The following is a 55719-nucleotide window of genomic DNA, read 5'->3' as shown; positions in this document are numbered from 1 at the left end:
GCGGTGTTGATGATCGAGCCCCTCCCCTGCTCGCGCATGTACGGGATGGCGTGCTTGCAGCAGTGGAAGACGCTGGTGAGGTTGACCTCCTGCACCCTGCGCCACGCGTCGATCCCGGTGTCCAGGATGGAGCCGTCGTCGGTCGGGTTGATCCCGGCGTTGTTGAAGGCGACGTCCACCGACCCGTAGGCCTCGTAGGTCGCCGCGTAGAGCGCGATCACGTCGGCCTCGTCCGCCACGTCGGTGCGCACGAACAGCCCCCCGACCTCCTCGGCGGCCGCCTCCCCGGCCGCGGGGTTCAGGTCCGCGACGACGACGTGCGCGCCCTCGGCGGCGAGGCGGCGGGCCGCGGCGAGACCGATGCCGCTGGCCCCTCCCGTGATGACGGCGCTGCGGCCGACCAGACGGCGGGCGTTGACCTCCATGGGTCCTCCTTCGGTGGTGGGGGTTCGGTGGTAGGGGTTCGGTGGTGGGGGTTCCCCCGGGACGGGTGGTGGAACGGCGGCGTCAGTCGGTGGCCAGGAACACGTTCTTGGTCTCGGTGAACGCCTGCGGGGCGTCCGGGCCGAGCTCCCGGCCGAAGCCGGACTGCTTGAAGCCGCCGAAGGGCGTCCAGTAGCGCACCGAGGCGTGCGAGTTGACGGAGAGGTTCCCGGCCTCGACGGCGCGGGACACCCGCAGCGCGCGGCCGACGTCCCGGGTCCAGATCGACCCGGAGAGCCCGTACTCGGTGTCGTTGGCGATCCGGACGGCGTCCGCCTCGTCCTCGAACGGCACCACGGCGAGCACGGGGCCGAAGATCTCCTCCCGGAACACCCGGGAGTCCGGGGACGGGGTGAGCACGGTCGGCGGGAACCACCAGCCGGGGCCCTCGGGGGCGGTCCCGCGGAAGGCGACCCGGGCGTCGTCGTCGTCGGCGAGGAAGCCGGCCACGGAGTCACGGTGCGCGGCGGAGACCAGCGGGCCCATCCGCGTGCCCTCGTCCCACGGGTCCCCGCAGGCGAAGTCCCGCACGGCTGGCTCCAGCAGCTCCAGGAACCTCTCCAGCACGGAACGCTGGACCAGCACGCGGGAGCGGGCGCAGCAGTCCTGGCCCGCGTTGTCGAGGGCGCCGGCGGGGGCGGACGCGGCGGCCTGCTCCAGGTCGGCGTCCGCGAAGACGATGTTGGAGTTCTTCCCGCCCAGCTCGAGGGTCAGGCGCTTGACCTGCTCCGCGCAGCCGGCCATGATCCGCCGACCCACCTCGGTGGAGCCGGTGAACACGACCTTGCGGACGGCGGGGTGGGTCACGAAGCGCTCCCCCACCACCGAGCCCCTGCCCGGCAGTACGGTGAGCACGCCCTCGGGCAGACCCGCCTCCAGCGCCAGCTCCCCGAGCCGGATCGCGGTCAGCGGGGTGAGCTCGGCCGGCTTGAGCACCACCGTGTTGCCGGCGGCGAGCGCCGGGGCGAAGCCCCACGCGGCGATCGGCATGGGGAAGTTCCAGGGCACGATCACGCCCACCACGCCCAGGGGCTCGTGGAAGGTGAGGTTGACCCCGCCCTGGACGGGGATCTGCCGCCCCGAGAGCCGCTCGGGCGCCCCGGAGTAGTAGGTCAGCACGTCCCGGACGTTGCCCGCCTCCCAGCGGGCGTTGCCGATGGTGTGCCCCGCGTTGCGGACCTCCAGGGCCGCGAGGTGCTCGAGGTCGGCGTCCACCGCGTCGGCGAAGCGGCGCAGCAGCCGGGCGCGGTCGGCGGGGGCGACGGTCCGCCAGGTCTCGAAGGCCCGCCGGGCCCGTTCGATCGCCGCGTCCGTCTGCTCCAGGGAGGTCAGCTCGACGGTGCCGACGACCTCCTCCGTGGCGGGGTCGATGATCTGCGTGGTGGTCATGGGATGCGGGTGTCCTCTCGCTGTGGAGCGTGCTCTGCCCGGCCGGTCCCCCCGGGGCTGTCGTGCCGGGCGCTGTACTGCCGGGCGCGGTCCTGCGCGTAGCCGTGGGCCACGCGGACGAACCCCTCGAAGAGCCGGGAGTCCTTCCGGTTCTCCTCGGGGTGGAACTGGACGCCGAGCGTCCAGCCGCCCTCGGTGGTCTCCACGGCCTCGACCGTCCCGTCCTCGGCGCGGGCGGTCACCACCAGGCCCTCGGCCACCGTCTCCAGGGCCTGGTGGTGGTAGCACGGGGACCACGCCGTCTCGCCCAGCAGCTCGCGGCAGCGGCTGCCCGGCTCGGTGGCGAACTCGACCTCGCCGTACCGGCCCGGTCCGGGCTGGTAGCGCGCGGCGTTCGCGTTGACGTCCGGCAGGTGCTGGATCAGCGTGCCGCCGAGCGCCACGTTGAGGATCTGGGCGCCGCGGCAGATCGCGAACAGGGGCACCCCGCGCTCCAGGGCCGCCCGGGTCAGGGCGAGGTCGTGCTCGTCGCGGGAGGGCTGGGACGAGGTCAGCTCGTGCCGGTCGGCGCCGTAGAACCGCGGGTCCACGTCCACGCCGCCGATGACGACCAGCCCGTCCACGAGCTCGAGCACCCCCGGGTCCGTGCCCACCGGGGGCAGCAGCAGGGGCGTGCCCCCGGCCGCCGCGACGGCCTCCACGTAGGCGCCCGGGACGATCGCCGCCACGGAGCTCCAGACCCCCCAGGAGCCCTCCTGGTAGTAGGTGGTCAGCCCGATCCGCGGCCGGTACCCGGGCCTGCCCGGCTCAGAGGCGCTCGAAGCCACGGCGCAGCTCCCAGTCGGTGACGGCGGCCTCGAAGGCCGCCAGCTCCACGTCGGCGTAGTGCACGTAGTGCTCGACGACGTCCTCGCCGAACAGCTCCCGCGCGAGCTCCGAGCCGGCCAGCAGGTCCCTGGCCTCGCGCATGGTCGAGGGCACCACGGGGGCGTCGGACTCGTAGGCGTTGCCCTCGGTCATCGGCTCCAGCTCGAGCTCCTGCTCCACGCCGTGCAGCCCGGAGGCGAGCATCGCGGCCAGCGCCAGGTACGGGTTCACGTCCCCGCCGGGGAGGCGGTTCTCCATCCGGGCGGACTGCCCGCTGCCCACGAGGCGCACGGCGCAGGACCGGTTGTCCACGCCCCAGGCCACCGAGGTGGGGGCGAAGCTGCCCTCGACGAAGCGCTTGTACGAGTTGATGGTGGGGGCGTAGAACAGCGTGAACTCGCGCATGGTCCGCAGCACCCCGGCGATGAAGTGCTCGTAGGTGCGGGACCGGGCGTTCCGCTCGCGGTCCCAGAAGACCAGTTCGCCGTCCGGTCCGCGCAGGGACATGTGGATGTGGCAGGAGCTGCCCTCGCGCTCGTTGGGCTTGGCCATGAAGGTGATGGACTTCCCCTGCTGGTGGGCGATCTGCTTCGAGGCCAGCTTGTAGACCACGTGGTTGTCCGCGGTGACCATGCCCTCGTCGTAGCGGAACGCGATCTCGTGCTGGCCCAGGTTGCACTCGCCCTTCGCGGACTCCACGGTCAGCCCGGCCGCGTACATGGCGTTGCGGATCTCCCGCAGCAGCGGCTCGACCCGCTGGGAGCCCAGCACGGAGTAGTCCACGTTGTACTGGTTGGCCGGGACCAGGTTCCGGTAGCCGGCGTCCCAGGCGTCCTCGTAGCTCGTGTTGTAGACGCAGAACTCCAGCTCGGTGCCGGTGACCATGGTGAAGCCCATGTCCCGGGCGCGGTCGAGCTGGCGGCGGAGCATGGACCGCGGGGACATCGGGATGGGCTGCCCGCCGTGGCCGGTGAGGTCGCACTGGATGAGGACCTGGCCGGGGTTGTGCGGCATCAGCCGGATCGTGTCGAGGTCCATGGCGAACTCCATGTCCCCGTACCCGGAGGACCAGCTGCTGATCGAGTACCCGCCCACGGTGTTCATCTCCGTGTCCACGGCCAGGAGGTAGTTGCAGCCCTCGGCGCCCTCGTCGAGCACCGAGTCGAGGAAGAACTGCGCGTGGTTGAGCTTGCCCTGGAGCCGGCCCTGCATGTCGGTGAAGGCCAGGACCACGGTGTCCACGAGCCCGTCGGCCACGTGCTGCCGCAGCTGCTCGACGGTGAGCATCCGGTCGTTGCGCGGGTGCTGAGGAGTCTGGGTCATGAGTCCGGTCCTTCGTCGCTGGAATCGCTGGGATCGCTGGGGTGCTGGGGTCGCTGGGCGGGGAGTCGGGCGGGACGGGGTCAGTGCAGGTCCGCCTCGGCGGTGCGGATCTGCGCGAACTCCTCCTCGGGGGCGTGGCCCACGAGGCGGTGGCGGCTGTAGAACCAGTAGTAGGCGAGGAAGACGATGAACACGAGCGCGGTGATGGACGCGGCGAGCACGTCGACCAGGAACGTGGCGACCACGGCCACGAGCGCCAGCACCAGGGCGATGCCGGTGGTGACCACGCCGCCCGGGGTGCGGTAGCCGCGCGGGAGGTCCGGCTCGCGCAGCCGCAGCACGATGTGGGAGAGGTTCAGCAGCACGTAGGAGACGGTGGCGCCGAAGACCGCGATGTTGATGAGCAGTCCGCCGTCGCCCGTCACGGCCGCGAGCACGAAGCCCACGGTGCCGGGCACGATGAGGGCGACCCACGGGGTCCGGCGCTTGCCGGTCAGCGAGAGGAACCGGGGCAGGTACCCCGCCCGGGAGAGCGCGAACAGCTGCCGGGAGTAGGCGAACATGATGGAGAAGAAGCTCGCGACCAGCCCGGCCAGGCCCGCGTAGTTGACGATGTTCGCCATCGCGCTGTCCGCCCCGGCGACCGTGCGGATGGCCTCCGGCAGCGGGTTGTCCGAGGTGCTCATCGCCTCCGACCCGGCCGCGCCGGGCACCAGGACCAGCATGAGCGCACCCGAGACCAGCAGGAAGGCCATGGCCACGATGATCCCGCGCGGCATGTCCCGGCGGGGGTCGGCGGTCTCCTCGGCGGCCAGCGGCACGCCCTCGATCGCCAGGAAGAACCAGATCCCGTAGACCAGGGCGGCCATCGCCCCCGCGTAGCCCATGGGCAGGAACGCGCTCGCCCCCGCGGCGTCGTTCGGGACGATGTCGAAGAGGTTGGCGGCGTCGAAGTGCGGCACGAGCGCGACGACGGTCACCCCCAGCGCGAGGACCGCGACCACGGTGATCCCGAACATCAGCTTGAGCGCCTCGCCCACTCCGTACATGTGGATGCCCATGAACACCAGGTAGGTCACGAGGTACACGGGCCAGGAGTTGGTGATCCCGAGCAGGCCCAGCGCCTCGATGTAGCCGCCGATGAACGTGGCGATCGCCGCCGGGGCCACGGCGTACTCGATGAGCACGGCCATCCCGGTGGCGAAGCCGCCGAGGGGGCCGAGCGCCCGGCGGGCGAAGCCGTACCCGGCGCCCGCCGTGGGGAGGGTGGAGGAGAGCTCGGCGAGGCCGAAGACCATGCAGGTGTACATGAGGCCCATGAGCACGAAGGCGATGAGCAGCCCGCCCCACCCGCCCTCGGAGAGCCCGATGTTCCAGCCGGAGAAGTCCCCGGAGATGACGTAGGCGATGCCCAGGCCCGCGAGCAGGACCCACCCGGCGGCCCCGGAGCGGAGCTGGCGGTGCTGGAAGTACTCGTCGGTGCGGGTGGGCTGTGCTGGGGATTCGGGCATGGGACGATCCCTCCGGGATTCCACAAAGGTCTGAAAACAGACGTTTGGCGCGAGTGGTCACAGTCTGTGGGCTGCCCCGTGCCCCGTCAAGACCCCGCGGCGCACGGCCGGGCGGCCGCCGGGCCGGGCACGGGACCGCGTCTCGGTGGAGCCGGCCTCCCGGATGCCGCAGAATGGTGGGCATGAACCAGACCACGTCCTCAGCCACTGACCGCCCCGGCCGCGCCCGCTCCTGGGCCCTCATCGCCATCACGGCGGGCTTCCTCGTCTCCGCCGCCCTGATCATCGCGGTGGGCGTGGTCGCCATCGACCTCACCCACTAGGACCTCGGCCGGCCGTCCCGGCCGGAGGCAGCGGCGCGCCGTCCGGACCGGGCGGCGCGCCGCTGCTGCCCGTGGCCCCGGCCGGCGCGGTGGGCGGGGTCCCGCCGGAGGCGGTCCCCGGGGACCGTGACACCATGGGCGCACGTCGCACCGCAGGGAGGAGCGCCACCGTGAGCGATCCCGTCCAGCACCCCCGCATCCGGCCCGTGCGCCAGGGCAACGCCTTCGAGGAGGCCGTGGAGCGGATCCTCGACTCGATCCGGCTCGGCCTGTTCCGCCGGGGCGAGCGGCTCCCGCCCGAGCGGGAGACCGCGGCGATGCTCGGAATCTCGCGCGCCACGCTCCGGGAGGCCCTGCACGAGCTCCAGGTCGCCGGGGTCCTGGAGGTGGTCCGGGGCCGGTACGGCGGGACCTTCGTGACCGGTCGCACCGCCCTGCCGGACGAGGCCCTCCCCCCGGTGGACCCCGCGGACGTCGAGGACGTGCTCGTGTTCCGCGCCGTGGTCGAGCCCGCCGCGGCGGAGCTGGCCGCGGCGGCGTCCCTCAGTGCGGCCGCCCGGGAGCACCTGCTCGCGTGCCTGCGGCAGGTCGAGGAGAGCGCCCCGGAGGACTACCGCCCCGCCGACGCACGCTTCCACATCGCGGTGGCCGAGCTGGGCGGCTGTCCCAGCCTGGTCCGCGCCGTCGCGGAGGTGCGCTCGCGGGCCAGCGACCTGCTGGACCGGATCCCCGTCCTGCCGGTCAACCTCGAGCACTCCGACCGCCAGCACCGCGAGCTCACCGACGCCGTCCTGGCCGGCGACGCCCCCGCCGCCCGGGCCGCCTCCCTCGCCCATCTGGAGGGCACGGCCGCGCTGCTGCGCGGTTTCCTCGGCCACGCCGGGCAGTCCGACGACGACGCCCCCGGGGACGACCGCGGCCCGGTGTGACCCGCCGCCCGAGCAGCGGCCCGGTCAGGACGCGCCCGGCCAGTCAGCCGGTCGTTCAGCCGGTCAGACGAACAGCGCGGTCACCCGCGTGAGGGTCATCGTCACTCCGTAGGCGAGCGGGACCCCGACGAGGACCCAGCCCAGTGCCAGTCGTGCACGGCTCATGTCATGCCTCCTTCGGGGAGAGCTCGGTGTCGGACGTGCGCGGGGACTCGGTGCCGGCCTTCCCGGAGGACTCGGCGCCGGACGCCGCGGTCCGACGCTCGGGCTCGTGGTACTTGGCGTCCACGGGCTTGACCAGGAGGTTGGCGACGAAGCCGACGACCAGCAGGCCGACCATGGTCAGCAGCGCCGGCTGGTACGCCTGCGCCGTGAGCTCCCCGGGGGTGCCCTGGGCGTCGAGGAACGCGTTGACGATGAGGGGTCCAGCGATGCCCGCGGCGGCCCACGCCGTGAGCAGGCGGCCGTGGATGGCCCCCACCTGGAAGGTCCCGAAGAGGTCCCGCAGATAGGCCGGCACCGTGGCGAAGCCGCCGCCGTAGAACGAGATGATGACGAAGGCCAGCAGCACGAACAGCAGCGTGGAGGTCGAGCCGAACAGCGCCAGCACGGTGTAGAGGACCGCCCCGACACCGAGGTAGACCATGTAGATGCGCTTGCGGCCCAGCACGTCCGAGGTGGTGGACCACACGAAGCGCCCGCCCATGTTGCCGATGGACAGCAGGCCCACGAAACCGCCGGCCACGGCGGCCGTCACGAGGGAGGCGCCGTCCGCCTGGCGGAAGAAGTCCTGGATCATGGGGGCTGCCTGCTCGAGGATGCCGATGCCGGCCGTCACGTTGCAGAACAGCACGATCCACACCAGCCAGAACTGCCGGGTGCGGATGGCGTTGCGGGCCGAGACGTGGTTCTTGGTGACGAGGGCCTTCGACTCGACCTTCGAGGACTCGAACCCCTCGGGCTTCCAGTCCTCCGCCGGAACCTTGATCGTGAACGCGCCGAAGAGCATGTAGGCGAGATAGACGACCGCGAGGGTCAGGAACAGCTTGCCGACGGCGTTCCCGCTCGCCACCCAGCCCTCGGTGCCGGAGTTCGGGTCGTAGAAGTTGAGCAGGGCCGCGGAGAGGGGGCTGGCGATCAGCGCGCCGCCGCCGAAGCCCATGATCGCCATGCCCGTGGCGAGCCCGGGGCGGTCGGGGAACCACTTGATCAGCGTGGAGACGGGCGAGATGTAGCCGATGCCCAGGCCGATGCCGCCGATGACCCCGTAGCCCAGGTAGACGAGCCAGAGCTGCTCGGTGAAGATGCCGAGCGCGCCGACCAGGAACCCGCCGGACCACAGCAGCGCCGCAGTGAACATGGCCCTGCGCGGCCCGCCGGTGTCCACCCACGTCCCGAAGACGGCGGCGGACAGGCCCAGCATGACGATGGCGATGGAGAAGATGATGCCGATCTGGGTCAGGCTCGCGTCGAAGTGCGCCACCAGCGCGTTCTTGTACACGCTGGTGGCGTAGGCCTGACCGATGCACAGGTGCACCGCGAGGGCGGCCGGCGGTATGAGCCAGCGGTTGAATCCCGGTGGTGCCACCGAGTGCTGCCGATCAAGCCATCCCATGCCCCGACTCCTCATCTGGTGCGGACACTGCGCGAAGGGCGCGTCCGGGACGGAATTCGCACGTCCCGGACGCGCCCAAGGGTGAAGCATGTCACACGGACGGGAGAACTGGAAAGCAACCTGCCGACCGGCCGCGCCGGAGCGGGCCGGAGCGGGCCGGAGCGGGCCGGAGCGGGCCGCTCATCCTCCGCGCAGGGCCCGCCACGCACGCCGCCAGAAGGCAAGGAAGCCCTTCTCCGCCACGACCTGCTTGAGCCGTTCGATCTGCCGGGTCTGGGCGCGGACCACTTCCAGGAGCTCGTGCGCGAGCTCCTCGGCGGCGTCCAGCCTCCGGTGCAGGGCGCCGGCCTCCTCCGCCGCGGCCCGCCGCAGGTAGAGCGGCAGGCCGATCCCGTGCTCCGCGCTCCACTGCCTGAGATGGCGCTCGCGCACCGCCGCCTCGCCCCGCGCCAAGGCGCGCCCGTCGGTCCGGTCCCGCCGGGCGGTCGGGCGCGCGGGGAGCAGGCCCACGGTGAACGTCTCCAGGAAGCGGAGCACGAACTCCCAGCGCTCCGCGGCGCCGATGGTCTCGTCGTAGTCGCCCAGCACCCCGTGCACCGCGCGCCGGTACAGGAACGGCGCGTCGACCGCGGTGCGGTCGCCGTCCAGCACGTCGGTGAGGGTGAGGGCCTCCCGGTCCGTCGGCACGAGATTCCGTCCCGGCCGACCGGCCGGTACGTCTCGGCCGGTCCCGGGCGGATTCTCGGTCGGCACCATGACCCCGTCGTCGGTCACGAGGGGATCCTCGAGGTGCGCCACGGCGCGCTGCAGGAGCTCGGGCGGCCAGGGCTCCGAGCCGTCGTGCAGGACGACGAGTTCAGACTCCCCTGCCCGCAGCCCACGGTTGGCGGCCGCCGCGGCACCGAGGGCCCTGCGGTGGTGGAGGACCGTCGCGCGCCCCGCGAGCTCGTCCCGGCGCGGCGCCAGGACCGCGTCCACCTCGGCGGGGTTCCCGCCGTCGTCCACGAGGACCAGTCGCCAGTCGGTGAACGTCTGCGCCAGGAGGTCGTCGACGGCCCGGCCCAGGCGCGCCGGGGCGCCGTGGTGCCGCAGCAGGACCGCGACGGTGGGCCGTTCGGGCGGCACCGTGGGAACGGTGTACCGGCGGCGGAGGGCACGCACCACCGGGGCACCGACCCCGCGCGGCGCCGCCACCGTTCCTACCGCGGGCCGGGGCTCCTGACCGCGGAGCGCCCCGGCCACGTCGTCCCACCACCGGGCCGCCGCTTCCCGGACCGCCGGCTCGGCGTCCGCCAGCGCGGCGCGCACCGCCCCCCGGTGCTCCACGGCCTCCGCCGCCCACTGCTGGAGGGCCGCACGGGTGTCCCACGCCACGTCGCCGGGGGTGAGCAGCGCCGCCAGGGGAACGACGGCACCTTCCAGCCCCCAGCGGCTCAGCACGCCGTTCATGTCGTCCATGGAATATTTGTCCGGACCCACCGGGAGGACGACGGCCCGTGCCGCGAGGCCGAGGGCCGCACCGCGGGAGCAGGTGGTCAGGACCCAGTCCGCCCGGAGCGCCTCCGTGCCGGCCTCTCCCGGAGCCGCGCGCACCCGGTGGACGTCGCCCGGAAGCAGCGCGGCCACGTCCGCCGCGAACTCCTCGTCGGCCGGGGCGCCGCCGCATGCCAGGAGCGTGACCGCTGCGCCCGTCCGGTGCACCAGCGCGTCCAGCAGGGCGGCGAGCACGGGGGCGAGCCGCTCCGGCGGGAAGGGACCGGCCGGCCGCCGCACTGCGGCGAGGATCCGCGGCGGCCCCGCCGGCGCCCCCGGCTCCTCCGCCGACCCGCCCAGCTCGTCCTGCCGCTCGGCCCGTCCGTCCGGATCCGCCGACTCCGCGGCCGGCCCCTCCCACTCCTCCTGCGCCCGCCCGGCCGGGGAGCTCCACTCTCCTGGGCGACGTGTCGGCCCGTCCTGCTCGAGCGGCCGGGCCGGGGCGGCGGGACGCGGGAGGAGGAGCGCGTCCTCCCAGCCGACGCGCAGGCCGGGGTGCTCGGGGCACAGCCGGCGGGCCACCGCCAGGGACGTCTCGTCCCGCAGCCCCACGAGGGAGGCGACCGGGAGGAGCCGGCGCACGATCTCTTCCGGGACGGCATCGGGGTCGAGGGCCAGGCCGGTGACGACGACCGGCCGGCCCGCCGCCGCAGCGGCTCTCGCCCGGTCGAGCCAGAGGAGCAGCCCGGTGTCGCCCACGGGAGCATCCGCCCCGGGACCGGCCAGCAGGAGCGCCTCCGCCTCGGACCGCGGTGCGGGATCGCCGCCTGCGGGCCCGTGCTCCCGGAGGCCCTCCTCCCCTGCGGTCGTGTGCACCGGGTCCGCCCCCGGATCGAGGAGCCGGGGGGCGAGGCCGCGCAGGGAGAGCTCCTCGAGGATTCCGCGGAGCTCGCGAGCCGCTCCCGGCCGGAGTCCCTGCCCGCCCGATCCCGGGAGAACGTCGGTGTGCATGACGGTACGGACCTTTCCTCGACCGGTGCGGGCTCCCCCATTCTTCCAGCCGCACCGCTTCCGCCGGCCCCGGCCCCGGCACGGCCCGTCGGGCGGCGTGCGGTGTGCGAAGTTGCAGGTCCGCACGGAATCGCCTTGCCCGCGCGCGGGCGGGTCCGCCACTGTGGAGGAACACACTGCACCATCTCCGCCGGCGGCGACCGCACGGAGGACCCCCTGCCCCGATGGCCCCCGCCACACCGCCCTGTATTCCACAAAGGACATATGGGCGTTCGGCGCCGGTCCCGCCGCAGGACACGGCCCTCCCGCTGCCGGAGCGGACCGGCGATCCCCGGCCGCGGAGATCCCGCCCACCTCACAGCGGGAGACGTCGAGGAGCCCCACCATGTTGAACGCCGCCGTGATCAGCCCCCAGCCCATGACGCGCATCGCGATGCAGCGCGAGGCCCTCGAGCACCCCGAGCACGGCGTGCGCGTGAGCGCGGTGGCGGGCAGCGTCCCGGAGTTCCTGGCCGAGAACCCGGCCGAGGAGATGGTGGTCCTGCTGAGCCTGAACACCCTGGACGGCCGCAACCTCGTGCAGAACGTCACGGACCTCACCGCGCAGGAGCACACCGTGGTGGTGCTGGTGCCCCCGGACGACCTCGCCCGGGTCCGTTCCGCCTTCACGTGCGGGGCGGCCGGTGCCGTGGGCAAGTGGGAGCCCATCCGGACCGTCTTCCGCACCATGCGGCTCTCCCGGCAGCTGGGCCACTTCGTGAGCGACGTGCTCCAGTCGGCTCTGGCCGAACTGCCCAGCAGAGCTCCCGCGAAGCTCTCCGCCCGGGAGCGCCAGGTGCTCGCGCTCTACGTGGACGGACTCCAGGAGCAGGAGGTGGCCGCGCTGCTGGAGATCGCCGAGTCCACGGTGGAGGAGCACCTCAAGCGGATCCGCCGCAAGTACGCCGCGGTGGAGCGGCCGGCCCGCACCAAGCTCGAGCTCTACAAGCGGGCCATCGAGGACGGGATCATTCCCCCGGTGCTGCCGCTCGCCTGAGCACCGGATCGGACGTTCCCCGCGTCCACGGGCCGTCCCGTCCGGCCCACGCCCGTCCGGCCCACGCCCGTCCGGCCCACGCCCGTCCGGCCCACGCCCGGCCAGGTGCGCCCGGACCGTCGTGCCCGGACCGTTGTGCGCGGACCGTTGTGCGCGGACCGTTGTGCCGGGCCGGGGACGCTCCTACCCTGGAGACAGCACCACTGTGCGCCGTTCCGCATCCCCCCGCACCGGAACTCCAGCCCCGGCGGGGTCGAGCGCCCGGACCGCTCCGAGTCCGCCCGTGACCCTTCCGGCATCGCCGACGACGGTCCGCGCACCGCCGTCGAGCACGAGCACCAGCCCGGGGGCGCGCGCCCCCGCCCACAGGAAGCCAGCCCCATGAATGCCGTGGACCGCGGGGAGCACGACCAGGAGATCGCCCGAGAGCTCGCGAGGCTGCGCACCCATCTCACCGGGACGCTGGTCGAGCCCGACGACCCGCTCTACGACGAGGCGAGACGGGTCTGGAACGGCATGGTCGACGTGCGGCCCCGCGCTGTCGTGCAGGCCGGCGCGGTGTCCGACATCGACCCGGTGCTGGCCGCCGCGCAGCACACGGACCTGCCGCTGGCGGTCCGCGGCGGCGGGCACAACGTGGCCGGCCACGGCACCGTGGAGGGCGGGCTCGTCCTGGACCTCGGCGCGCTGCGGCGGGTCGAGGTGGACCCGGGGACCCGGCGCGTGACCGTGGAGCCGGGCGCCACCCTGGCCGACGTCGACCGCGCGACCGTCCCGCACGGTCTCGCAGTGCCCCTCGGCGTGGTGAGCGCCACCGGGGTCGCGGGCCTGACCGTGGGCGGGGGCATCGGCTGGCTGACGCGCAGCAACGGCCTGAGCCTCGACAACCTCGTGGACGCCGAGGTGATCACCGGGACCCGGGAGCACCTGCACGCCAACGCGGAGCACAACCCGGACCTGTTCTGGGGGATCCGCGGCGGCGGGGGGAACTTCGGCGTCGTGACCTCCTTCACGTTCCAGGCCAGGGAGCTGCCCGCCTCCGTGCTGGGCGGGAACCTGTTCTACCGGCGCGAGCACTGGCGCGCGGCCCTGCAGGCCTTCGCCCGCTGGACCGACGACCTGCCGGACGAGATGAACGGCATCGTCTCGATCCTCCGGCTGCCGCCCAGCTTCGGGATGGGCGACGAGCCCTGGCTGATCATCGCCTTCGCCTGGATGTCGCCCGACCACGCCGAGGGCCTGCGCCTGGTCGACCGGCTGCGGGCCGACGCCCCGCCGGACGAGGAGGAGGTCGGCCCGGTGCAGTGGACCGAGTGGCAGTCGGCCATGGACGTGCTCTTCCCGAAGGGGGCCCGCGGCTACTGGAAGAACGCCTCGTTCTCCCGTCTGGACGACGAGGTGGTCGACGCCCTGCTCGGCGCCGCCTCGGAGATCACCTGGTTCGGCACGGGCATCGACATCCACCACATGGAGGGGTTCTTCGGGCGGGTGCCCGCCGGCGCCACCGCCTTCCCCAACCGGTCCGCGCGGTACTGGCTCAACGTCTACGGCTACTGGCCGGACGCCGCCGACGACGCCCGCCTCACCGCGTTCGCCCGGAAGGCCCACGCCGCCGTGGAACCGTTCGCCGACGCGGGCCTCTACGTGAACTTCCTCGGTGCCGAGCACGGCCCCGTCACGCCCGAGACCGCGCGGCAGGCCTACGGGGAGCGGACGCACCGGCGTCTCGTCGAGCTGAAGAACCGCTACGACCCGGGCAACCTGTTCCGGCTCAACCACAACATCCTGCCGAACGTCGCCTGACGCGAGGCGTCAGGGCGCGCCGAGCAGCCGGAGCACGGCCGCCGCGACCGCCCCCAGCACCACCACCAGCAGGAACGGGGCCCGCAGCATCAGGGCCGTCCCCGCCACGAGCAGCGCGCCCAGCCGGGCGTCCAGCACCAGCTCCCGGCCGGAGCCGAACGCGTTCATGACCACGAGCGCGGCGAGCAGGCCCACGGTGACGGTGCCGGCCATGCGCCCGACGCGCGGGTCGTCCAGCACCCGGTCCGGCACGAGGTAGCCGATGAGCTTCAGGGCGTAGGCGAGCGCGCACGCCCCGAGCACCCAGAACCACATGCTCACGCCTCCGTCCCCTCGGCGCCGGGGCCGGACGCCGCGCCGGACGGGGCCGGCCCGGGCCCGCGGGAGCGGCCCAGGAACGCCGCGACCACGGCGGCCACGAGGATCGGCAGGCCCGCCGGCAGCACCGGGATCGTCAGGGCCGTGACGAGGCCGCAGACCACCGCGACCGCCACGGGCTCCCGGGCGCTCAGCCGCGGCCACAGCAGGCCCAGGAACGCGGCCACCGCGGCGCCGTCCAGGCCCCACCGCGCGGGATCGCCGAGGGCGTTGCCCAGCAGGGCGCCCAGCACGGTGAACAGGTTCCAGAGCGCGAACACGCCCAGGCCCGCGGTCCAGAAGCCCCGACGCTCCTCGACGGGGTGGACCTGGGAGGACGCGGCCGCGTTGGACTCGTCGATGGTCACGTGCGCGGCGAGGAGCCGGCGCCAGCCCCGCGGGCGGACGAGGGCGTTCATGCTCATCCCGTAGACGGCGTTGCGGATCCCGAGCAGCGTGGCGGCGCCCAGCGCCGAGGCCCCGGCCCCTCCGCCCGAGACCACGCCGATGAAGGCGAACTGGGAGCCGCCCGTGAACATGAGCGCGGACAGGGCGACGGTCTGCCAGAAGGTCAGTCCCGCCGCCACGGACAGGGCGCCGAAGGAGATGCCGTACAGCCCGGTGGCCACGGACACGGACAGCCCGATCCGGACCGCCGGCGAGGACCGCCAGTCGACCGGAGCCGCGTGGCTCACGAGGCGCCTCCGGCGACGGCGGACGACCCGCCCGTGCCGGCCCCGGCCGCAGCCGGGGTCTCGGCCGGGCTCTCGTGCGGCGCCGCCGGGGCGCGGCGCCCCTGGGCGGCGTCGAGGGCGTCCAGGGCCTGGACGAGGGCGAGGTGGGTGAAGGTCTGCGGGAAGTTGCCGGTCATCCGCCGCTGCTCGGGCGACCACTCGGTGGAGAGCAGCCCGAGGTCGTTGGCGCGGGACAGCACGGAGTCCACGAGCTTCCGGGCGCTGTCCGTGCGGCCCGAGCGCGCGTACTGGGCGGCGAGCCACAGGGACGCGCCGAGGTGCGGGTTGTCCTGGCCCGGAAAGCCGTCCACCCCGATGACCCCGGCGTACGCGTCGGGGTCATCGGGGTCCACCGGGCCCAGGACGTTGCGGTAGCGGTGGATGAGCCCGCTGGGGTGCCGCAGCTCCTCCTCGATCCGCCGCACGGTGCCGAGCATCCGCTCGTCGTCGTAGGCCACGAACCCCACCTGCGGCAGCTGGAGCAGGGAGGCGTCCACGGTCTTCGCCCCGTAGTACTGCACGAAGGAGCCGACCTCGGGGTCGTAGCCGCTGGTCCAGATCTCCTCCGCGAGGGCGTCCCGCAGCTGCTCCCACAGCTGCGCGTCGCCGGGCAGGCCGTGCACGCGCACGGCGTCCACGCCGCACTGGAGCGCCGCCCACATCAGCACGCGGGAGTGCGTGTAGTACTGCCGTTCGCCGCGCATCTCCCAGAGGCCCTGGTCCGTGACCTCGTAGTTCTCCACGACCGAGCGCAGCATCGCCTGCTGCAGGGGCCAGGAGAGGTGGTCCTCCACGGCGCCGCGCCGGCGGAGCTTCTCGAACACCACCATGACGTGCCCCACGGCGTCCGACTGGTGCTGGCCCGCGGCGCCGTTGCCCTCGCGGACCGGCCGGGAGCGCTCGTAGCCGGGCAGGTCGAGCTGGTGCTCGCGCCCGCGGCGCTCCCCCGCGACCCCGTAGATGTTCTGCAGGTCGTGCGGGTCGCCCGCCACGGCGCGCAGGAGCCAGTTGCGCAGCTGGGCGGCCTCGCGGTCGTGGTCGTGGTCGAGCATGACCTCGAGGGCCATCGCGGCGTCCCGCAGCCAGGCGAAGCGGTGGTCCCAGTTGCGCTCCCCGCCCACCACGTCCGGCAGGGACGTGGTGGGGGCGGCCACGAGCCCGCCCGTCTCCTGGTGCATCAGCGCCCGCACCACGAGCAGCGAGCGCCGGACCACGTCCGAGCGCCGGGCCACGGCGTGGCCGCGGACCGGGACGATGTGCACCGGCTCGTCCTCCCCGACGGCCGGCGGGGAGTACAGCCCGGACCAGTCCTGCCACAGCTCCACGGTCCGGGTGAGCTGCTCGTTGACGTCGACCGGCGCCGGGGGCGTGCGGTGGGACGGGAAGTGCGTGAGGACGAAGTCCCGTGCCTGGCCGGCGGAGACGGTGAAGGTCCCGCGGTGGCGGCGCTCGTCGTCGTCGTCCGTGGACTCGGGGAGGGGCTCACCGCGCAGGACGAGGGCGTCCGGGCCGGCCATGGCCACGAGCATGGGGGGCGCGGGGTCGCCGCCGCCGGGGTCCTCCTCCCCCTCGAAGCGGCTGACCCAGGGGACCACGGCGCCGTAGCCGAAGCGCACCCGCAGCTCGTGGTACATCTCGACCTCGCCGGTGAGGCCCTCGACGCGGCGGACCACGTCCGTGCGGGAGGTCAGCGGGAGGAAGTCGGTCACGCGCACGGACCCCGAGTCGGTGACCCACACGGTCTGCAGCACGAACGTGTTCTCCACGTAGAACCGCTCGGCGACCTGGGCGCCGCTGTCCTCCTCGTCGAGGACCTCGCCGTCGGCCCCCTCCGCGACCGTGCACGCGGGGGCGAGCAGCCACCGCCCGTGGTCGGGCTCCCCCAGCAGGGCGCCGAAGACCGAGGGGGAGTCGAACCGGGGCGCACACAGCCAGTCGATGGACCCGGTGCGGGAGACGAGCGGACCCGTGCGCATGTTCGAGAGCAGGGCGTAGTCCTCGATCAGTGAAGCCATGCCTCAAGATTGGCACATCGCCGGGCCGCGGCGGACCGGCCGCTTGAGCTATACCCCCAAGGGGTATACAGTGGCTGCAGGACGACCGAGGAGGACCCATGACCCAGACCCCGCCGCACGGGTACACCCAGGACAAGGACGCGTACCTCAAGCGCCTGCGGCGCATCGAGGGCCAGGTCCGGGGCATCCACCGGATGGTCGAGGAGGACAAGTACTGCATCGACGTCCTCACCCAGATCTCCGCGATCCAGTCGGCCCTCAAGGCCGTGAGCCTGGGCCTGCTGGACGAGCACCTGAGCCACTGCGTCGTGGGCGCCGTCGAGGCCGCCCAGGAGTCCGGGGACGTCACGAGTGTCGACGACAAGCTCCAGGAGGCGTCCGCGGCCATCGCGCGCCTGCTCAAGAGCTGACCCACCCCGCTGAACCACCCCACCGAAACCCCGAGGAGCCCATCGTGCAGACCACCGTCAACGTTTCCGGAATGACCTGCGGCCACTGCGTCAGGTCCGTCACCGAGGAGCTCACCGAGCTGGAGGGCGTCGAGTCCGTCGACGTCGACCTCGTGGCCGGCGGGGTCTCCCCCGTGGTCGTGACGTCCACCCGCGAGCTGTCGGCGGCCGAGATCGAGGAGGCCGTCGAGGAAGCGGGGTACACCGTTGCCTGAGACCCGCACGCCCGTCCCCACCGAGGTCGCCGGGCCCCTGCGCACCCTCGAGCTCGAGATCACGGGCATGACGTGCTCCTCGTGCGTCAGCCGGGTCGAGAAGAAGCTGGGCAGGCTCGACGGCGTCGACGCCTCCGTCAACCTCGCCCTCGAGACCGCCACCGTCCACGTCCCCGCGGGCGTGAGCGACCAGCAGGTCGTCGAGACGGTCGAGAAGGCCGGGTACGGGGCCGTCCTCAAGAACGCGCCCGGGGGCGACGACGCAGGCGGCCCGGACGGCTCCGACGCCATGGCCCGGGTCGCCGGGCGCGAGGCGTCCTCGCTGCGCTCGCCCGAGTCCCTGCGCCGGCGCCTCCTCGTGGCGGCCGCGCTCTCCCTCCCGGTGTTCGTGATCTCGATGCTGCCCGGCTTCCAGTTCCCGCACTGGGGCTGGGTGGTCGCGGCCCTGAGCCTGCCGGTCGTGACGTGGGCGGCGTGGCCGTTCCACCGCTCGGCGGCGGTCAACGCCCGGCACCTGACCTCCACCATGGACACCCTCGTGTCCCTGGGCGTGTCCGCCGCGTACCTGTTCTCGCTGTGGAACCTGCTGCGCGAGCCCGGCATGACGGCCGGCGCGATGCTCGGCCACGCGATGGACATGAGCGGGCACCAGCTCTACTTCGAGACCGGCGCCCTGGTCACCGCGTTCCTGCTGCTGGGCCGCTACCTGGAGGCCCGGGCGAAGGCCCGCTCCGGCGAGGCGCTGCGCGCGCTGCTGGAGCTCGGCGCGAAGGACGCGGTGGTCCTGCGGGACGGCTTGGAGACGAGCGTGCCCGCGGAGCAGCTGCGCCCGGGGGACCTGGTCGTCGTGCGCCCCGGCGAGAAGATCGCCGCCGACGGCGTGGTCGTGGACGGCCGCTCGGCCGTGGACACGTCCCTGCTCACCGGCGAGTCCCTCCCGGTGGAGGTGGAGGTCGGCGACACCGTCACCGGCGCCACGATCAACACCAACGGCCGGCTGCTGGTCGAGGCGACCCGCGTGGGCGCCGACACCACCCTGGCCCAGATGGGCCGGATGGTGTCCCGGGCGCAGGCGAGCAAGGCCCCCGTGGCACGGCTGGCCGACCGGATCTCCGGGGTCTTCGTCCCGGTCGTCCTGGTGATCGCCCTCGCCACGCTGGCCGGCTGGCTCCTGCTGACCGGGGACGTGAACGCGTCCTTCGTGGCCGCGGTCTCCGTGCTCGTGATCGCCTGCCCCTGCGCCCTCGGCCTGGCCACCCCCACGGCCCTGCTCACGGGCACGGGGCGCGGCGCGCAGCTGGGCATCCTGATCAAGGGCGCCGAGGTGCTCGAGGACACCCGCACCGTGGACACCGTGGTGCTGGACAAGACGGGCACCGTCACGAGCGGGCAGCTCTCCGTGGCGGCCGTGACGCCCGTGTCCGGGTACTCCCGGGACCAGGTGCTGGACCTCGCGGCCACCGTGGAGCAGCACTCCGAGCACCCCATCGCGCGGGCGGTCGCCGCGGCCACCCCGCACCGGTTCCCGGTCTCCGGGTTCGTCTCGGCCCCCGGCGGCGGCGTTCGCGCGCACGTGGCGGACGGGATGCACTCCCGCTCGGTGGTGGTCGGGCGCACCACGTGGCTGTCCGAGAACGGCGTGCGCCTGGACGGCGCCCAGCTCGACGCGCTGCGCCGCGCCCAGGAGGGCGGGTTCACCACGATCCTCGTGGCCGTCGACGGGGCCCTCGTCGGCTTCGTCGACCTGCGCGACACCGTCAAGGACGACGCCCGCGAGGCGGTCGCCCGGCTCAAGGAGCTGGGCCTGCGGCCCATGCTGCTGACCGGCGACAACGAGCCCGTGGCCCGGGCCGTCGCCGCGGAGGCGGGCATCGCCGCCGAGGACGTCGTGGCCGACGTCAGCCCGGAGGGCAAGGTCGCGGTGGTCCGCGATCTCCAGGACGACGGCCGCGTGGTCGCCATGGTGGGCGACGGGGTCAACGACGCCGCGGCCCTGGCGCAGGCCGACCTCGGGATCGCGATGGGCGCCGGCACGGACGCGGCGATCGAGGCCGCGGACATCACGGTGGTGCGCAGCGACGTCGGGTCGGTGCCCACGGCCATCGCCCTGTCCCGCCGGACCCTGTCGATCATCAAGTCGAACCTGTTCTGGGCCTTCGCCTACAACACGGTGGCCATCCCCGTGGCCGCCGCGGGGCTGCTCAACCCCGTGATCGCGGGTGCCGCCATGGCCTTCAGCTCCGTGTTCGTGGTGCTGAACTCGCTGCGGCTGCGGAGCTTCGGCCGCTGAGCCCGCCGGACGCGACGACGCCCCGGGAAGGACCATCGGCCCTTCCCGGGGCGTCGTGCGTTGTGTCAGGCGCTGGTCCGGGGTCAGACGGAGCCCGGGTCGACCGGGCTCTCCTCGTTCTCCTCGAGCTCGGGCACCTCGGACTTGTGGTCCTCCTGGGCCACGTCCGTGGGGTCCTCGTCGGCGCCGTCCTCCTGCTGGTCGGCCATCCGCTGCTGGACCTTGCGCTCGAACTCCTCGTCGCCCTCGGTGGGCGGTTCCGGCTGCTGGCTCATGCTGGTTCCCGTCGTCCGGTCTCGAGCAGGGCGCGGGTTCGGGCCCTGCTGCTCAGGTGCCGTCCCAATCTACCCAGCGCCCGGCCGGACGCGACAGGGCTGTCCACCGGAGCGGGTCCCTCCCGGGAGCGGGCGCGGAGCGCGCAGGGCCCCGGAACGAGCGGGACCCCCGGGCGCGCGGGGTCCGGCTCGTTCGGGGGCCTCAGGCAGGCGGGATGCTCAGGCGCGCGGGGCGGGGCCGTCGTCGTCCGGGCCGTCCGCCGGGGCGGAGCCGTCGGCGGGGCGGCGGCCGAGGAGGTCCTCGCCCTCGGTGTCGGGCCGGACGCGCTGGCCGAACTCGGCCTCGCCGGGGGGCCGCGCGGCGGCCTGCCGCCGGGCCCGGGCCTCGGCGTAGAGCTTGGCCGAGGAGCGGTTGACGCCCGTGCCCGCGCCGAGGTGGGGGTCGTTGGGCTTCTCGACGATCATCAGCGTGGCGCTGATCACGAGCGTCACGATGAACGCGATGCCGGCGGCGATGAAGGCGAGGTCCAGGCGCAGGGCGTTGTCCGTGCCGCCGCTGGCGAAGATGCCCACGGCGACGAACGCGATCGCCGCGAGCACGGCGGACAGGATCAGGGGGCCCTTGACGTCGGCCCGGAAGCCGCCTCTCGAGCCCTTGCGCTGTGCCACTGGTCCTCCTCGTGAGCTGATGTCCCCGGCGGGCCGGGGCCTGCCGTGCGGTAGCCCAGTCTACGCGGTCCCGGCGGGGGCCCGTCCCCGGCGGTCCTCGTGCCGGAGCGTGAGGGCGGCCAGCAGGTGGGTGACGCCGATGACCACCGCGGCGGCCCCCACCACCCCGAAGAGCGCCTTGGGGCCGAGGTCCACCACCAGGACGAGACCGGTGGCGGCGAGGACCGTGACCAGCCCGGCGATGGTCCAGTCGCGGCCCAGCGGGAAGGTCGTTCGGAACTTCAGCCCGAGCGCCAGCTCCGTGAGCCCGGCCAGGCCCATGATGGACGCCGCGTAGACCACGAGCCACGCGGGGGTGTCGGCGCCCAGGATCGTGAAGACCCCGCCCAGGAGGTACAGCACGCCGTAGGACTGCGGGATCTGCCGGGTGGGGCCCATGTCCACGTGGTCGTTGCCGTTGAGGCGCAGCTGCAGGAGCACGCTCGCCGTGCCCGTGAGCACGAGGTACAGCCCCACGCCCCAGGCCACCACGGGCAGCGTCGGCTCCTGCCAGAACACTGTCACGGCGCCGAACACCAGCGCCACGAGCGCGCGCAGCAGCGTGGGCGCGAACAGGTCGCGGTGGATGCCGGTGCTCGGGTCGGGGTTCACGGTGCGCCTTTCGGGAACGTGCTCGCGGGAGGGCCCCGGCGGGGAGGCCCGCGGGGCACCGGCCAGTCTAGCGACCGCGTGCGGGGCCGGGCGCCGAGAGCACCCGGGCCAGGACCGCGAGGGCGTCCGGCAGGGCGTCCCCCTCCGGGGCGGCACCGGTGGCGCCGAAGCCGACGACGACACCGTGGCGGCCGCCCCCCGCGCCGTGCGCCCAGTACGACCCCAGCGCCGCCACCCGCACACCCGCGGCCGCGGCCCGGTCCACGACGTCCTGCTCCGCCAGCGGCACCTCCCCGGTGAACTCGAGGACGGCGTGCAGCCCCCCGTCCATGGGCACGGCCCGCACCCCGTGGACCCCGGCGAGGGCAGCGGTGAGCAGGTCCCGCCGGCGCCGGTACTCCCGCCGCATCCGGGCGGTGTGCCGGCGCAGGCCGCCGTCGGCCAGGAAGCGGGCCATGGCGTCCTGGGCGACCGCGGAGGCCGGGTTGCCGAGGTCCGTGCGCAGCCGCAGCAGGTCCTCCCGGAGGGCGGGCGGGGCCAGCAGGTAGCCGACCCCCAGCCCGGGCGCGAGGACCTTGGTGAACGAGCCCAGCGTGGCCACGTGGCCGCCGGCGCCGAGCAGCCGGCCGGGGGCGGGGGGCTCCGGGACGGCGCCCGGGGCGTGGTCGAGGGAGGACAGCGCGGGCAGCGGCTCGCCCACGTAGCGCAGCTCGGAGTCGTAGTCGTCCTCCACGATCAGCGCGTCGTGGGCGCGCGCCCAGCCGAGCAGCTCGAGCCGGCGGGCGGCGGGCATCGACGCCCCGAGGGGGTACTGGTGGCTGGGGGTGACGATCACGGCGTCCGGGGGCCGCTCGATCTCCCACTCCCCCGGGCCGGCCCACGCCCCGGACGGCAGCCGGGCGGGGTCGAGGCCCTGGTCGTCGATCGGCACCGGCAGCACCTCGTGGCCGAGCCGCTCCGGCACCCGGCGCAGCGAGGGGTAGCCGGGGTCCTCGACGGCGACGCGCAGCCCGCGGCCCGCGTGGCCGCCGAGCACCGCGAGCAGCAGCTGGAGCCCGTCCCGCGCGCCCGCCGTGACGAAGAGGTCCTCGGGGTCCCGGACCACGCCGCGCATCAGCCGCAGGTGCTCGGCGATCTGCTCGCGCAGCGGCTCCGAGCCCTGGGGCGGGGGCGCCCCCGTGCCGGCGGCGGCCGCGGCGTCCCGCCACGCGGCGCGCCACTGCGGGGTGGCCAGCCGTCCGGTGTCGGGCCGGCCGGGCGTGAGGTCGATCATGGGCCGCTCCCGGGTCCGGCGCCGCGGCGCCGCGGCCGGGCGGGGGCCGGGCCGGGCCGCCGGGGGCTCCGTGCGGGAGCGGGCCAGGTCGGGGTGGACCACGGTGGCGCCGTTGGTCGCGTGCAGATAGCCCTCGCCGTGGAGCTGGTCGTAGGCGGTGACCACGGAGCCGCGCGAGATCCCCAGCCGGGCGGCGAGCCCGCGGGTGGAGGGCAGCGCGTCCCCCGGGCGCAGGGTCCCGGAGACCACCAGCTCCCGCAGCTGCTGGACGAGCTGGGCGGGCAGCGGCGCGGGATCGGCCCGGTCCACGCGCACGGGCAGCTCGACGTCGTGGGGGTGCCGCACGGTCCGCTCCTCTCCCTCGGAACTCCTGTGGTCCAACAGATTCTATCGATGGTGGACCTGTCGGTGGACCACTTCCGGCCGCAGGATGGACTCCATGACCGATCTGCAGACTGCCCATGCCCAGAACCCTGCCGGCGGCACCACCCGCCCCACCGCCTCGGACGCGACCCCGCTGACCGGCTCCCCGCTCGTCAAGCGCGGCCTCGCCGACATGCTCAAGGGCGGCGTCATCATGGACGTCGTCACCGCCGAGCAGGCCCGCATCGCCGAGGACGCCGGCGCCGTGGCCGTGATGGCCCTCGAGCGCGTGCCTGCCGACATCCGCGCCCAGGGCGGCGTGGCCCGCATGTCCGACCCCGACCTGATCGAGGGCATCCAGGCCGCCGTCTCCATCCCCGTCATGGCGAAGGTGCGCATCGGCCACTTCGTGGAGGCGCAGGTGCTCGAGCACCTGAAGGTCGACTACATCGACGAGTCCGAGGTCCTCTCCCCCGCCGACTACGTCAACCACATCGACAAGCAGCGCTTCACCGTCCCGTTCGTGTGCGGGGCCACCAACCTGGGCGAGGCCCTGCGCCGGCTCGCCGAGGGCGCCGCGATGATCCGCTCCAAGGGCGAGGCCGGCACCGGCGACGTCTCCGAGGCCACCAAGCACATCCGCACCATCCGCGGGCAGATCGCCGAGCTGCAGGCCCTCTACCGGATCTCCCCCGACGCCCTCTACGTGAAGGCGAAGGAGCTCGCGGCCTCCTACGACATCGTCCTCGAGGTCGCCCGCACCGGGAAGCTGCCGGTCGTGCTGTTCACCGCCGGCGGCGTGGCCACCCCCGCAGACGCCGCCATGATGATGCAGCTCGGTGCCGACGGCGTGTTCGTGGGCTCCGGGATCTTCAAGTCCGGCAACCCCGCGGCCCGGGCGCAGGCCATCGTGAAGGCCACCGCCTACTTCGACGACCCCGAGAAGATCGCCGAGGCCTCCCGCGGGCTCGGCGAGGCGATGGTCGGCATCAACGTGGGCGACCTCCCCGCCCCGCACCGGCTCGCGGAGCGCGGCTGGTGAGTTCCGCGCCCCGCGTGGGCGTCCTCGCCCTCCAGGGCGGGGTCGCCGAGCACGCCGCGATGCTGCGGGAGCTGGGCGCCGAGCCCGTGCTCGTGAAGACGGCCGAGCAGCTCGCCGGGCTGGACGCGATCGTCCTGCCCGGCGGGGAGTCCTCCACCGTGGACCGGCTGCTGCGCCTGTTCGGGCTGCGGGAGCCGCTGCGGGACGCCGTGCTCGGCGGCCTGCCCACGCTGGGCACGTGCGCCGGCCTCATCCTGCTCGCGTCCGGCATCGAGGACCCAGCCCCCGGCCAGCAGACCCTCGAGGTCCTGGACGTCACCGTGGCCCGCAACGCGTTCGGACCCCAGACGGCCTCCGAGGAGGTCGTGCTCGCGTGGGGCCGCGGCGGGGACGTGGTGCGCGCGGCCTTCATCCGCGCCCCCGCGGTGACCCGCGTCGGCGAGGGCGTCGAGGTCCTCGCCCGGCACCGGGGCGAGGTGGTCGCGGTGGCGAGCGGCGCCGTCGTCGGCATCTCGTTCCACCCCGAGCTGACCGGGGAGACCACGGTGCACCGGCACCTGCTCTCCCTTGTGGCCGCCCGGCGCGGACTCCCCGCCTGAGCCGCCCCGCCCCGTGCGGGGCGGCTCAGTAGCTGCCGGACGCCCCGCCGCCGGTGAATCCGCCGCCCCCGCCGAACGAGGAGCCGCCCTGCCCGTCCCCGCTCGTGCCTCCGCCCGAGCCGCCGGAGTACAGCCCCGGGTTGGCCAGGTAGAGCGGGAGCCACACGGCCGGGTTCGTGACGGCGTCCGGCTTGCGGTGGTGGTAGCGGTACGTCCGGTACGCCGCGTGCTGCTCCTCGGTGAGCCGCAGCTCCGGGTCGCGCTGCCGGGCCGCCCGCAGCTCCTCGTCGGCGATCCGGCGCCGGCGGCGGAGGTCCGCGGCGATCCACCACGCCACCAGCACGCCGACCAGGCCGAAGCCGCCCGCGACCCAGCCGAGCAGGGCCCAGTCGAAGGGCTCCCGCGGCGGCTCCCCGCCCTGCGCGTAGACGTGGATCTGCTCGACGGCCTCGCCGAGGCCCTGCGCGTAGCGCTCGTCCGCGAAGGCCGGCGCCAGCACGTCCTCCACCACGCGTTCCGCCTCGTCGTCCGAGAACCGCTCGCGCACCCCGTCCGCGGTCTCGATCCGCAGCTCCCGGTCCCCGGTGGCGGCGACCACGAGCACGCCGTTGTCCGCCCCGGCGTCGCCCACCTCCCAGGCGGTGGCGACCTCGCGGGAGTAGTCCTCGATCGACCCGGTCGCCTCCTCCACCGTGAGCACGGCGACGCGTGCGGCGTCCGTGCCGGCGCCGCGGTCCTCGATCAGGGCGTCGAGCTCCTGCTCCTGCGCGTCCGTCAGGACGCCGGCGGAGTCCAGGACGTTGGACCCGGCCGGCCGGGCGGGGACCTCCACCGGGTCCGCCGTCCCGCCCGCGCACCCGGTGAGCGCGGCGAGGGCCAGGGCGGTCGCGGCGAGTGCTCTGCGGTCCACGGTGTGCTCCCGTCCGTCCGCGGGCGCTCCGCGGGCTCGTCCCCAGGATGGCCCGCCGGCACCGCTCGGCGGATCCGCCCGCAGGAGGAGCCCCCGGTCCTGGACGGGCGGGGGCTCCTCCTGCGGGCGGACGGTTCAGCTCTTCCGGCGGTTCGGGACCACCATCACGGGGCCCTCGCCCTCCTGCAGCACGGCCTGGGAGACGGAGCCCATGAGCAGCCCGCGGAACCCGCCGTAGCCGCGGCTGCCGACCACCACGAGCTCCGCCGACCGCCCGGCCTCCACGAGCTGGTCCGCCGGCTGGCCGGAGAAGACGAACGTCTCGACGTCCAGCTCCGGGTGGTCCTCCCGGACCGACTCCGCCACCTGGTCCACGAGGGACTGTGCGGGCTCGGTGAGCTGCTCGCGCACGGCCCGGTCCAGGTCCGCGGAGCCCGTCGGCATGCTCAGCGCCTCCGGCACCACGGTGACCAGCGCCAGGCCCGCGCCGTGCCGTGCGGCGTACCGCCCGGCCGCCAGGACGGCCGGGTTGTCCCGGCCGAGCCGGTCCACGCCGACCACCACGCGGCCCGCGAAGGGGCCGGTCGCCCCGCGGGCGTCCCGTGCCCGCGGGTCCCAGCGGTCCGGGAGGACGATCACGGGGCACTTCGCGTGCGCCGCCGCCGCGGCCGTGACCGATCCGAGGCGGCCGCGCACCCCGCGCCGGCCCCGGCGGCCGAGCACCAGGGACGCGGCGTCCTCCGACTCGTGCACCAGCACCCCGGCCGCGTCACCGCGCTCGACGACCGCGACCGCGGGGACGCCGGCGTCCCGGGCCCGGGTGACGGCGGCGGCGGCGACCTTGTCCGCCTCCTCCTCGATCGCCTCCAGGAACGGCCCGTAGAGACTGGGGTCCACGGCGACGGGCCGGCCCATGGAGACCACCACCCTGAGCTCGCCGGCGAGGGTGCCGGCCTCCTGGATCGCCCAGTCCAGGGCCCGTTCGCTGTTCTCGGAGCCGTCGTAGCCGACGACGATCTGTTCCGGCATGGGGTGCCGCCTCCTGGTCTCGCCGTGGGGGTGGGGTGCTCAGGGGCGGTGCGCGGGCACCACCATGACCGGGCCGGTGGCGTTCTCCAGCACCGCCTGGGAGACCGAGCCGAGCAGCAGCCCCCGGAAGCCGCCGATGCCGCGGGAGCCCACCACGACCATGTCCGCGGAGTGCGTGGCGTTCATCAGGATGCGGGCGGGTCGGCCCACGAAGATGTGGTGCTCGACCGTCAGCTCGGGGTGCTGCGCGGCGATCTCGTCGGAGATCTGGGTGAGCTTCTGGTCCGCCTCGTGGAAGTACCGGGCCTGGTTGAACTCGTCCTGGAACCAGGAGGGCGTGCCGGACAGGGCCCCGTTCACGGAGACCAGCGCGAGGGCCTTGCCGTGCTCCTGGGCGTAGGCCACGGCCTTGCCCAGCGCCGGGCTGCGGGAGCCGAGGGCGTCCAGGCCCACCACCACCCGGCCGGTGAAGTCGATCTGGTCGGCCTTGACCGGCCCGTCGGCCTCGAGCGCGAAGTCGCCCGCGCTGCCGCCGCGCCGCTCGGGGTGCCGTTCGGGGCTCCGGGTCTCGGCGGCCTCGGGAACGATGATCACCGGGCACTTCGCGTGCGCGGCGACCGCCGCGGACACCGAGCCCAGCCGGCCGCGCAGGGCGCCGCCGCGGCCGCGCTTGCCCATGACCACGAGCGCGGCCTCGCCCGACTGCTCCACGACGGCCTTGGCGGCGTCCCCGCCCGCCTCCACGACCTCGACGGGCAGCCCCGCCTGCTCCACGGTCTGCCGGGCCTCGGCCAGGTGGCCGGCGTTCTCCTTCATCACGGCCTCGGTGAAGCGCATCTCGAGGCCGGGGTCCCCGACCCCGATGACCGGATAGGCGCCGAGCAGGCGCACGGTCAGGTCCTGGGCGCGGGCCTCCTCGAGGGCGCGCTCGAGCGCGTGGCGGGCCTGGTCGGATCCGTCGATGCCGACGAGCACGACGTTGTGCCCGGAGTCGGCGGTGGGCTGGTTCTCTGCGCGAGGATCACTGTTCATGTCTGCATCGTAGGTGATCCACCCCACAACACCGGGTGCGCTCCGGGTTGTTACCGTGCGTTCCGGAGCAGCCAGGAGTCGCCGCGGGCCCGCAGCCCCAGGGTCAGGGCCCGGGCCCCCAGGTAGCCGCCGGCGTAGGCGGTCCACAGCCACACGAACCCTCCGGTCCCCGTCCCGGCGGAGTGCGCCACGAGCAGCAGCAGCGGGGCGTAGACCGCCAGGTTGAGCACCCCGGCCACCGCCAGGTAGCGGGCGTCCCCGGCCCCGATGAGCACCCCGTCCAGGACGAAGACGTAGGCGGCCAGCGGCTGGCCGACCGCCACCACCAGCAGGGCCGCGGCGAACAGGGCCTGCACCGCGGGATCGGGGCTGAGCAGGAACCCCAGCCGGGTGCCGACCAGGGCCACCAGGAGGCCCGTGACCACGCCGAAGCCGAGCCCCCACAGGACCAGCCGGTTCATGAGGGCCCGGACCGCCCGCCGCTGCACGGGATCGGTCACGTCCCGCGCCCCCATGTCCCGGCCCAGCAGCGCCTGCGCCGCGATGGCGAGGGCGTCGAGGGCGTAGGCCAGGAAGTTGAAGAACGTCATCACGAGCTGGTGCGCGGCGAGGTTCTGGGCGCCCTGTCCCGTGACCACCAGGACGGTCGCGAGGATCGCGACCCGCAGGGAGACGGTGCGCAGCATGAGCCAGGAGCCCACCGTGAGGTGCGAGCGCAGCCGGGGCCACGTGGTCGCGGGCCCCACGCCGTGCTCGCGGGCGAGCCGGCGGAGGATCCGCAGGTACGCCAGTGCCATGGCCCACTGCACGGCGCTCGTGCCGATCGCCGCGCCGGCCACCCCCAGGCCCGCCCCGTGCACGAGCAGGAGGTTGAGCCCCGCGTTGGCCGCGGCCCCGACCCCGGCGATGAGCAGCGGGGTCCTGGTGTCCTGGAGGCCGCGGAGCACACCGGTGGCCGCGAGCACCAGGAGCATGGCGGTCAGTCCGGGCAGGGACCAGTGCAGGTAGACGACGGCGTGCTCCAGGACCTCGCCGCGCGCGCCCATCAGCGCCAGCAGCGGCCGGCCCAGCGCCCAGCCCGCCGCGGACAGGAGCAGGCCGAACCCCGCGGCCACCCACAGCCCGTCCCGGCCCACCGCCACGGCCTCCTGGAGCCGGCCCGCCCCGAGGTGCCGGGCCACCGCAGGGGTGGTGCTGTAGGCGAGGAAGACCATGAGCCCCACGACCGTCTGCAGGACGGCCGCGGCCACGCCCACGCCGGCGAGCTGGGGGGTGCCGAGGTGGCCGACGATCGCGGAGTCCGCCAGCAGGAACAGCGGCTCGGCCACGAGCGCCCCGAAGGCGGGGACGGCCAGGGCCAGGATCTGCCGGTTGAGGCCGCGGGGGCGGGAGGTCGTCGTCACCGGTCCAGGCTACCGACGACCTCCCGCCCCCGCGGCGCACCCCCGGACGGGACGCGGCCCGGGAGCGGCGGCGCTCAGAAGGGGTAGTGCGGGACGTCCGGGCTGATCGTGATCCACTGCGTCTCGGTGAACGCGTCGATGTTGGCGGTCGGGCCGCCGAACCGGGAGCCGGTGCCGGAGGCGCCCATGCCGCCGAAGGGGGCGTTGGCCTCGTCGGCGACCGTCATCTCGTTGATGTGGATCTTGCCGGAGCGGATCCTGTCGGCGATCTTCATGGCCTCGCCGACGTCCCCGACGATGGACACCGAGAGCCCGTACTCGGAGGCGTTGGCGAACTCCACCGCCTCCTCCGCGCTGGACACCTTCATCACGGGCGCCACCGGCCCGAAGATCTCGTCCTTCCAGGCCGTCATCTCGTGGGTCAGCTCGGAGAGCACCGTGGGCCGGTAGAACAGGCCCTCGTGGGACCCCCCGGCCACCACCCGGGCGCCGGCGATGGCGGTCTCCTGCACGATCGCGTCGATGGCCTTGAGCTGGCGCTCGTCGATGATCGGACCGAGGTGCACGGGCCCGCCGGAGGGGTCCCCGACCACCAGAGCCTCCGCCTTCGCCGCGAGCTTGTCCACGTACTCGTCGTGCAGGTCCTCGTGCACCAGGTGGCGCCCGGTGGTCATGCAGATCTGTCCCTGGTGGAAGAAGGAGCCCATCGCCCCGACCCCCGCGGCCAGGTCCACGTCCGCGCCGGGCAGGACGATGACCACGTTGTTGCCGCCCAGCTCGAGGTGGGCGCGCTTGAGGTGCTGCGCCGCCGCGGCGCCCACGTGCCGGCCGGCGGCCGTGGACCCGGTGAAGGACACGACGTTCACGTGCGGGGCCTCGACCGTGGCGGCCCCGACGTCACCGCCGCCGGGCAGCAGCTGCAGGACGCCGGGCGGCAGCCCGGCCTCCTCGAAGACGCGCATGATGAGCGCGCCGCCGGTGACCGAGGTGCGGGGGTCCGGCTTGAGCAGCACCGCGTTGCCCAGGGCCAGGGCGGGGGCCACGGAGCGGATCGAGAGGATCAGCGGGAAGTTGAACGGCGAGATCACCGAGACCACCCCGACCGGCACCCGGCGGGACAGCGACCAGTGCGGGGCGTCGGAGGGCAGGTACTCCCCGTGCGGGTGGCTCGGCAGCGCCGAGGACTCGTAGCACTCCGCGGCCGCAACCGAGGCCTCCAGCCCGGCCTTGGGCTGGATCGCCCCGGTCTCCCGGACCACCCAGTCCATGACCTCCTCGGCGTGCTCCTCGAACAGCAGGCCGGCGCGACGCAGCACCGCGGCGCGCTCGGAGGGCTTCAGCGCCGCCCACTCCTTCTGGGCCGCCGCGGCCTTCTCGGCCGCCTCGTACACGTCCTCGGGGGAGGCGAAGCCGATCTGCCCCAGCGTCTCGTCCGTCGACGGGTTCGTGACGTCCTCGGTGCCGCCGCGGCCGTCGCGCCATCCGTTGACGTAGATCTTTCCGGTCCACACCGATGTGTCCAGCAGTGCCATGGGTCGAACTCCTCGGGTTCCGGCCGCGGGTCGGACCGCCGGACGGCGGGGTGACCCACGGCACACGTGCAGTGCGGATTATTCTGCGCCTTCCTGGGAGCGCGCACGGAACGCCGCGCGGGCGCCGTCACAGCCCCCGGAGGCGGTCCATCTCCCGGCGATCCTTCTTGGTGGGCCGCCCGGTGCCCCGGTCACGCCGCGGGACCGCGGCGTGCAGCGCCGGGGGCGGGGGCGGGCTGTGGTCGACGTAGGCCTTCGCCGCGACCGGCGCCCCGACGCGCTTGGTCAGCAGCTGCACCACCTCCAGGACCTGTTCGTGACCGGGGCGGCGCACGGCCACCCGCTGGCCGGGCCGCACCGGCTGGGCGGCCTTGACCGAGGTGCCGTCGATCTTCACGTGGCCGGCACGGCACGCGGCCGTGGCGGCGGAGCGGGTCTTGAACACGCGCACCGCCCACAGCCACACGTCCACGCGCACGCTCGCGGGGGCCTGCGGCGCGGTCATCGCGCGCCCCGGTCGCTGCGGCGCTGGTCCTCGGTGCGGGTCATGGGGCCATTGTGCCGAATCCGCCGAGCACGGCCGACGCCGGACGGCTCCGCCGCGGCCGCCCGGGCGCGCCGCCCCGGAGGTGTCGCCCGGAGTGGGGACAATGAATTGACTACCGACCAGTGGTGTGCAACATCCCGGCAACGCGCGAACACCTACACTGAGGCACATTCACCGGCGGGCCGCGCACGGGGCACGACGCCGTGCAGCCGGCGGCGGCCCGCCACCTCCCGAGGGAAGGACAGATCCATGAAGAGCAGGTTCCACGGGGCAGCGACCCTGTCCGTGCTGGCCGTCTCCGCGCTGGCCCTGAGCGCGTGCACGAGCACCGGAGGGGGCGAGGAGGCCGCCGGCGAGGGCGAGCTGAGCCTGATCAGCTCCGGCACCCTCACGGTCTGCTCGGACATCCCCTACGCCCCGTTCGAGTACGTCGAGAACGGCGAGACCGTGGGCTTCGACATCGACCTGGTCGACCGGATCGCACAGGACCTCGGCGTGGAGTCGAACGTCATCACCACGCCCTTCGAGGCCATCGAGACGGGCTCCGCGCTGGACACCGACCAGTGCGACCTCGCCGCGTCCGGCATGACGATCACCGAGGAGCGCGAGTCGGTGATGGACTTCTCCGAGCCGTACCTCGACGACAACCTCGCCCTCCTGGTCGCGCCCGGCTCGGACATCCGCTCCGTGGCGGACATCGCGGGCAAGCGCATCGGCGTGCAGCAGGCCACCACCGGGGAGGCCTACGCCCAGGACAACGGGGCGGACGTGGTCCAGTACGAGACCTCCTCGCTGATGATCCAGGGGCTCAACACCGACGACGTCGAGGCCGCGCTCGGCAACATCTCCGTGACCGGCCCCGCGATCGAGGACAACCCCGAGCTGCAGCTGGTCGAGGAGATCGAGACCGGGGAGCAGCTGGGCCTGGCCGTCAAGACCGGCAACACGGCCCTGCTGGAGCGGGTCAACGAGACGCTGGCGGCCATGCAGGAGGACGGCTCCCTCGAGGAGCTCGAGGGCAAGTGGCTGGGCACCGGCGAGGCGGCAGGGTCCGCGAGCCCGGAGCCGGCCGCGAGCTGACCCGTCGTCGCCCCCGGTCCACGGGGGTGACGAGCAGCACGGCCGCCGTGGCCCGCGCGAAGCGGGCCGCGGCGCCGTCGTCCGCAGGCTGGAGCCGGGCGGACGCCCCCGCGCCCTCCGCCCCGCCACGACGACAGGGGAAGCTCCCGTGACCACCGACTCCGGCCTCGAGCTGCAGCACGCCCATCCCGGCGTCCGACCGCAGGACGACCTGTACCGCCACGTCAACGGCGGCTGGATCGAGGCGCACGAGCTGCCGGACGACCGTGCGTTCGACGGCGCCTCCGCGATCCTCACCGACCGGAACACGCAGCGGGTGCACGAGATCGTGCAGGAGGCGCCCGCCGGGTCGCGGATGGGGGCGCTGTACCGGTCCTTCCTCGACGAGGCGCAGATCGAGCGCCGCGGCCTGGCCGCCCTGGACCCGGACCTCGCGGTGCTCGACGCCGCCCGGGGCCGGGAGGGGCTCGCCCGCGCCTCGGCCGCCCTGCACCGCACCGGCGTGGACGGGCCGCTGTCCTTCTTCGTGGAGAACGACTCCCGGGACTCCTCCCGCTACTCCTTCTTCCTGCGCCAGGACGGGCTGTCCCTGCCCACGGACAGCTACTACACGGACCCGCAGCACGAGCGGCTGCGCACGGCGTTCACCGCCCACGTCGCGGCGATGCTCGAGCTCGCGGGCCTGCCGGCCCGCTGGGGCGTGCCCGCCCGGGACGCCGCGGCGACCGTGCTCGCCATGGAGACGCAGCTCGCCGCCGCCCACTGGGACACCGTCTCCGCACGGGACGTCGAGGAGATGTACAACCCCGTGGACGTGGCCGGCCTGGAGGCCATGGCGCCCGGCTTCCCGTGGACGGCGTGGCTCGAGGGCACCGCCCCGGAGCGCGGCGCGGGGATCTTCGACCGGGTCATCGTGCGCCAGCCCTCCTTCGTGGCGCAGCTGGGCGGGCTGTGGCAGGAGTGGTCCGAGGAGCAGATCCGGATCTGGCAGTCGTGGCGGATCGTGTCCAAGCGCGCCCCGTTCCTGCCCCGGCCGTTCGTCGAGGAGAACTTCCGCTTCTACAGCACCGCCCTGTCCGGGATCACCCGCCCCCGCGAGCGCTGGAAGCGGGCCGAGTTCCTGGTCACCCGGATCCTCGGCGACGACGTGGCGCGCGAGTACGTGGCCCGCTGGTTCCCGCCGGCGCACAAGGCCCGGGTGGAGCAGCTCGTGGCGCACCTGCTGGCCGCGTACCGGGAGCGGATCTCGCGGCTCGAGTGGATGTCGGAGGCCACCCGGGCCCGCGCCCTGGAGAAGCTGTCCACGTTCACGGTCAAGGTCGGCTACCCGGAGACCTGGCGGGACTACTCCTCCCTGGAGCCGGACCCCGAGGACCTGCTCGGCAACGTCCGGGCGGGGCTGGCGCTGGAGCACGACCGCACCGTCGGGAAGATGGGCACCCCCGTGGACCGCGGCGAGTGGTTCCTCTACCCCCACTGGGTCAACGCCTACTTCCACCCCGTGCTCAACGAGGTGGTCTTCCCCGCCGGGATCCTGCAGCCGCCGTTCTTCGACATCGAGGCCGACGACGCCGTGTGCTACGGCGCGATCGGCTCCGTGATCGGCCACGAGATCGGCCACGGCTTCGACGACCAGGGCGCCAAGTACGACGCCCGGGGCCACCTGGAGAACTGGTGGACGGACGAGGACCGGGCGGAGTTCGCCCGGCGCACCGCCGCGCTCGTCGCCCAGTACGACGGCTGCACGCCGCGCGGGCTGGACCCGGCCCGGCACCGCGTCAGCGGGGCCTTCACTGTGGGCGAGAACATCGGGGACCTGGGCGGGCTGGAGATCGCCCTGGTGGCCTACCGGATGTCCCTGGCCGAGCGGGGCCTGGACCAGGACAGCGCGCCGGTGCTCGACGGCCTGACCGGCGCGGAGCGCTTCTTCTACGCCTACGCGGCGCTGTGGCGCTCGACCGCCCGGGAGCAGGAGCTGGTCAACCGGCTGGCCACCGACCCGCACGCCCCGGACGAGTTCCGCTGCAACCGGGTGGTGCAGAACATGTTCGCGTTCCACGACACCTTCGGCACCCACCCCGGCGACGGCCTGTGGCTGCCCCCGGAGGAGCGCGTCAACATCTGGTGAGTCGGTACGGCTAGTCCAGGACCGGCAGCTCGGTGGTCTCGAAGCGCTCCCGGAAGAAGGCCGGGTTGCGCCGGTACTGGACGAGCATCATCGCGACGCCTAGCAGCAGGATGCCCACCCCCAGGAGGAACACGAGGCCCACGCCGCCGATCTGCGACCCGGAGCCGTAGTCCGGGTCCATCGAGTCGTAGGCCGTCTGCCCGAAGAACACGAGCAGCAGGATCCCCCCGAGCAGCGGTGCGAGGAACTTGGTGAACGCGTTCTTCGGCCCCCGGAACGCCTCGCGGCGGAAGTACCAGACGCAGGCCAGGGCGGTGACCCCGTAGTAGAAGCAGACCATCATGCCGAGGGTGGTGATGGTGTCCCAGAGGACGTTCTCGGAGACCACGCGCATCACGGCGTAGAAGCCCGCGGAGATCACGGCCGCCGCGACCGTCGCGTAGCCCGGGGTCTGGAACCGCGGGGTGACCCGGGCGAACTTCCCCGGCAGCGCGCCGTAGTAGCCCATGGCCAGCATCGTGCGGGCCGGGGAGACGAACGTGGACTGCAGGGAGGCCGCCGAGGAGGACAGCACCGCGAGGGACATCAGGATCGCGAAGGGGCCCATCACGGGCCCCGCAAGGGCCGCGAAGATGTTCTCCTGGATCTCCTCGTTGCCCATGCCCAGCCCCTGGTCGGAGACCCCGGAGAACGTGAGCACCGCGAGGGCGATGGTCATGTAGAGGGCCACGATCACGAAGATGGTGGTCAGGGCGGCCCTGCCCGGGGTGGTCGCCGAGCCCTTGGTCTCCTCGTTGATGGTGAGCACCACGTCCCAGCCCCAGTAGATGAACACGGACAGGGACACGCCCGCCGCGAACGCGGAGAAGGACTCGACGCCGAACGGGTTGAACCACTCGGCGCGCACGGTGAGCCCCTCGTAGGCGGTGCCGGCGGCCACGTGGCCGAAGGCCGCGATCGAGAACCACAGGAGCACGACCGCCTGGAACGCCACGAGCACGTACTGGAACGCCTTGGTGGTCTCCATCCCGCGGTACGAGATCCAGGCGGCCAGGGCCACGAACACGAGGCACGTGGCCACGTTGACGGGCACGTTGCGCGTGAGCTCGGCGATGGCGTCGTTGCCGGTGATCTGGGCGAGGGCGAGGTAGAGGAAGTCCACGGCCACGCCGGCGAGGTTGGAGAGCACCAGGATGGTGGCGGCCAGCAGCCCCCAGCCGCCCATCCAGCCCAGCCACGGCCCGAAGGCCTTGGAGCCCCAGGTGAAGGTGGTGCCCGAGTCCGGCATGGCCCGGTTGAGCTGCTGGTAGCCGAAGGCCACGAGCAGCATGGGGATGAAGCCCACCAGGAAGATCGCCGGCAGGGAGGTGCCGACCTCCGCGGCGGTGGGGCCCAGGGCGGCGGAGAGGGTGTAGGCCGGGGCGATGCAGGAGACGCCGATGACCACGGAGCCGAGCAGCCCCACGGCGCCCTTGCTCAGGCCCTTGTCGGTGCCGGAGCGTGCCGGCGCCTCGATGTCGGAAGCGCTCATGATCAGTTCTCCTCCGTGCGGGCCGGTCGTGGGACCACGACCATCGGGACCGGGACGTGCTTGAGCAGCCGTGCTGCGGTGGTGCCCAGGAAGGTCTGCCGCCCCTGGGCGAGGCGGGACGAGCCGATGAGCAGGAGGCCGCCGGGAGCCCAGTCGACGTCCTGCGCGGCCTTCTTGAGGGTCCGCCCGGAGGCGACCCGCACGGTCACGGGCCCGGTCCGGCGGGCCTCGGCCGCTGCGGCCTCCAGGTGCTCCTCGACGCGCCGGCGGGCCTGCTCGGTGGCGCCCGGGTCCGCGGCCTCGCCCTCGAGGAACGAGAGGAGCTCCAGCTCCAGGCCGGAGCGCTCGACCGCCTCGGCGGCCTCCCGGATGACCTGGTGCGCCCCGGGGCGGGTGCCCACGGCGGCGTAGACCCGGGTCAGCGGCTCGTCCCCGGGATACCGGCGCGGGGCGAGCGCCACGGGGACCGGCGAGCTGTGCAGCAGCGCGTTCACCACCGAGCCCAGGGTGAAGCGGCCGCCGCCCGTCCCGGCGCCGACCACGATCATCGCGGCCCCCAGCTCGGTGGCGGCCTCGACCAGGCCGGTGGGCACGGACCGCGCCTCCCGCACGTGGGTGCGGGCCGTGATCCCCTCGGGCACCAGGGCGGCGGCCTCGCGCAGCCACTGGTGGGCCTGCCGGCGGAGCACGGGCGAGATGTCCCCCACCGGCGGGTAGACCTGCTGGTACGGGTCGTCCGCGCGCAGCACGAGGACGATCTCGAGCTCGGCGCCCACGTCGCGCGCGAGCGCGACGCCCAGCCGCACGGCGTCCCGGCTGCGCCGGTCGCCGCTGTAGCCGACCACGTAGCGCGGCACCCCGGCGGTGGTCATCGCTCCGCGCCCGTCAGCGAGCCGGCGCCGAGGACCTCGGCCGCGGCGAGCCGGCCCTGCCGCAGGGCGCCGTCGACGTGCTGGTAGCCCTCGGCCGCGAGGTCGGAGCAGGCCCAGCGGATCGGGCCCACCGGGGTGCGCTGGTGGGCGCCGTAGCGGTGCAGGCCGCCGAGGTCGTAGCTGGCGGCGTAGGCGCCGCGGGTCCACTCCTCGGAGCCGAAGTCGGACTCGTAGTAGACCACCGGGTGCAGGGCCTCCTCCCCCAGGTAGTGGGAGAGGGACTCGAGGATCAGCCGGCGGCGCTCCTCGGCGGGCAGGCCGAAGAGCTCGTCGGCCCGCTCGTCCGAGACGAAGCCGACCAGGGTGCCGCGCGGGTCCCCGTGGTTGGTGTTGTCGTAGACCTCCTGGGAGAGCTCGTGGGCGCCGAAGCCGGTGCCGGAGAGGCCCTTGTCCCGCCAGAAGGGCGTCTCGTAGACGGCGTGCACCTTGATCACGAGGCCCAGCGACTGGTGCTGGTGCATCTGGTGCTGCAGCCGCGGCAGGGGCGGCTCGAAGGAGATCCGGGAGTAGAGGTTGGGCGGGACGGCCACGACCACGTCCTTCGCCCGCACTGTGAGCCGGTCGGACCACACGGTCACCGGGGTGCCCGGGACGTGCTCGGCGTAGGTCCCGTCCGCGCCGGCCCAGCGGATCGTGCGCACCGGGGTGTCCAGGAAGACGACGTCCTCGCCCAGCTCTGCCGCCATGGTCTCCGAGACGGACTGCATGCCGCCGACCACGCGCCGGTCGAGGATGAAGTCCTCGTCCACGAGGTTCGAGAAGGACCCGGCGGAGGCGGCCATGAGCACGGCCTGCAGCACGGAGAACGCGTGCGCGGGCTTGGTGAGCATCCCGCCGGCCACGAAGATCCCGATGTTGCTGCAGGCGGCCTCGTCGTCGGAGTGCTGCCGCAGCCAGTGGTGGAAGGAGATGGTGTCCAGCTCCCGGGCCGCCGGGTGCGCCCACGGCTCGGTGGCGCCGATCTCGGCCACGAGCCCGTCCAGGAGCGCGATGAGCTTCTCCATCTCGGCGATCGTGGACTCCCCCGCCGGGAACATCGAGCCGGTGTAGGTGTGGCGGGTCCCGTCCGGCGCCAGGTAGACGGACTCGCCCTCGCGGTAGCGCTGGTAGGTCTCCAGGCCGAGCTCGTCGACCAGCGCCAGCAGCTCGGTCTGGTCGGGGGAGATCCACTGCCCGCCGATCTCCAGGAACGCGCCGTCCACGGTCTTCGACCAGGTGCGCCCACCCACGCGGTCACGGGCCTCGAGGACCGCCACGGTCCGCCCGGCGGCCACGAGCGTGCGGGCGGCCATGAGCCCGGCGGGGCCGGCCCCCACGACGACGACGTCGCGCTCGATCGCGGTCTCGCTGCCCAGGGTGCGTTGATCGGTCACTGTGCTCTCCTTCACACTAAAATGAATTAGGTTCATTAAATGGGTTCCGGCCCGTGCTCGTCAAGAGCCGTCACCAAGTCGTTGCACCTAGACTCAGGAGGAAGCGCCACATGCCCCGACCGCAGGAGGATCTGCTCATGGCTCCCGCCGGCCCCGCCCCTCGGCGTCGCGGTCGCCCGCGCCATCCGGTGCTCTCCGAGGAGCGGATCACGAAGGCCGCGATCAAGATCGTGGCCACCCGGGGCTACCGGCACCTGACGATGACCGAGCTCGCGCGGGAGCTGAAGGTCTCCACCTCGGCCCTGTACAACCACACGCCGTCGAAGCGCGAGGTGCTGATCCGGGTCCAGGACGCGATCAACCAGGGCATCGACTGCTCCGCCTTCGGCACCGTCCCGTGGGACCGGGCCCTCGAGAGCTGGGCGCGGTCCTACCGGGACTGCTACGCCCAGCACACGGCCATGATCCCGATCATGGCCGTCCAGCCGGTCGCCGACTCCCCGCACACCCTGCAGATGTACGAGACCGTGGCCTCCGGGCTCGCGGACGCGGGCTGGGAGCGCGCCAGCATCGTGGACGTGATCGTCTCGATCGAGTCGCTCGTCTTCGGCGCCGCGTACGACGCGACGGCGCCCGCCGACATCTTCGACCCCGGGGAGCGCGCGGACCTCGCCCCGGTGTTCGCCGCCGCCGTGCAGGCACGGCCGGCGGACGCCACCGCCGCGGCGGACGCGGCCTTCGACGCGGCCCTCACCGCCATGCTGGAGGGCTTCCGGCTGCGCCTGGCGGCCGCCCGGGACCGGGCCGGCCGGCAGGACGGATCCGCCGGTCAGGACGGATCCGCCGGTCAGGACTGAGCCCCGGCCGCGCCGGCTCAGGCGTCCAGGGCGTGCATCACGTGCTTGACCTGGGTGTACTCCTCGACCGAGTAGAGCGAGAGGTCCTTGCCGTAGCCGGAGTCCTTGAACCCTCCGTGCGGCATCTCGGAGACCAGCATGACGTGGGTGTTGACCCAGACGCACCCGAACTCGAGCTCGCGGGAGACCCGCATGGCCGTGCCGTGGTCGGTGGTCCACACGCTCGAGGCGAGGGCGTAGTCGACGTCGTTGGCCAGCTCGAGCGCCTCCTCCTCCGTGGCGAAGGGCTGCACGGTGAGCACCGGGCCGAAGGTCTCCTCCTGGACGAGGGCGTCGTCCTGGCGCACCCCGGACACCACGGTGGGCTCGAAGAAGTAGCCGGGCGAGCCCGCCACCGGCTTCCCGCCGGTGACCACGCTCGCGTGCTCGGGCAGCTCGGCGAGCTTGCGGCACACGTCCTCGAAGTGGCGGGCGTTGTTGAGCGGGCCGTAGAAGTTCTTGGACTCGTCCGGGTCGCCCGTCACGACGTCCCGGGCGGCCGCGGCGAGCAGGCGCACGAACTCGTCGTGGGCGCTGTCCTGGACCAGGATGCGCGTCACCGCGGTGCAGTCCTGGCCGGCGTTGAAGGTGCCGAACTCCACGAGCGCCTTGGCCGCGGCGGGCAGGTCGGCGTCCGCGAAGACGACCGCCGGCGCCTTGCCGCCGAGCTCCAGGTGCCCGCGCGTCAGGTTCTGCGCTGCGGCGAGGGCCACGGCACGGCCGGCACGGACGGACCCGGTGATCGAGACCATGGCCGGGGTCCGGTGCCCGGTCATGAGCGCGCCCGTGGAGCCGTCCCCGAGCAGCACGTTGACCACGCCGGCCGGGAAGATCCCGTCGATGAGCCGGGCCAGGACGAGGGTGGACCCGGGGGTGGTGTCCGAGGGCTTGAGGACCACCGTGTTGCCGGCGGCCAGCGCGGGGCCGAGCTTCCAGATCGCCATCAGCAGCGGGTAGTTCCACGGCGTCACCTGCGCCACGACGCCGACCGGCTCGCGCCGCACGTAGGAGGTGTGCCCGCCCAGGTACTCCGCCGCGGCCTTGCCCTCGAGGGTCCGGGCGGCGCCGGCGAAGAAGCGCAGGTTGTCGGCGCCGGCGGCGACCTCCTCGTCGGCGATCATCTGCCGCGGCTGGCCGGTGTTGCGGTGCTGGGCCTCGACGAGCTCGTCGCTGTGCGCCTCGAGCGCGTCCGCGAGCCGGAGCAGCAGGAGCTGCCGCTCGCTCGGCGTGGTGCGCTTCCAGCTCCGGAACGCCGCGCGGGCGGCGGCGAAGGCCCGGTCCACGTCCGTGGCGTCGGAGACCGGGGAGACGGTGACCGTGGTGCCGGTGGTGGGGTCGACCACGTCGATCCGGCCGGTGCCGTGGGCGTCGACGAAGGCGCCGTCGACGTAGTTCTGCAGGACGTCGCTCATGGTGGTTCCTCTCTGCGGGCGAGAACGCGGTGCCTGCCACTCTAAATGATCGGTGTTCATTTTAGTAGGGTCCGGTGTGACCGGGCCCACCGACGACGACGGACCCCCGCGCCCGAGGATGCTCGGTCGCGGGGGTCCGCCGCTGCGTGGAACTCCCGGGGATCAGGCCTTCTGCACGGTGATCGACCACTCGGCCGCACCGCGCTTGCTGAACTGCGTGACGGGGTAGCCGTTCTCGGCCGCCCAGCGCGGGATAGCCTCGGTGCCCTGGGTGCAGTCGAAGTTGATGACGAGCTCGTCGCCGGCGGGCATCTCGGCCATCGCGGCCTTCGCCTCGACCACGGGGAACGGGCAGACGAGACCGTCGGTCTCGAGGATGTGCTGTGCCATGGATGGTGCCTCCTGGGACTGGGGGTCGGTGGTTCAGACGCCGGCCGGGACGCGGCCCGGGGCGGCGGACGTCTTGCGGGGGGCGATGAAGAGCTTGGCGGCCGCGCCGGTGCCGAGGATCATGACGGCGAAGCTGACCCAGCCCTGCCACTCGAACGCGGCGGTGGCGACCAGGGCGTTGCCGATGGTGCAGCCCCCGGCCCACGCCGCGCCGACGCCCATGAGGGCGCCGCCGCCGATGGAGCGGACGATGGTCTGCGCGTCGGGGACGCGGAGCTTGAACTCGCCCGAGCCCTTGGCCGCGATGAACGAGCCGATCAGGATGCCCAGGACCAGGAACACGCCCCAGTCGACGAGCTCGACGTCGCCCGTGGTCAGGTAGCTCGCGATGTTCGCGGACGGGGTGGTGATGCCGAGACCCGACTCGCGGCCGGTGGCCCAGCTGGCGGGCCAGGCGATGATCGCGATGACGCCGATGACCACGGCGGTGGCGAACGGGTTCCAGGCCTTCTCGAACAGCAGGTGGTTCAGACCGGTCCGCTCCGGCGGGAGCGTGGCCATCTTCATCCGCGGCTTGGTGAGGTGGTGGCGGGCCCACAGGCCGGTGACGGCGACGAGGACCAGCACGAGCACCCACGGGGAGACGCCGAGGGTCTCGTGGATCGAGCCCTGGGTGCCGACCGTCACGCCGCGCATGGCCTCGGTGGTCCCGGCCAGCGGGCCGTACTTGGAGATGGTCGCGAACAGCGCATAGAAGATGAGCGCGAACCAGGAGCCGACGAGACCCTCGGAGGCGCGGTAGTAGGTGCCGGTGGCGCAGCCGCCGGCGAGGACGATGCCGAAGCCGAAGATGAAGCCGCCCACGATCGTGGCCAGCCACGGGAAGGCCGAGGCCTCGAGGGTGATGACGCCGAGGGCGTTCAGCACCCAGATGCCGACCGCCTGGACGGCGATGGCCACGAAGAAGGCGGACAGCCACCACGTGTTCTTCGCGATCCAGACGTCGCGGAACGCGCCGGTGACGCAGAAGCGGCCGCGCTGGAGGACGAACCCGAGGGCGGCGCCGATGAGAAGGCCTGAGATGAGCATCCCAGAACCTTATGATTTCCGGGGCAAGCACTCCAGGGTGTCGTCATGCGCCGTAGCATAGTGAAGCAGCACTCACCACTGTGTGACGCCCGAAGACCGCGCCGGCCGGCGCGGACGGGCGGGCGTCCGGACGGAGCGCAGATGAGACGACCCCGGCCCGAGACCCCCGGCCCCGGCCAGGAGTCCGTGTGGGACTACCCGAGACCGCCCCGGACCGAGCCCACCCGGGAGCACGTGGAGGTGTGGCTGGGCGGTGCGCGCATCGCCTCCACCACGGCCGCGCTGCGGGTGCTCGAGACCAGCCACCCGCCCACCTACTACCTGCCCCGCGAGGCCTTCGCCGAGGGCGCCCTGGTCCCGTGCGAGGGGGGCTCGTGGTGCGAGTGGAAGGGCGCGGCGGCGTACTTCGACGTCCGGGGCGGGACCCGCACCGCGCCGCGGGCGGCCTGGACCTACCCCTCCCCCGCGCCGGGCTTCGAGTCCCTGCGCGGGCACGTGGCGCTGATGCCCGGGATGATGGACCGGTGCCTCGTCGCCGGGGAGCAGGTGCTCCCGCAGGAGGGCGGTTTCTACGGGGGCTGGATCACCTCGCGGGTGGTCGGTCCGTTCAAGGGCGCTCCGGGGACCCGGGGCTGGTGAGCCCCGGCCGCTCACCGGCCGGTCCGGCCGCGCCCGCGGCGGACGCGGCGGCGGACTCCTCGGCGGTCTCCTCAGCGGTCTCCTCAGCGGTCTCCTCAGCGGTCTCCTCGTAGGGGCGCAGCCGGACGAGGGCCAGGGCCGCGAGGGCGACGACGACCGCCACGCCGACGTAGAGCTGCGTGGGGGTCCAGCCGGTGTCCAGCAGCGCGCCGACCGCGATGGGAGCGAGGATCGCCCCGGCCCGGCCGACCCCGATGCCCCAGCCCACGCCGGTGGTCCGGATGCCGGGCTCGTAGGTCATGGGCGCCACGGTGTAGAGCCCGGCGATGCAGCCGTTGATGAGCATGCCGACCACCACGCCGGAGGAGAACGCCAGCAGGGGCACGGACGTGGTGGTGATGAACAGCACGAGGGTCACCGCGGAGAGCACCGTGAAGGCCATCAGGGTCAGCCGTTCGTCCCACCTGGTGGTCAGCGCGCCGTAGAGCAGGGACCCGAAGGTGCCGCCCATCGTGAGCATGAGCCCGCCGACGATGCCCTGCTGCTCGGTCATCCCGGTCTCCACGAGGAGCCGGGGCGTCCAGGAGTTGGCGAAGTAGAAGCCGAACATGATGACGAAGAAGGCCGCCCACAGCAGGAGGGTCGCGGTGCGGTAGCGGCCGCTGAGCAGCAGGCCCACGCTGCTCCGCCGCTCGCCGGCGCCCGCCGGGACGGGGCCGAGCTCGACCTCCCCCTCGAGGCGCAGGCGACGGGCGATGCGGTCGAGCTTCTGCACGGCGCCCGCGGGCCGCCGGGTGCGGAGGTAGTCCACGGACTCAGGCAGCACTGCCAGCACGAGCGCGATCGCCACGAGGGTGAGCAGGCCGCCGGTGAGGAACACGGAGCGCCAGCCGAAGGCGGGGATCAGCTGGGTCGCGCCCATGCCGCCGAGGGTGGCGCCCACGCCGTAGCCCGCGGTGAAGATGCTCACGGCCATGCCGCGGTGGCGGGCGCTGGCGTACTCACTGGTGATCACCGTGGCGGAGGCGAGGATGCCGCCCACGCCCAGGCCGGTGACGACGCGCCACAGCCCGAGCTCGAGCACGGACCCGGCCGTGGTGGACAGGAACAGGCCGAGGGCGTTGACGGCGAGCGCCAGCACGAGGATCCTCCGCCGGCCGTACCGGTCCGCGAAGGGCCCGAGGACGAGGGAGCCCACGGCCATGCCGATGAGCCCGGCGCTGAGCAGCCAGCCCAGCTGGGAGCCGGAGAGCCCGAACTCCTCGGTCACGGAGGTGGCCGTGAACGCCATGGCGAGCACGTCGTAGCCGTCGAGAGCGTTGAGGAACGTGGTCACCGCGATGATGAGCCACTGGTACGACGACATCCTGGATGCGTCGATCTGGTGTCGGATGTCCATGGGGAGCCTCTCAGGGGACGTCGATGGTGAGGACGGCGGCCGGGCGCTCGCCGGGATCGGCCGCCGGCGCGGCGGAGACCACCCGCGAGACGCAGCAGCACATGGACGTGCCGGTCTGCTTCTGCCGGTCCGAGTAGAACACGTCGCGGTGGTCGATCCGCCCGGCCAGGCCGAGGACCTTGACCTGGCAGAGCCCGCACTCGCCCTTGCGGCAGTCGGACATCATGTCGAGCCCCTCCCGCTCGAGGGCCTCGAGCAGGGACTCGTCGGGGCCGACGACGGCCTCGGCGCCCAGCCGGGGGACGCGGACCACGAACGGCTCGGCCTCGAACCAGCCGCTGTTGCCGAAGGTCTCGTAGCGCAGGCCGGTCGGGTCCAGCCCCCGCTCGGCCCAGGCGCGGCGCACCGCGTCCATGAGCCGGATGGGGCCGCACATGTAGAGCTCGGCGCCCTCCGGCACGCCGGCCACGAGGGCCGGGACGTCGAGCGAGCCGCCCTCGTCGTCGACGTGCGCCTCGAGCCGGTCCCCGTGCAGGGCGCGCAGGTCGTCGAGGTAGGCCATGGCGGGCCGGGAGCGGGCGACGTAGACGAGGCGGTAGTCCGCGCCGAGCCGGCGCAGCAGCGCCGCCATCCCGGCGATCGCGGTGATGCCGATGCCGCCGGCCAGCAGGACGTAGGTCGGGGCCCCCACGCGCAGCGGGAAGTTCTGCAGCGGCTGGGTGATCTCGAGGACCTGCCCGGGCTCGAGACCGTGCATGAAGATCGAGCCGCCTCGGGAGGTGGGGGTGCGGAAGACGCTGACGGCGAGCTGCGCGCCGTCGTCGTCGGCGTCGACCACGGAGTAGGAGCGCACCTGCTCCTCGCCGTGGACGAGGACGCGGACGTCCACGTGCTCGCCCGGCCGCACCGGGCAGGGCCGGTCGGGGCGCAGGACGACGCGCCGGATGCCGGCGGCGACGTCCTCGACGTCCTCGACGGCGGCGCGCTGCCAGACCTCGTGCTGGGAATCGGCCACGACCCCTCCTCAGGCCCCGGCGGGAGCGGCTGGGGCGGCGGCGGGGCGGCCCTCGGCCTCGAGCGCCCGCTCGAGGAGCCGGCGCACCCACATCCCGCCCATGTCGATGTTGAGGTTGTAGAACTCGTGCTCGGGGTTGGCGTCGATGGCCGCCTGCTGGGCCTGCAGCATGGCCTCGTCCTCACCGAACACCCCGTGCACGCCGTTGCGCAGCTGGGTGGTGATGAGCTGGCTCTCCAGGCGGTAGTTGCGCATGAAGGCCCAGAAGTAGTGGCAGGAGCGGTCCGTCTCGGGGGTGATCGTGTTCATCACGTAGCCGTTGACCCCGCGGGAGCGGTCCCCCTCGGGCGCCCCGGTGCCGGCCTCGGCCACGCCGACGTCGATGCAGATGGTGGAGGGGAAGGTGTAGTGGATGATCTGCCAGCGGTCCACCTTGCCCTCGAAGCCCGGGAACTTGTCCCGCATGTTCTTGAGCCAGAAGGGCGGGGGGTCGATGTTGCACATCCAGCGGGTAACGGTCACGGAGCGCTCGTCGTGGGTGGTCTCGAACTCCGACTCGGAGAGCTCCTCCTGGCCGATGCTGGAGGAGTGCACGAACTCCTCGTGCGTGAGGTCCATGAGGTTGTCGAGGACGAGCTGGTAGTTGCAGGGGGCGTGGATGGTCTCGCCGTCGCCGGCCCACTCGGGGCTGTCCATCTGGTGCATGTCGGGCAGCAGGGCGGGGTCCGCCCGCGTGGGGTCGCCGAGCCAGACCCACACGTAGCGGTGGCGCTCGAGCACCGGGTAGGAGGGCACGGTGGCGGAGGGGTTCAGCGTCTCCTGGGCGGGCATCGAGGTGCACCGTCCCGCGGCGTTGTAGCGCAGCCCGTGGTACGGGCACTGGACCTCGTCGCGGCCCACCAGCTTCCCCTGGGAGAGCGGGGCGAGCCGGTGCCAGCAGGCGTCCGCCAGGGCCACGGGGCGGCCGTCCTCGGTGCGGTACAGGGCCAGCGGGCGTCCCGCCACGGTGCGGGAGAGGATGCCCTTCCCGGTGATCTCGTGGTCCCACCCGGCCACGTACCAGGCGTCGAGCGGGTGGGACAGGAGCTTGGCGGTGGAGGTGGTCCTCGTGGCGGCGACGGTCATGGTGCGGTCCTCTGCTGGGCGGTCCGGGGCGAGCACGATCCACTCACTATCTCGATAGATAGTCGTGGCGCAGGACACACAATACCTATGTCCATAGTGAGTGACAAGGGTCACGGGCCCGGCTCCCGGCTAGGCTCAGCAGGACGACCCCTGCTGCGACGGAAGGAACCGCCCGTGAGCCTCCGCTCGGCCCTGCTGGCACTGCTCTCCTCGGGGCCGCTGACGGGCTACGACGTGGTCAAGCAGTTCAGCTCCTCCGTGGGCCACGTGTGGCACGCCCCCGACTCGCAGATCTACCCGGAGCTGCGCAAGATGCACGCGGAGGGGCTGCTCACGAGCCGGCCCGTCCCGTGGGGCTCGCGCGGGGCCACCAAGACGGAGTACTCGATCACGCCCGAGGGCGAGCGCGCCCTGCGGCAGTGGCAGGACCAGCCGCTCGGCTACGTCCGGGAGCGGGATCCCGCCCACCTGCGGGCCGCCTACTTCGAGTGGGCCTCCCCCGGCGCCGCGGCCGCGCAGCTGCACGCCCACATCGAGCACTACCGGGACCAGCGCGCGCAGGCCCTCCAGCAGATCAGGGCGCTCCAGGACCGCACGAGCCCCACGCTGGCGCGCCGGCTGGCGGCCAATCCCGAGGAGCAGTGGGAGCGGATCACCCGGTTCAAGGTCTTCGCCTACGAGGGGCAGGTGGCCCGCGCCGACCAGGAGATCGCCTGGGCCGAGCGCGGCCTGCGGCTGCTCGAGGAGCTGGGCGAGCTGGGCGGGCCCGGGGAGTCCGGCACCGCCTGAGGTCCGGCGGGCCACCGGGTCCCGGGCTGCCCGGGTCGTGGGGTCCGGGACCGCCCGGGTCGCCGCGTGACGCACCTGCGCCGCGGCCGGCACCGTTCCGGGTCCTGTTCCCGTCCGGCGCACCGGCCGGTGCGTAGGCTGGGCGGACCCCCCTGCCCCTCGGCCCCAGGACAGACCATGACCCGCTCGCCGCTGCCCCGCCCCCTCGTCCCGGCCCTGTGCGCCGCGCTCCTCCTGACCGGCTGCGCCCAGGGCGCCGGCAGCGGCTCGGCGGCGACACCGGCGGCGGACGCGTCGCCGTCGTCGGCCGCCCCCTCCCCGACCCCCGTGCCCGAGGAGCCCGCGGAGCTGATCGGCGGGGGCACCGAGGTGTTCCCCGACCGGCGGATGGTGGCCCTCTACGGCCGCCCCGGGACCCCGGCTCTGGGCGTGCTCGGGGAGCAGGGCCCCGAGGAGTCGGCCGTCCGGGCGAAGGAGCTCGCCGCCCAGTACGAGCCCTTCAGCGACGTGCCGGTGGTCCCCGCGTTCGAGATCATCGCGACCACGGCCTCCGCGGGCCCCGGCGAGGACGGGGACTACTCCGAGGAGCTCCCGGTCGAGGAGCTGCGCCCGTACGTGGAGGCCGCGGCGGAGCACGGCGTCTACGTGGTGCTGGACCTCCAGCCCGGCCGGCAGGACTTCCTGAGCCAGGCGCAGCAGTACCAGGAGCTGCTCGAGCTCCCCAACGTGGGCCTGGCCCTGGACCCGGAGTGGCGGCTGGGACCGGACCAGGTGCACATGGTGCAGATCGGCTCGGTGGACGCCGCGGAGATCAACGCGACCACGGCGTGGCTCGCCGGCCTGACCCGGGACCACGACCTGCCGCAGAAGGTGGTGGTCCTGCACCAGTTCGCGGAGTCGATGATCACGAACCGCCACCTCGTGGACGCCTCCCGCCCGGAGCTCGCGCTGGTCCTGCACGCCGACGGCCACGGCACCCCGGAGCTGAAGACGGGCACGTGGGAGCGGCTGCAGCAGGGCCTGCCGGAGGGGATCCGGATGGCGTGGAAGAACTTCTACGACGAGGACACGCCCACCTTCACGCCGGAGGAGACGTCCGCGATCGAGCCGCAGCCATGGTTCGTCTCCTACCAGTGAGCCCTGCCGGCCCGGGATCCTCGCGCCTACGATGAGGACGGGCGGCCCGGCAGCCCGCCGGACCGGCGACCGAGGAGGACCCCATGAAGGCACTCGTCTACCACGGACCGGGCCGCAAGGCCTGGGAGGAGGTCCCGGACCCGACCCTCCAGGACCCCACCGACGTCATCGCGAAGGTCGACACGACCACCATCTGCGGCACCGACCTGCACATCCTCAAGGGCGACGTCCCCGCCGTCGTCGACGGCCGGGTCCTCGGCCACGAGGCGGTCGGCACGATCACCGAGGTCGGGGACGCCGTGACCGGGCTGGAGCCCGGCGACCGGATCATCATCCCCGCGGTCACCAACTGCGGGAAGTGCTCCTACTGCAGGAACAACCAGCCCTCCCACTGCCAGACCCTGGGCGGCGTGGGATGGGTGTTCGGGCACCTCATCGACGGCACGCAGGCCGAGTACGTGCGCGTGCCGTTCGCGGAGACCTCCGTGCACAAGGTCCCGGAGGGTCTCGACGACGAGGACGTCCTGTTCCTGACCGACGCCCTGCCCACGGGCTTCGAGATCGGCATCCTCAACGGCAACACGAAGCCCGGCGACACGGTCGCGATCGTGGGCGCGGGGCCGGTGGGCCTGGGCGCGGTCATGACGGCGAACCTCTGCGGCGCCGGGCGCGTCATCACCGTGGACCTCGACGAGAACCGGATGGACAAGGCCCTCGAGCTCGGGGCCACGGACAAGGTCAACGCCGGGGACCCGGACGCCGTCGAGCGGATCAGGGCGCTGTCCCCGGACGGTCTCGGCGTGGACGTGGCCATCGAGGCCGTGGGCGTGCCCCAGACCTTCCGGACCTGCCTGGACGTGGTCCGGCCCTACGGCACGGTGGCCAACGCCGGCGTGCACGGCAAGCCGGTGGAGCTGCCCCTGGACCGGATGTGGATCTCCAACGTCCGCATCAACATGGGGCTCGTGGACTGCCGCACCGTGGGCAGCCTGCTCAACATGGTCCGCTCCGGCCGGCTGGACGCGAAGGCGATGGCCACCCACCGCTTCACCATGTCCCAGATGGAGGAGGCCTACGAGCTGTTCGGCAACGCCGCGCAGCACCGGGCGGTGAAGGTGGTCATCACGGCGGACTGAGCCGCCGGCCCGGCGCTTGCTAGCGTGTGGCCGTGCGGACCGACAGACTCCAGAGCCCCCGGCAGCGCAGGACCATCGACCGGCTGGCCCGGTGGCTCGTCCGAGCCCACGGGACCGAGCCCGGATGGGACGCGCTCGTGCTGGACGTCCTGAGCGTGGGCCGGGACCTGCGCCTGCAGGTGCGGGAGGTCCGCGGCGACCGCACGACCCGCCGGCCCGTGGACGCCGAGGGCCTGCGCAGCACCCCTCGCCGGCTGGCCCGGGCCCTCCAGGAGGACTACGCCGACCTCGTGGACGGGTCGTGGCTGTCCGCCACGCTGATCGTCACCGTGGCCGGGCGGCGCTGGCAGCACCCCGGGGTGGAGCTCGTGCTCAACTACGACGACGACCCCGCCCTCCCGGCGCACGCCCCGCACCCGGTCGCCGCGGAGGACTGGCGCCGGCACCTCGGGCGCTACCGGAGGATGGACCGCAGGATCCCGGCCTGGCTGCGCGAGCGCCTGACCGCGGCCGGCCTCGACGTCCCGGAGCGCTGAACGGGCGCTGTTCGCCCTGGGGGGAATGACCCCTTCCGGGGCGCCCTGCCTGTTCCCTCAGCATGCTGAGGGGTCTACGCTGGTAGCACCTGTTCACCGACCGGAGGGAGAGCCCATGGGACTCGGAGACAAGATCAGCAACGCCGCGGAGAAGGCGGGCGGCACCGCGAAGGAAAAGGTCGGCGACGCCACCGACAACCGCGACCTCCAGGCCGAGGGCCAGGCGGACAAGCTGTCCGGCAGCGCCAAGCAGGCCGGCGAGAACGTCAAGGACGCGGGCAAGAACTTCAAGGACGGAATGTAGCAGCACGGTTCAGCCGTCGAACCACCCGGAGGGCCCCGGTGTCGCAGTCGACACCGGGGCCCTTCGCCGTGCTCCGCCTCCCCCGCCGCCGCGAGGGGCCGCGTTCCGTCTCCTGCCACCGCGAGGGGTCGCGTTCCGTCGGATTGCGCCGCTCGTACCGGCAGATGCCGACCCGCCGGCACGAGGGGGTCGCGGATCGCGCCTCGTCACGCGACGGCGCACTGCCTCCCGGTTGCGATGGCACATCCTGGGTAGCCTGGGGCCATGCCGCAGACCTTCCCGGAGTCCCCGGAGTTCCCGCCCGGTTTCGAGGCGGAGCAGTGCGTCTGGGAGGCGCTGCGGGCCCAGCTCCCCGAGGACGCGGTGCTGATCTCGGGGCAGCGCATCACCGGGGACGAGGTCGAGGCGGAACTGGATCTTCTGGTGCTGTGGCCGGGTGTGGGCAACGCGGTGATCGAGGTGAAGGGCGGGGAGGTCTCGGTCCGGAACGGGCAGTGGCACCAGTCCGGCCGGGGTGGGGCGCACCGGCTGAAGCGGTCGCCGCTGGAGCAGGCCCGGTCCGGGATGCACGCCCTCCTGGACTACCTGGCGCCGCGGCTGTCCCGTGGGGGCGGGCGGACCACGTTCTTCGCTGCTCTGCCCTACACGCGCCTGCCCGGGGACTGGGACGTCCCCGACGCCCCGCGGGACCGGTTGTTCGACCGCACCGACCTGGACGGCATCGCCGGACGGCTGAACCAGGTGCTGCGCCGCAGCACGCAGGCCTACCGCCCACCGGATGCGATCACCGTGGAGCTGATCGTCAAGAACCTGCGCCGCACCCACCTGTCCCTGTGCAACGTGCAGGACCTCGCCCGGGAGCTCGAGGACTCCGGCAACCAGCTCACCCGGGAGCAGGAGCGCACCCTGTCCCTGCTGCGGTGGCAGCACCGCGCGCAGATCACCGGAGGCGCCGGTTCCGGCAAGACCCACCTGGCCATGCTCAAGGCCCGCCGGCTGACCCGCGACGGGCACCGCACGGCGCTCGTGTGCTACTCCCGGGGACTCGCACGGTACTTCGAGCTGATGTCCCGGGCGTGGCCGGAGGAGGAGCGCCCGGCGTACATCGGGCTGTTCCACCGGCTGCCCGTCGAATGGGGCGCGGAGCCCGGCGAGGACGACGACCCCGACTACTGGGAGCACCGGCTCCCCCAGCGGCTGCGGGAGCTGGCCGCCGCCCGTCCGGACGGGGACCGGTTCGACGCGATCGTCGTGGACGAGGGACAGGACTTCGGGGAGCTGTGGTGGGAGGCGCTGGTCCAGTGCCTCGAGGACCCGGACCGGGGCGTGCTGTTCGTGTTCACCGACGAGCACCAGCGCATCTTCGACCGGGACGGGCACGCCCCCATCGACCTCAACCCGTTCCCGCTGGACGACAACCTGCGCAACACGGCCACCATCGCCCGGGCCTTCGCCCCGCTGGCCCGGGAGCCGCAGCGGTGCCGGAACGGGGAGGGCCCGGCGGTGCGGTTCGTCGACGTCGAGCCGGGGGCGGTCCTGGAGCTTGCCGACGACGCCGTGGTCGCCCTCCAGGACGAGGGGTGGGACCCGGGCCGCATCGCGCTGCTGACCACCGGCAGGCGCCACCCGGTGCAGCGGGAGATCGTGGACACGGAGGGCTTCGGAGCCTACTGGGACGGGCACTTCGCGGAGGAGGACGTCTTCTACGGGCACGTCCTGGGCTTCAAGGGCCTCGAACGCTCGGCCGTGGTCCTGGCGGTCAACGGCTTCCAGGACATGGCCCGGGCCCAGCACATGGTCTACGTGGGCATGTCCCGCGCGAGGTCGCTGCTCGTCGTCGTCGGCCCCCGCGAGGTCGTGGAGGAGGCCGCCGGCCCGCGCCTGATGGCCGCGCTCGACGCGGGTGAGGCATGGCGCCCGCCCGCGGGCTGACCCGCAGCCGCCCCTGCCGGCGGGCCGGTCAGGTGAGCTCGCTGATCAGCCGCGCCAGGATGTCGTTCATCGCCAGCAGCCCGATGAGCTCGTTGCCCTGGACCACCACCAGGCGGTTGAGCCGGAAACGGGTCATCAGCGCCGCGGCCTGGTTCACGGACAGGTCCTCGCCGACCGTGACCACCGGCTTGACCGCGGCGTCGTAGACGTTGAGGAGGTCCACGTCCCCCTCCTCCGCCACGATGGCCTGCAGCAGCTCGCTGTAGCTGAGCAGCCCGTAGCCGTCGTGGGGGTGCTGCGGCTCCACCACCAGGCTCTTGACCTGGCGGGTGCTCATGGTCGACAGCGCCTCCCGCAGGGTGCTGTAGGGGGAGATGGTGATGACGTCGCGCACCATGACGTCCTTGACGGTCAGCACGGGGTTCCTCCTGGGAATCTCGGACGGTGGGAATCTCGGACGGAGCTCGATCGGGGTTCGAACGGGCGTCGGGTCAGGCGCCCTCGCGGCGCATGTGCTCCTCGAACCGGGCGACCTGCTGCATGTCGATGCCCGTGAGGTGGTCGATGGGGATGCTGAAGGCGATGCCGCGGGAGCCGCCGCCGCCGTCGACGAGCAGGTCGTGCATCACCTTGAGGATGGGCGTGGCCAGGTGCGTGCCCACGACCATCAGGAGCACGGTCTGGGCGCCCTCGAAGGTCAGGCCGAAGAAGGTGCGCTTGGTCTCACCCCCGATGCCCTTGCCCGGAAGGATGGTCACCCCCGTGGCCCCGGCGCGCTGGGCCTGCTCGATGACGGTGTCCTCGAGCTCGTCGGGGGCGATGACCACCACGGCGGTGAACTTCATGTCGGCTCCTTCTGCAGGCGGGGGACCCTCTCCAGGATCATGGCGTACCCGAGCACCGAGATGATCGGGAAGATGGACGCGAAGGCGATCAGGCCGAAGCCGTCGATCAGCACGTCCCGGCCCTCGATCGCGCCCGCGAGCCCGATGCCGAGGGCGGTCACGAGGGGCACGGTGACCTCCGAGGTGGTGACGCCGCCGAGGTCGAAGGCGAGGGCCACGATGTGCTTCGGTGCCAGCAGGACCAGGACGATGACCACGGCGTAGGCGGCCATGATCACGTAGTGCAGCGGTGCTCCCACGAGGATGCGGTACACGCCCAGGGTGATGCCGACCGCCACGCCGACGGCCACGACGAGCCGGATGGCGGAACCGCTGATCCGGCCCGGCGAGGCCGCCTCGGCCTGCTGGCCGATGGCCACCAGGGCCGGCTCGGCCATGGTCGTGGCGAAGCCGATGAGCAGGGCGAAGAGCAGGATGAGGGCGGGCGCCCCGCGCTCGATCAGCTGCTCCGCCATGATCGTCCCGATGGGGAAGAGCCCCATCTTGAGGCCGACGACGAACGCGTACAGCCCCACGAGGACCATCACGAAGCCCACGGCGACCCGCAGCGGGTGGGCCACGCCGCGCCGCAGCACCACGTACTGGAAGAACAGGACCACGAGCACCATGGGCAGCACGTCCCGGACCATCTCCGCGAGCCCCAGCACGTGCTCCAGGGCCCAGTGCACCGGGGCGCCCCCGGACCCGGCGGCGCCGACGGCCGCGACGTCGCCGAACGTGTAGACCCAGATCCCGTACAGCTGCACGCCGATCATCGGCACCATGACGCACAGGGCCACGAGGCCGAAGCCGTCCGAGAGCGCGCTGCGGCCCCGGATCGAGTTGGCGAGACCGATCCCGATGGCCGCGATCAGGGGCACGGTGACGATGTTCGTGGTGACGCCGCCGGAGTCGTAGGCGAGGCCCACGATCTCCGGCGGGGCGACGTACGTGGCGACGAGGACGAGCACGTAGCCGGGCAGCAGCAGCCTCTGCACCGCCCAGCCCCGCAGGATGCGCAGGATGCCGAGGACGAGCACCGCGCCCACGGACACGGCAATGACGAGGCGCAGCACGAGGGCGCTGATCCGTCCCTCGCTGACGAGCTCGGCCTGCTCGGCCACGGCGATCAGTGCGGGCTCGGCGACCACGGCGGCGAAGCCGATGGCGAAGCCGAACGGGAGCAGCAGCCCCAGGGCGCCGCGGCGGGCGAACTGGTTGGCCAGGTTCTTGCCGACCGGGAACACGCTGAGGTCGAGGCCCTGCAGGAACAGGGCGATGCCGATGCCCACGACCAGCAGCCCGGCGACGAGCCGCAGGGGCTGCTCCGGGACCTCCCGGAACACGGCCAGCTGGAACACCACGACCACCACCACGATGGGCAGCAGACTCCGCAGGGCCTTCAGGAACTCCCGGGAGAAGTGCATGAGGTGCTCCATGGGCGCTGCCGGACCTCCTCCGGGGGAGCCGCGGGCGGGGTGTCTCCCGCCAGTCTGTCGCGGCCGGCCCGGGGCCGTCTACCGGGTGCTGTCCGCGGCGTCGTCGCCGGACTCGACGCCGGCGAGCTCCTCCTGGGAGCCGTGCCCGGTGCGCGCCCGGGTGCGGGCGTCGACGGCCAGCAGAGCGAGGACGACGACGCAGCCGGCCGCCGCCGCGAGCAGCTGCACCCACCAGTCCCCCTCGGGGGAGAGCAGCGTGCGGTCCTCGAGCTGCCAGGGCCACAGCGTGCGCAGGGCGCCGAGCATGAGCCCGGTGAGCGCCAGCATGGTGACGCGGTGGTGGTGGTCGAGGAGCCACTGCAGGCCCTTGACGATGACCACCATGCCCAGGGCCGCCCCGAGGAAGAACAGGGACAGGTAGCCGAGGTCGAGCTCGTCGACGGCCCGCAGCGTCGGCTGGTAGAGCCCGATCGTCAGGAGCAGGAAGGAGCCGGAGAGCCCGGGGAGCAGCAGCGCGGACACCGCGACCATGGCCGCGAGCACGATGAGCAGCGGCGCGGGGGCCACCGTGGTGGGCGGCACGGACACGAGCACGAACGCGAGCACGGCCGCGAGCGCCACGACGGCCGCGTCCCGGGCCCGCAGGGCCCCGCCCGCCAGACGGAGGGGCACCCCGATGGAGGCCAGGACCATGCCGAAGAACAGCGCCCGCATGGTGACGGGGTACTCCTCGACGAGGTGGCTCATGGGCCCGGCCACGGTGAGCAGGGCCGCGACCATGCCGATCACCACGGGCACCACGATCCGCCAGTGCACCCGGGCCAGGTGATGCCGCACCCCGGCGGCGCGGTCGGGCCCGAGCAGCGCCCGCCTGCCGGCGGAGACCACGTGCCCGGCGGAGTTGATGAGCTCGTCGTAGATGCCGACCACGAGGGCCACGGTGCCGCCGCTGACCCCGGGGACGGTCTCGACCACGCCGATGAGCGCGCCGCGCACCACGTTGCCCGGGATGCTGCGGCGGACCTCCCCGCCGGGAGTGGTCGTGGCGGTGGTCGTGGCGGTGGTCGTGGTGGCCGGCGGTGTCGAGGGACGGTCCGGGGGCGACGAGGGCGTCACAGGTGCTCCTGGGCAGGGGAAGAGGGGACGCCTGCCAGGGTACCGGGGCGGGCGCCCGCCCCGGCGGCCCCGGGTGTGCCGCCGGACACGCGTGCGTAGACTGGCCCGACCGCACGAGCCTTCGACCCAGGAGCCCGCCATGAGCCCCAACCACGTCGGTTTCGCCCTGATCCTGCTGGCAGCGCTGTTCCTCGTGGGGAAGTGGTTGCGGGTCCGGGTGCGGTGGATCCAAAAGATCTTCCTGCCCAGCTCCATCATCGCGGGCTTCCTCGCCCTGCTCGCCGGGCCC

54 protein-coding genes (2 of these 54 cut by a window edge) are annotated in these 55719 nt (G+C 73.5%); 20 read left to right on the top strand and 34 right to left on the bottom strand.

Translation table 11 applies throughout. The features are described 5' to 3' along the window. From E7Z53_RS04605 to eat, 5 genes are all read right to left on the bottom strand, one after another. On the bottom strand, nucleotides 1-425 hold the 5' portion of the coding sequence (locus E7Z53_RS04605) for a 3-oxoacyl-ACP reductase (protein ID WP_035925435.1). 352 nt of this gene lie to the left of the window's left edge; only the first 425 of its 777 coding nucleotides appear in the window; its start codon is at nucleotides 423-425; the stop codon falls past the left edge of the window. Nucleotides 426-507: 82 nt separating this feature from the next. Beyond that, nucleotides 508-1872 carry an aldehyde dehydrogenase family protein gene (locus E7Z53_RS04600; RefSeq protein WP_176337291.1) on the bottom strand — a complete coding sequence of 455 codons (1365 nt, stop codon included), beginning with the start codon at nucleotides 1870-1872 and terminating at the stop codon, nucleotides 508-510. After that, entirely contained in the window at nucleotides 1869-2699 is an 831-nt protein-coding gene (locus E7Z53_RS04595; RefSeq protein WP_109221825.1) for a gamma-glutamyl-gamma-aminobutyrate hydrolase family protein, read from the bottom strand. Before E7Z53_RS04595 ends, E7Z53_RS04600 begins: the two co-directional genes overlap by 4 nt. Then, on the bottom strand, nucleotides 2680-4062 hold the full coding sequence (locus tag E7Z53_RS04590) for a glutamine synthetase family protein (protein ID WP_035925425.1): 1383 nt from the start codon (nucleotides 4060-4062) through the stop codon (nucleotides 2680-2682). Before E7Z53_RS04590 ends, E7Z53_RS04595 begins: the two co-directional genes overlap by 20 nt. Before the next feature lie 80 nt (nucleotides 4063-4142). Then, entirely contained in the window at nucleotides 4143-5573 is a 1431-nt protein-coding gene (eat, locus tag E7Z53_RS04585) for an ethanolamine permease (protein ID WP_176337290.1), read from the bottom strand. Nucleotides 5574-5755: 182 nt separating this feature from the next. Between eat and E7Z53_RS04580 the strand changes: the two genes are divergently transcribed. Together E7Z53_RS04580 and E7Z53_RS04575 are read left to right on the top strand one after the other, a co-directional pair. Further along, a complete protein-coding gene (locus E7Z53_RS04580) occupies nucleotides 5756-5896 on the top strand; it encodes a hypothetical protein (RefSeq protein ID WP_154676740.1) in 141 nt (46 codons plus the stop codon). A gap of 170 nt (nucleotides 5897-6066) precedes the next feature. Beyond that, nucleotides 6067-6825, top strand: a complete 759-nt coding sequence (locus E7Z53_RS04575) for a FadR/GntR family transcriptional regulator (protein ID WP_017832965.1) — start codon at nucleotides 6067-6069, stop codon at nucleotides 6823-6825. A 63-nt stretch (nucleotides 6826-6888) separates the two neighbouring features. On the opposite strand, the gene E7Z53_RS20965 is transcribed toward E7Z53_RS04575, so the two are convergent. The 3 genes from E7Z53_RS20965 to E7Z53_RS04565 form a co-directional block, all read right to left on the bottom strand. Further along, a complete protein-coding gene (locus E7Z53_RS20965) occupies nucleotides 6889-6990 on the bottom strand; it encodes an MFS transporter small subunit (protein ID WP_017832964.1) in 102 nt (33 codons plus the stop codon). A 1-nt stretch (nucleotide 6991) separates the two neighbouring features. Then, on the bottom strand, nucleotides 6992-8440 hold the full coding sequence (locus E7Z53_RS04570) for an OFA family MFS transporter (protein ID WP_176337289.1): 1449 nt from the start codon (nucleotides 8438-8440) through the stop codon (nucleotides 6992-6994). A gap of 180 nt (nucleotides 8441-8620) precedes the next feature. Further along, on the bottom strand, nucleotides 8621-10924 hold the full coding sequence (locus tag E7Z53_RS04565) for a glycosyltransferase (RefSeq protein WP_176337288.1): 2304 nt from the start codon (nucleotides 10922-10924) through the stop codon (nucleotides 8621-8623). A 385-nt stretch (nucleotides 10925-11309) separates the two neighbouring features. Here E7Z53_RS04565 and E7Z53_RS04560 point away from each other — a divergent pair, with 385 nt between their 5' ends. Beyond that, nucleotides 11310-11960 (top strand): helix-turn-helix transcriptional regulator, encoded by a 651-nt coding sequence (locus E7Z53_RS04560; RefSeq protein ID WP_109269226.1) that lies wholly within the window; start codon nucleotides 11310-11312, stop codon nucleotides 11958-11960. Nucleotides 11961-12341: 381 nt separating this feature from the next. Next, on the top strand, nucleotides 12342-13763 hold the full coding sequence (locus E7Z53_RS04555) for an FAD-binding oxidoreductase (RefSeq protein ID WP_176337287.1): 1422 nt from the start codon (nucleotides 12342-12344) through the stop codon (nucleotides 13761-13763). 9 nt (nucleotides 13764-13772) lie between these two features. On the opposite strand, the gene E7Z53_RS04550 is transcribed toward E7Z53_RS04555, so the two are convergent. Genes E7Z53_RS04550 through E7Z53_RS04540 form a run of 3 tightly spaced genes read right to left on the bottom strand, consistent with a single transcriptional unit; the run spans nucleotide 13773 to nucleotide 16869 of the window. Next, nucleotides 13773-14084: an AzlD domain-containing protein gene (locus E7Z53_RS04550; RefSeq protein WP_176337286.1), complete on the bottom strand. Its 312-nt coding sequence runs from the start codon at nucleotides 14082-14084 to the stop codon at nucleotides 13773-13775. After that, complete coding sequence (locus E7Z53_RS04545) at nucleotides 14081-14815, bottom strand: AzlC family ABC transporter permease (protein ID WP_176337285.1); 735 nt, start codon at nucleotides 14813-14815, stop codon at nucleotides 14081-14083. Before E7Z53_RS04545 ends, E7Z53_RS04550 begins: the two co-directional genes overlap by 4 nt. Next, nucleotides 14812-16869, bottom strand: coding sequence for a glycoside hydrolase family 15 protein (locus tag E7Z53_RS04540; protein ID WP_017832957.1), 2058 nt, complete (start codon nucleotides 16867-16869; stop codon nucleotides 14812-14814). The genes E7Z53_RS04545 and E7Z53_RS04540 overlap by 4 nt, the downstream gene beginning before the upstream one ends. Nucleotides 16870-16967: 98 nt before the next feature. Here E7Z53_RS04540 and E7Z53_RS04535 point away from each other — a divergent pair, with 98 nt between their 5' ends. The 3 genes from E7Z53_RS04535 (at nucleotide 16968) to E7Z53_RS04525 (ending at nucleotide 19823) form a co-directional block, all read left to right on the top strand. Then, nucleotides 16968-17279 carry a metal-sensitive transcriptional regulator gene (locus E7Z53_RS04535; RefSeq protein ID WP_017832956.1) on the top strand — a complete coding sequence of 104 codons (312 nt, stop codon included), beginning with the start codon at nucleotides 16968-16970 and terminating at the stop codon, nucleotides 17277-17279. Nucleotides 17280-17323: 44 nt separating this feature from the next. Continuing rightward, nucleotides 17324-17533, top strand: coding sequence for a heavy-metal-associated domain-containing protein (locus tag E7Z53_RS04530; protein ID WP_017832955.1), 210 nt, complete (start codon nucleotides 17324-17326; stop codon nucleotides 17531-17533). A gap of 67 nt (nucleotides 17534-17600) precedes the next feature. Next, nucleotides 17601-19823, top strand: a complete 2223-nt coding sequence (locus E7Z53_RS04525; RefSeq protein WP_255219453.1) for a heavy metal translocating P-type ATPase — start codon at nucleotides 17601-17603, stop codon at nucleotides 19821-19823. An 83-nt stretch (nucleotides 19824-19906) separates the two neighbouring features. Here the strand turns inward: E7Z53_RS04525 and E7Z53_RS04520 are convergent, their stop codons facing one another. The 4 genes from E7Z53_RS04520 to pdxR all read right to left on the bottom strand — a co-directional run bounded on the left by E7Z53_RS04520 (nucleotide 19907) and on the right by pdxR (nucleotide 23036). Next, nucleotides 19907-20098, bottom strand: coding sequence for a hypothetical protein (locus E7Z53_RS04520; RefSeq protein ID WP_017832953.1), 192 nt, complete (start codon nucleotides 20096-20098; stop codon nucleotides 19907-19909). A 219-nt stretch (nucleotides 20099-20317) separates the two neighbouring features. After that, complete coding sequence (locus tag E7Z53_RS04515; RefSeq protein ID WP_017832952.1) at nucleotides 20318-20767, bottom strand: hypothetical protein; 450 nt, start codon at nucleotides 20765-20767, stop codon at nucleotides 20318-20320. Between the two features lie 60 nt (nucleotides 20768-20827). Next, entirely contained in the window at nucleotides 20828-21418 is a 591-nt protein-coding gene (locus E7Z53_RS04510) for a DUF308 domain-containing protein (protein ID WP_176337283.1), read from the bottom strand. A gap of 67 nt (nucleotides 21419-21485) precedes the next feature. Then, the gene (pdxR, locus tag E7Z53_RS04505) at nucleotides 21486-23036 is read right to left on the bottom strand and encodes a MocR-like pyridoxine biosynthesis transcription factor PdxR (protein ID WP_052132834.1); all 1551 of its coding nucleotides are present in this window, start codon (nucleotides 23034-23036) and stop codon (nucleotides 21486-21488) included. 94 nt (nucleotides 23037-23130) lie between these two features. Here pdxR and pdxS point away from each other — a divergent pair, with 94 nt between their 5' ends. Together pdxS and pdxT are read left to right on the top strand one after the other, a co-directional pair. Then, nucleotides 23131-24096 carry a pyridoxal 5'-phosphate synthase lyase subunit PdxS gene (gene pdxS, locus E7Z53_RS19970; protein WP_017832949.1) on the top strand — a complete coding sequence of 322 codons (966 nt, stop codon included), beginning with the start codon at nucleotides 23131-23133 and terminating at the stop codon, nucleotides 24094-24096. Then, on the top strand, nucleotides 24093-24695 hold the full coding sequence (pdxT, locus tag E7Z53_RS19965) for a pyridoxal 5'-phosphate synthase glutaminase subunit PdxT (RefSeq protein WP_017832948.1): 603 nt from the start codon (nucleotides 24093-24095) through the stop codon (nucleotides 24693-24695). Before pdxS ends, pdxT begins: the two co-directional genes overlap by 4 nt. Nucleotides 24696-24720: 25 nt before the next feature. Here pdxT and E7Z53_RS04495 read toward each other — a convergent pair whose 3' ends face one another. From E7Z53_RS04495 to E7Z53_RS04470, 6 genes are all read right to left on the bottom strand, one after another. Then, entirely contained in the window at nucleotides 24721-25605 is an 885-nt protein-coding gene (locus E7Z53_RS04495) for a TPM domain-containing protein (protein WP_176337282.1), read from the bottom strand. Nucleotides 25606-25740: 135 nt separating this feature from the next. Continuing rightward, nucleotides 25741-26634 carry a universal stress protein gene (locus E7Z53_RS04490; RefSeq protein ID WP_176337281.1) on the bottom strand — a complete coding sequence of 298 codons (894 nt, stop codon included), beginning with the start codon at nucleotides 26632-26634 and terminating at the stop codon, nucleotides 25741-25743. Between the two features lie 39 nt (nucleotides 26635-26673). Further along, the gene (locus tag E7Z53_RS04485; RefSeq protein WP_035925393.1) at nucleotides 26674-27666 is read right to left on the bottom strand and encodes a universal stress protein; all 993 of its coding nucleotides are present in this window, start codon (nucleotides 27664-27666) and stop codon (nucleotides 26674-26676) included. Nucleotides 27667-27716: 50 nt separating this feature from the next. Next, on the bottom strand, nucleotides 27717-29069 hold the full coding sequence (locus E7Z53_RS04480; RefSeq protein WP_035925389.1) for an MATE family efflux transporter: 1353 nt from the start codon (nucleotides 29067-29069) through the stop codon (nucleotides 27717-27719). A gap of 74 nt (nucleotides 29070-29143) precedes the next feature. After that, nucleotides 29144-30601: a benzaldehyde dehydrogenase gene (locus tag E7Z53_RS04475; RefSeq protein WP_017832943.1), complete on the bottom strand. Its 1458-nt coding sequence runs from the start codon at nucleotides 30599-30601 to the stop codon at nucleotides 29144-29146. Between the two features lie 127 nt (nucleotides 30602-30728). After that, complete coding sequence (locus E7Z53_RS04470) at nucleotides 30729-31106, bottom strand: RNA-binding S4 domain-containing protein (RefSeq protein WP_017832942.1); 378 nt, start codon at nucleotides 31104-31106, stop codon at nucleotides 30729-30731. A 291-nt stretch (nucleotides 31107-31397) separates the two neighbouring features. Here E7Z53_RS04470 and E7Z53_RS04465 point away from each other — a divergent pair, with 291 nt between their 5' ends. Together E7Z53_RS04465 and E7Z53_RS04460 are read left to right on the top strand one after the other, a co-directional pair. Beyond that, nucleotides 31398-32228, top strand: a complete 831-nt coding sequence (locus E7Z53_RS04465) for an ABC transporter substrate-binding protein (protein ID WP_176337280.1) — start codon at nucleotides 31398-31400, stop codon at nucleotides 32226-32228. Nucleotides 32229-32376: 148 nt separating this feature from the next. Beyond that, complete coding sequence (locus tag E7Z53_RS04460; protein WP_176337279.1) at nucleotides 32377-34356, top strand: M13 family metallopeptidase; 1980 nt, start codon at nucleotides 32377-32379, stop codon at nucleotides 34354-34356. A gap of 10 nt (nucleotides 34357-34366) precedes the next feature. Here E7Z53_RS04460 and E7Z53_RS04455 read toward each other — a convergent pair whose 3' ends face one another. The 3 genes from E7Z53_RS04455 to E7Z53_RS04445 are packed head-to-tail and all read right to left on the bottom strand — an operon-like array spanning nucleotide 34367 to nucleotide 38192. Beyond that, entirely contained in the window at nucleotides 34367-35887 is a 1521-nt protein-coding gene (locus E7Z53_RS04455) for an APC family permease (protein WP_035925380.1), read from the bottom strand. 2 nt (nucleotides 35888-35889) lie between these two features. Next, nucleotides 35890-36759, bottom strand: coding sequence for a universal stress protein (locus E7Z53_RS04450; protein WP_109244272.1), 870 nt, complete (start codon nucleotides 36757-36759; stop codon nucleotides 35890-35892). Beyond that, on the bottom strand, nucleotides 36756-38192 hold the full coding sequence (locus E7Z53_RS04445) for a flavin monoamine oxidase family protein (protein ID WP_172604394.1): 1437 nt from the start codon (nucleotides 38190-38192) through the stop codon (nucleotides 36756-36758). The genes E7Z53_RS04450 and E7Z53_RS04445 overlap by 4 nt, the downstream gene beginning before the upstream one ends. A gap of 110 nt (nucleotides 38193-38302) precedes the next feature. Between E7Z53_RS04445 and E7Z53_RS04440 the strand changes: the two genes are divergently transcribed. Beyond that, nucleotides 38303-39049: a TetR/AcrR family transcriptional regulator gene (locus E7Z53_RS04440; RefSeq protein WP_232035244.1), complete on the top strand. Its 747-nt coding sequence runs from the start codon at nucleotides 38303-38305 to the stop codon at nucleotides 39047-39049. A 17-nt stretch (nucleotides 39050-39066) separates the two neighbouring features. On the opposite strand, the gene E7Z53_RS04435 is transcribed toward E7Z53_RS04440, so the two are convergent. The 3 genes from E7Z53_RS04435 to E7Z53_RS04425 form a co-directional block, all read right to left on the bottom strand. Then, the gene (locus E7Z53_RS04435) at nucleotides 39067-40500 is read right to left on the bottom strand and encodes an aminobutyraldehyde dehydrogenase (RefSeq protein ID WP_176337278.1); all 1434 of its coding nucleotides are present in this window, start codon (nucleotides 40498-40500) and stop codon (nucleotides 39067-39069) included. Nucleotides 40501-40662: 162 nt separating this feature from the next. Further along, on the bottom strand, nucleotides 40663-40890 hold the full coding sequence (locus tag E7Z53_RS04430; protein WP_017833997.1) for a sulfurtransferase TusA family protein: 228 nt from the start codon (nucleotides 40888-40890) through the stop codon (nucleotides 40663-40665). A gap of 33 nt (nucleotides 40891-40923) precedes the next feature. Next, nucleotides 40924-41979, bottom strand: a complete 1056-nt coding sequence (locus tag E7Z53_RS04425; RefSeq protein ID WP_035925367.1) for a YeeE/YedE family protein — start codon at nucleotides 41977-41979, stop codon at nucleotides 40924-40926. 141 nt (nucleotides 41980-42120) lie between these two features. Here E7Z53_RS04425 and E7Z53_RS04420 point away from each other — a divergent pair, with 141 nt between their 5' ends. Then, the gene (locus E7Z53_RS04420; protein ID WP_035925365.1) at nucleotides 42121-42618 is read left to right on the top strand and encodes a DUF427 domain-containing protein; all 498 of its coding nucleotides are present in this window, start codon (nucleotides 42121-42123) and stop codon (nucleotides 42616-42618) included. On the opposite strand, the gene E7Z53_RS04415 is transcribed toward E7Z53_RS04420, so the two are convergent. Genes E7Z53_RS04415 through E7Z53_RS04405 form a run of 3 tightly spaced genes read right to left on the bottom strand, consistent with a single transcriptional unit; the run spans nucleotide 42587 to nucleotide 46157 of the window. Continuing rightward, nucleotides 42587-44017 carry an MFS transporter gene (locus E7Z53_RS04415; RefSeq protein WP_206539730.1) on the bottom strand — a complete coding sequence of 477 codons (1431 nt, stop codon included), beginning with the start codon at nucleotides 44015-44017 and terminating at the stop codon, nucleotides 42587-42589. The two genes, E7Z53_RS04420 and E7Z53_RS04415, sit on opposite strands and share 32 nt — an antisense overlap. Nucleotides 44018-44027: 10 nt before the next feature. Beyond that, entirely contained in the window at nucleotides 44028-45032 is a 1005-nt protein-coding gene (locus E7Z53_RS04410; protein ID WP_035925362.1) for a PDR/VanB family oxidoreductase, read from the bottom strand. 9 nt (nucleotides 45033-45041) lie between these two features. Continuing rightward, nucleotides 45042-46157, bottom strand: a complete 1116-nt coding sequence (locus tag E7Z53_RS04405; protein ID WP_176337277.1) for an aromatic ring-hydroxylating dioxygenase subunit alpha — start codon at nucleotides 46155-46157, stop codon at nucleotides 45042-45044. 174 nt (nucleotides 46158-46331) lie between these two features. Here E7Z53_RS04405 and E7Z53_RS04400 point away from each other — a divergent pair, with 174 nt between their 5' ends. From E7Z53_RS04400 to E7Z53_RS04375, 6 genes are all read left to right on the top strand, one after another. Continuing rightward, nucleotides 46332-46946, top strand: coding sequence for a PadR family transcriptional regulator (locus E7Z53_RS04400; protein ID WP_035925357.1), 615 nt, complete (start codon nucleotides 46332-46334; stop codon nucleotides 46944-46946). Nucleotides 46947-47123: 177 nt separating this feature from the next. Beyond that, entirely contained in the window at nucleotides 47124-48083 is a 960-nt protein-coding gene (locus tag E7Z53_RS04395; RefSeq protein ID WP_126346886.1) for a hypothetical protein, read from the top strand. Nucleotides 48084-48166: 83 nt separating this feature from the next. After that, nucleotides 48167-49219: a zinc-dependent alcohol dehydrogenase family protein gene (locus tag E7Z53_RS04390; RefSeq protein ID WP_095649908.1), complete on the top strand. Its 1053-nt coding sequence runs from the start codon at nucleotides 48167-48169 to the stop codon at nucleotides 49217-49219. Between the two features lie 32 nt (nucleotides 49220-49251). Beyond that, the gene (locus E7Z53_RS04385) at nucleotides 49252-49755 is read left to right on the top strand and encodes a hypothetical protein (RefSeq protein WP_126346885.1); all 504 of its coding nucleotides are present in this window, start codon (nucleotides 49252-49254) and stop codon (nucleotides 49753-49755) included. A gap of 115 nt (nucleotides 49756-49870) precedes the next feature. Further along, nucleotides 49871-50059 (top strand): CsbD family protein, encoded by a 189-nt coding sequence (locus tag E7Z53_RS04380; RefSeq protein ID WP_017834007.1) that lies wholly within the window; start codon nucleotides 49871-49873, stop codon nucleotides 50057-50059. Between the two features lie 264 nt (nucleotides 50060-50323). Then, complete coding sequence (locus tag E7Z53_RS04375) at nucleotides 50324-51991, top strand: NERD domain-containing protein (RefSeq protein ID WP_176337276.1); 1668 nt, start codon at nucleotides 50324-50326, stop codon at nucleotides 51989-51991. 28 nt (nucleotides 51992-52019) lie between these two features. On the opposite strand, the gene E7Z53_RS04370 is transcribed toward E7Z53_RS04375, so the two are convergent. The 4 genes from E7Z53_RS04370 to E7Z53_RS04355 form a co-directional block, all read right to left on the bottom strand. Continuing rightward, nucleotides 52020-52409 (bottom strand): CBS domain-containing protein, encoded by a 390-nt coding sequence (locus tag E7Z53_RS04370; RefSeq protein ID WP_144836389.1) that lies wholly within the window; start codon nucleotides 52407-52409, stop codon nucleotides 52020-52022. A 73-nt stretch (nucleotides 52410-52482) separates the two neighbouring features. Next, nucleotides 52483-52836: a P-II family nitrogen regulator gene (locus E7Z53_RS04365; RefSeq protein ID WP_035925343.1), complete on the bottom strand. Its 354-nt coding sequence runs from the start codon at nucleotides 52834-52836 to the stop codon at nucleotides 52483-52485. Then, on the bottom strand, nucleotides 52833-54314 hold the full coding sequence (locus E7Z53_RS04360) for a DUF1538 domain-containing protein (RefSeq protein WP_144836388.1): 1482 nt from the start codon (nucleotides 54312-54314) through the stop codon (nucleotides 52833-52835). Before E7Z53_RS04360 ends, E7Z53_RS04365 begins: the two co-directional genes overlap by 4 nt. A gap of 78 nt (nucleotides 54315-54392) precedes the next feature. Then, nucleotides 54393-55430, bottom strand: coding sequence for a DUF368 domain-containing protein (locus E7Z53_RS04355; protein ID WP_176337275.1), 1038 nt, complete (start codon nucleotides 55428-55430; stop codon nucleotides 54393-54395). A 139-nt stretch (nucleotides 55431-55569) separates the two neighbouring features. Here E7Z53_RS04355 and E7Z53_RS04350 point away from each other — a divergent pair, with 139 nt between their 5' ends. Further along, nucleotides 55570-55719: the beginning of a sodium/glutamate symporter gene (locus E7Z53_RS04350; RefSeq protein ID WP_126350468.1), read on the top strand. The gene runs 1293 nt beyond the window's last position; the window shows 150 of its 1443 coding nt (coding positions 1-150); its start codon is at nucleotides 55570-55572; its stop codon lies beyond the right edge, outside the window.

Source organism: Kocuria salina (assembly GCF_013368965.1).
In the GTDB taxonomy this organism is placed as follows: Bacteria; Actinomycetota; Actinomycetes; order Actinomycetales; family Micrococcaceae; genus Kocuria; species Kocuria rosea.
The sequence above is the reverse complement of the archived record's forward strand: the minus strand, read 5'-3'. Positions and strand labels throughout refer to the sequence as shown.

Bases quoted from the DNA above. Each gene is read 5' to 3' on its own strand.
- E7Z53_RS04520 (WP_017832953.1), bottom strand. From the start codon at position 20,098: ATGAGCCAGCAGCCGGAACCGCCCACCGAGGGCGACGAGGAGTTCGAG.
- E7Z53_RS04430 (WP_017833997.1), bottom strand. From the start codon at position 40,890: ATGGCACAGCACATCCTCGAGACCGACGGTCTCGTCTGCCCGTTCCCC.
- E7Z53_RS04565 (WP_176337288.1), bottom strand. From the start codon at position 10,924: ATGCACACCGACGTTCTCCCGGGATCGGGCGGGCAGGGACTCCGGCCG.
- E7Z53_RS04535 (WP_017832956.1), top strand. From the start codon at position 16,968: ATGACCCAGACCCCGCCGCACGGGTACACCCAGGACAAGGACGCGTAC.
- E7Z53_RS04360 (WP_144836388.1), bottom strand. From the start codon at position 54,314: ATGGAGCACCTCATGCACTTCTCCCGGGAGTTCCTGAAGGCCCTGCGG.
- E7Z53_RS04440 (WP_232035244.1), top strand. From the start codon at position 38,303: ATGCCCCGACCGCAGGAGGATCTGCTCATGGCTCCCGCCGGCCCCGCC.
- E7Z53_RS20965 (WP_017832964.1), bottom strand. From the start codon at position 6,990: ATGAGCCGTGCACGACTGGCACTGGGCTGGGTCCTCGTCGGGGTCCCG.
- E7Z53_RS04475 (WP_017832943.1), bottom strand. From the start codon at position 30,601: ATGGCACTGCTGGACACATCGGTGTGGACCGGAAAGATCTACGTCAAC.
- E7Z53_RS04580 (WP_154676740.1), top strand. From the start codon at position 5,756: ATGAACCAGACCACGTCCTCAGCCACTGACCGCCCCGGCCGCGCCCGC.
- E7Z53_RS04540 (WP_017832957.1), bottom strand. From the start codon at position 16,869: ATGGCTTCACTGATCGAGGACTACGCCCTGCTCTCGAACATGCGCACG.
- E7Z53_RS04365 (WP_035925343.1), bottom strand. From the start codon at position 52,836: ATGAAGTTCACCGCCGTGGTGGTCATCGCCCCCGACGAGCTCGAGGAC.
- pdxS (WP_017832949.1), top strand. From the start codon at position 23,131: ATGACCGATCTGCAGACTGCCCATGCCCAGAACCCTGCCGGCGGCACC.
- E7Z53_RS04435 (WP_176337278.1), bottom strand. From the start codon at position 40,500: ATGAGCGACGTCCTGCAGAACTACGTCGACGGCGCCTTCGTCGACGCC.
- E7Z53_RS04470 (WP_017832942.1), bottom strand. From the start codon at position 31,106: ATGACCGCGCCGCAGGCCCCCGCGAGCGTGCGCGTGGACGTGTGGCTG.
- E7Z53_RS04390 (WP_095649908.1), top strand. From the start codon at position 48,167: ATGAAGGCACTCGTCTACCACGGACCGGGCCGCAAGGCCTGGGAGGAG.
- E7Z53_RS04455 (WP_035925380.1), bottom strand. From the start codon at position 35,887: ATGAGCGCTTCCGACATCGAGGCGCCGGCACGCTCCGGCACCGACAAG.
- E7Z53_RS04415 (WP_206539730.1), bottom strand. From the start codon at position 44,017: ATGGACATCCGACACCAGATCGACGCATCCAGGATGTCGTCGTACCAG.
- E7Z53_RS04560 (WP_109269226.1), top strand. From the start codon at position 11,310: ATGTTGAACGCCGCCGTGATCAGCCCCCAGCCCATGACGCGCATCGCG.
- eat (WP_176337290.1), bottom strand. From the start codon at position 5,573: ATGCCCGAATCCCCAGCACAGCCCACCCGCACCGACGAGTACTTCCAG.
- E7Z53_RS04425 (WP_035925367.1), bottom strand. From the start codon at position 41,979: ATGCTCATCTCAGGCCTTCTCATCGGCGCCGCCCTCGGGTTCGTCCTC.
- E7Z53_RS04600 (WP_176337291.1), bottom strand. From the start codon at position 1,872: ATGACCACCACGCAGATCATCGACCCCGCCACGGAGGAGGTCGTCGGC.
- E7Z53_RS04375 (WP_176337276.1), top strand. From the start codon at position 50,324: ATGCCGCAGACCTTCCCGGAGTCCCCGGAGTTCCCGCCCGGTTTCGAG.
- E7Z53_RS04555 (WP_176337287.1), top strand. From the start codon at position 12,342: ATGAATGCCGTGGACCGCGGGGAGCACGACCAGGAGATCGCCCGAGAG.
- E7Z53_RS04380 (WP_017834007.1), top strand. From the start codon at position 49,871: ATGGGACTCGGAGACAAGATCAGCAACGCCGCGGAGAAGGCGGGCGGC.
- E7Z53_RS04450 (WP_109244272.1), bottom strand. From the start codon at position 36,759: ATGACCACCGCCGGGGTGCCGCGCTACGTGGTCGGCTACAGCGGCGAC.
- E7Z53_RS04420 (WP_035925365.1), top strand. From the start codon at position 42,121: ATGAGACGACCCCGGCCCGAGACCCCCGGCCCCGGCCAGGAGTCCGTG.
- E7Z53_RS04405 (WP_176337277.1), bottom strand. From the start codon at position 46,157: ATGACCGTCGCCGCCACGAGGACCACCTCCACCGCCAAGCTCCTGTCC.
- E7Z53_RS04395 (WP_126346886.1), top strand. From the start codon at position 47,124: ATGACCCGCTCGCCGCTGCCCCGCCCCCTCGTCCCGGCCCTGTGCGCC.
- E7Z53_RS04485 (WP_035925393.1), bottom strand. From the start codon at position 27,666: ATGAACAGTGATCCTCGCGCAGAGAACCAGCCCACCGCCGACTCCGGG.
- E7Z53_RS04490 (WP_176337281.1), bottom strand. From the start codon at position 26,634: ATGCCGGAACAGATCGTCGTCGGCTACGACGGCTCCGAGAACAGCGAA.
- E7Z53_RS04590 (WP_035925425.1), bottom strand. From the start codon at position 4,062: ATGACCCAGACTCCTCAGCACCCGCGCAACGACCGGATGCTCACCGTC.
- E7Z53_RS04570 (WP_176337289.1), bottom strand. From the start codon at position 8,440: ATGGGATGGCTTGATCGGCAGCACTCGGTGGCACCACCGGGATTCAAC.
- E7Z53_RS04525 (WP_255219453.1), top strand. From the start codon at position 17,601: ATGACGTGCTCCTCGTGCGTCAGCCGGGTCGAGAAGAAGCTGGGCAGG.
- E7Z53_RS04465 (WP_176337280.1), top strand. From the start codon at position 31,398: ATGAAGAGCAGGTTCCACGGGGCAGCGACCCTGTCCGTGCTGGCCGTC.